This is a genomic window from Mesorhizobium sp. WSM2561 (genome assembly GCF_000513915.1).
Classification (GTDB): domain Bacteria; phylum Pseudomonadota; class Alphaproteobacteria; order Rhizobiales; family Rhizobiaceae; genus Mesorhizobium; species Mesorhizobium muleiense.
The window spans coordinates 398,639-454,482 of sequence record NZ_AZUX01000001.1 but is presented as its reverse complement, the minus strand read 5'-3'; the positions used below and the strand labels follow the sequence as shown (position 1 = coordinate 454,482).

General features: G+C 62.8%; 55 protein-coding genes and 1 pseudogene (1 of these 56 cut by a window edge). 38 read left to right on the top strand and 18 right to left on the bottom strand.

Going from position 1 to position 55,844, the window contains the following annotated elements:
* The first annotated feature begins 566 nt into the window (after positions 1-566).
* The 4 genes from M727_RS0102280 to M727_RS0102265 all read left to right on the top strand — a co-directional run bounded on the left by M727_RS0102280 (position 567) and on the right by M727_RS0102265 (position 4,603).
* Entirely contained in the window at positions 567-2,465 is a 1,899-nt protein-coding gene (locus M727_RS0102280) for a methanol/ethanol family PQQ-dependent dehydrogenase (protein WP_027151294.1), read from the top strand.
* A gap of 183 nt (positions 2,466-2,648) precedes the next feature.
* Positions 2,649-3,170, top strand: a complete 522-nt coding sequence (locus M727_RS0102275; RefSeq protein WP_027151293.1) for a c-type cytochrome, methanol metabolism-related — start codon at positions 2,649-2,651, stop codon at positions 3,168-3,170.
* Position 3,171: 1 nt separating this feature from the next.
* A complete protein-coding gene (locus M727_RS0102270) occupies positions 3,172-4,035 on the top strand; it encodes a quinoprotein dehydrogenase-associated putative ABC transporter substrate-binding protein (protein WP_036261078.1) in 864 nt (287 codons plus the stop codon).
* Between the two features lie 10 nt (positions 4,036-4,045).
* Positions 4,046-4,603 (top strand): PQQ-dependent catabolism-associated CXXCW motif protein, encoded by a 558-nt coding sequence (locus M727_RS0102265; RefSeq protein ID WP_027151291.1) that lies wholly within the window; start codon positions 4,046-4,048, stop codon positions 4,601-4,603.
* Positions 4,604-4,653: 50 nt separating this feature from the next.
* Here M727_RS0102265 and M727_RS42235 read toward each other — a convergent pair whose 3' ends face one another.
* Positions 4,654-4,791, bottom strand: a complete 138-nt coding sequence (locus tag M727_RS42235; RefSeq protein WP_023797673.1) for a hypothetical protein — start codon at positions 4,789-4,791, stop codon at positions 4,654-4,656.
* Between the two features lie 220 nt (positions 4,792-5,011).
* Between M727_RS42235 and pqqB the strand changes: the two genes are divergently transcribed.
* The 4 genes from pqqB to pqqE are packed head-to-tail and all read left to right on the top strand — an operon-like array spanning position 5,012 to position 8,116.
* Positions 5,012-5,950, top strand: coding sequence for a pyrroloquinoline quinone biosynthesis protein PqqB (pqqB, locus tag M727_RS0102255; protein WP_027151290.1), 939 nt, complete (start codon positions 5,012-5,014; stop codon positions 5,948-5,950).
* Positions 5,947-6,705, top strand: a complete 759-nt coding sequence (gene pqqC, locus M727_RS0102250; protein WP_027151289.1) for a pyrroloquinoline-quinone synthase PqqC — start codon at positions 5,947-5,949, stop codon at positions 6,703-6,705. Before pqqB ends, pqqC begins: the two co-directional genes overlap by 4 nt.
* Positions 6,705-6,998, top strand: a complete 294-nt coding sequence (gene pqqD / locus M727_RS0102245; protein WP_036261252.1) for a pyrroloquinoline quinone biosynthesis peptide chaperone PqqD — start codon at positions 6,705-6,707, stop codon at positions 6,996-6,998. Before pqqC ends, pqqD begins: the two co-directional genes overlap by 1 nt.
* Positions 6,995-8,116 carry a pyrroloquinoline quinone biosynthesis protein PqqE gene (pqqE, locus tag M727_RS0102240; protein ID WP_027151287.1) on the top strand — a complete coding sequence of 374 codons (1,122 nt, stop codon included), beginning with the start codon at positions 6,995-6,997 and terminating at the stop codon, positions 8,114-8,116. The genes pqqD and pqqE overlap by 4 nt, the downstream gene beginning before the upstream one ends.
* On the opposite strand, the gene folP is transcribed toward pqqE, so the two are convergent.
* Positions 8,100-8,951, bottom strand: coding sequence for a dihydropteroate synthase (gene folP, locus M727_RS0102235; RefSeq protein ID WP_027151286.1), 852 nt, complete (start codon positions 8,949-8,951; stop codon positions 8,100-8,102). The two genes, pqqE and folP, sit on opposite strands and share 17 nt — an antisense overlap.
* Before the next feature lie 115 nt (positions 8,952-9,066).
* Between folP and M727_RS0102230 the strand changes: the two genes are divergently transcribed.
* Both M727_RS0102230 and M727_RS0102225 read left to right on the top strand, forming a co-directional pair.
* A complete protein-coding gene (locus M727_RS0102230; RefSeq protein ID WP_027151285.1) occupies positions 9,067-9,543 on the top strand; it encodes an SRPBCC family protein in 477 nt (158 codons plus the stop codon).
* A 22-nt stretch (positions 9,544-9,565) separates the two neighbouring features.
* Positions 9,566-9,982 (top strand): GFA family protein, encoded by a 417-nt coding sequence (locus M727_RS0102225; RefSeq protein ID WP_027151284.1) that lies wholly within the window; start codon positions 9,566-9,568, stop codon positions 9,980-9,982.
* Positions 9,983-10,102: 120 nt separating this feature from the next.
* On the opposite strand, the gene M727_RS0102220 is transcribed toward M727_RS0102225, so the two are convergent.
* Positions 10,103-10,822, bottom strand: coding sequence for a DUF899 domain-containing protein (locus tag M727_RS0102220; protein WP_027151283.1), 720 nt, complete (start codon positions 10,820-10,822; stop codon positions 10,103-10,105).
* 204 nt (positions 10,823-11,026) lie between these two features.
* Here M727_RS0102220 and M727_RS35670 point away from each other — a divergent pair.
* Positions 11,027-11,511 (top strand): annotated as a pseudogene (locus tag M727_RS35670) (GNAT family N-acetyltransferase).
* Positions 11,512-11,638: 127 nt separating this feature from the next.
* Here M727_RS35670 and M727_RS0102210 read toward each other — a convergent pair.
* Together M727_RS0102210 and M727_RS42230 are read right to left on the bottom strand one after the other, a co-directional pair.
* The gene (locus M727_RS0102210; RefSeq protein ID WP_027151282.1) at positions 11,639-12,577 is read right to left on the bottom strand and encodes a carbon-nitrogen hydrolase family protein; all 939 of its coding nucleotides are present in this window, start codon (positions 12,575-12,577) and stop codon (positions 11,639-11,641) included.
* Between the two features lie 177 nt (positions 12,578-12,754).
* Complete coding sequence (locus M727_RS42230) at positions 12,755-12,961, bottom strand: hypothetical protein (protein WP_198032583.1); 207 nt, start codon at positions 12,959-12,961, stop codon at positions 12,755-12,757.
* Positions 12,962-13,081: 120 nt separating this feature from the next.
* Between M727_RS42230 and M727_RS35665 the strand changes: the two genes are divergently transcribed.
* Both M727_RS35665 and M727_RS0102200 read left to right on the top strand, forming a co-directional pair.
* Positions 13,082-16,165, top strand: coding sequence for an AAA family ATPase (locus M727_RS35665; RefSeq protein ID WP_051505485.1), 3,084 nt, complete (start codon positions 13,082-13,084; stop codon positions 16,163-16,165).
* A 25-nt stretch (positions 16,166-16,190) separates the two neighbouring features.
* A complete protein-coding gene (locus tag M727_RS0102200) occupies positions 16,191-16,445 on the top strand; it encodes a nickel-binding protein (RefSeq protein ID WP_027151281.1) in 255 nt (84 codons plus the stop codon).
* Positions 16,446-16,699: 254 nt separating this feature from the next.
* On the opposite strand, the gene M727_RS0102195 is transcribed toward M727_RS0102200, so the two are convergent.
* The 6 genes from M727_RS0102195 to M727_RS35660 form a co-directional block, all read right to left on the bottom strand.
* Complete coding sequence (locus M727_RS0102195; protein WP_036261073.1) at positions 16,700-17,536, bottom strand: 3-keto-5-aminohexanoate cleavage protein; 837 nt, start codon at positions 17,534-17,536, stop codon at positions 16,700-16,702.
* Between the two features lie 9 nt (positions 17,537-17,545).
* Positions 17,546-17,980 carry a type II 3-dehydroquinate dehydratase gene (locus tag M727_RS0102190; protein WP_027151279.1) on the bottom strand — a complete coding sequence of 145 codons (435 nt, stop codon included), beginning with the start codon at positions 17,978-17,980 and terminating at the stop codon, positions 17,546-17,548.
* 4 nt (positions 17,981-17,984) lie between these two features.
* Positions 17,985-19,286: a TRAP transporter large permease gene (locus M727_RS0102185; protein ID WP_027151278.1), complete on the bottom strand. Its 1,302-nt coding sequence runs from the start codon at positions 19,284-19,286 to the stop codon at positions 17,985-17,987.
* Complete coding sequence (locus M727_RS0102180; protein WP_027151277.1) at positions 19,283-19,801, bottom strand: TRAP transporter small permease subunit; 519 nt, start codon at positions 19,799-19,801, stop codon at positions 19,283-19,285. Before M727_RS0102180 ends, M727_RS0102185 begins: the two co-directional genes overlap by 4 nt.
* 73 nt (positions 19,802-19,874) lie before the next feature.
* A complete protein-coding gene (gene dctP / locus M727_RS0102175; protein ID WP_027151276.1) occupies positions 19,875-20,861 on the bottom strand; it encodes a TRAP transporter substrate-binding protein DctP in 987 nt (328 codons plus the stop codon).
* Between the two features lie 22 nt (positions 20,862-20,883).
* Positions 20,884-21,819 carry a shikimate dehydrogenase gene (locus tag M727_RS35660; RefSeq protein WP_084646595.1) on the bottom strand — a complete coding sequence of 312 codons (936 nt, stop codon included), beginning with the start codon at positions 21,817-21,819 and terminating at the stop codon, positions 20,884-20,886.
* A gap of 176 nt (positions 21,820-21,995) precedes the next feature.
* On the opposite strand from M727_RS35660, the gene M727_RS35655 reads away from it, so the two are divergent.
* From M727_RS35655 to M727_RS0102135, 7 genes are all read left to right on the top strand, one after another.
* Complete coding sequence (locus M727_RS35655; protein ID WP_036261070.1) at positions 21,996-22,682, top strand: TetR/AcrR family transcriptional regulator; 687 nt, start codon at positions 21,996-21,998, stop codon at positions 22,680-22,682.
* Positions 22,683-22,767: 85 nt separating this feature from the next.
* Positions 22,768-24,660, top strand: a complete 1,893-nt coding sequence (locus M727_RS0102160; RefSeq protein WP_027151275.1) for a sugar phosphate isomerase/epimerase and 4-hydroxyphenylpyruvate domain-containing protein — start codon at positions 22,768-22,770, stop codon at positions 24,658-24,660.
* Positions 24,661-24,665: 5 nt separating this feature from the next.
* Positions 24,666-25,466: a 3-oxoadipate enol-lactonase gene (pcaD, locus tag M727_RS0102155; protein ID WP_027151274.1), complete on the top strand. Its 801-nt coding sequence runs from the start codon at positions 24,666-24,668 to the stop codon at positions 25,464-25,466.
* Positions 25,463-25,867 carry a 4-carboxymuconolactone decarboxylase gene (gene pcaC, locus M727_RS0102150; protein WP_027151273.1) on the top strand — a complete coding sequence of 135 codons (405 nt, stop codon included), beginning with the start codon at positions 25,463-25,465 and terminating at the stop codon, positions 25,865-25,867. Before pcaD ends, pcaC begins: the two co-directional genes overlap by 4 nt.
* The gene (gene pcaH, locus M727_RS0102145) at positions 25,864-26,622 is read left to right on the top strand and encodes a protocatechuate 3,4-dioxygenase subunit beta (RefSeq protein ID WP_027151272.1); all 759 of its coding nucleotides are present in this window, start codon (positions 25,864-25,866) and stop codon (positions 26,620-26,622) included. The genes pcaC and pcaH overlap by 4 nt, the downstream gene beginning before the upstream one ends.
* Positions 26,622-27,236, top strand: coding sequence for a protocatechuate 3,4-dioxygenase subunit alpha (gene pcaG / locus M727_RS0102140; RefSeq protein WP_027151271.1), 615 nt, complete (start codon positions 26,622-26,624; stop codon positions 27,234-27,236). The genes pcaH and pcaG overlap by 1 nt, the downstream gene beginning before the upstream one ends.
* A complete protein-coding gene (locus tag M727_RS0102135) occupies positions 27,233-28,291 on the top strand; it encodes a 3-carboxy-cis,cis-muconate cycloisomerase (RefSeq protein WP_027151270.1) in 1,059 nt (352 codons plus the stop codon). The genes pcaG and M727_RS0102135 overlap by 4 nt, the downstream gene beginning before the upstream one ends.
* Before the next feature lie 172 nt (positions 28,292-28,463).
* Here M727_RS0102135 and M727_RS0102130 read toward each other — a convergent pair whose 3' ends face one another.
* Positions 28,464-29,579, bottom strand: coding sequence for a Gfo/Idh/MocA family oxidoreductase (locus M727_RS0102130; protein ID WP_027151269.1), 1,116 nt, complete (start codon positions 29,577-29,579; stop codon positions 28,464-28,466).
* Positions 29,580-29,588: 9 nt separating this feature from the next.
* On the bottom strand, positions 29,589-30,266 hold the full coding sequence (locus M727_RS0102125; RefSeq protein WP_027151268.1) for a GntR family transcriptional regulator: 678 nt from the start codon (positions 30,264-30,266) through the stop codon (positions 29,589-29,591).
* Positions 30,267-30,397: 131 nt separating this feature from the next.
* Between M727_RS0102125 and M727_RS0102120 the strand changes: the two genes are divergently transcribed.
* Together M727_RS0102120 and M727_RS0102115 are read left to right on the top strand one after the other, a co-directional pair.
* Complete coding sequence (locus M727_RS0102120) at positions 30,398-31,555, top strand: LLM class flavin-dependent oxidoreductase (protein WP_027151267.1); 1,158 nt, start codon at positions 30,398-30,400, stop codon at positions 31,553-31,555.
* A gap of 67 nt (positions 31,556-31,622) precedes the next feature.
* Positions 31,623-32,168, top strand: coding sequence for a flavin reductase family protein (locus M727_RS0102115; protein WP_084646594.1), 546 nt, complete (start codon positions 31,623-31,625; stop codon positions 32,166-32,168).
* Positions 32,169-32,191: 23 nt separating this feature from the next.
* Here M727_RS0102115 and M727_RS0102110 read toward each other — a convergent pair whose 3' ends face one another.
* Positions 32,192-33,235, bottom strand: coding sequence for a LacI family DNA-binding transcriptional regulator (locus M727_RS0102110; protein ID WP_027151265.1), 1,044 nt, complete (start codon positions 33,233-33,235; stop codon positions 32,192-32,194).
* A 119-nt stretch (positions 33,236-33,354) separates the two neighbouring features.
* On the opposite strand from M727_RS0102110, the gene M727_RS0102105 reads away from it, so the two are divergent.
* The 7 genes from M727_RS0102105 to ugpC all read left to right on the top strand — a co-directional run bounded on the left by M727_RS0102105 (position 33,355) and on the right by ugpC (position 42,327).
* Entirely contained in the window at positions 33,355-34,443 is a 1,089-nt protein-coding gene (locus tag M727_RS0102105; protein WP_036261067.1) for a glycoside hydrolase family 88 protein, read from the top strand.
* The gene (gene kduI, locus M727_RS0102100) at positions 34,440-35,276 is read left to right on the top strand and encodes a 5-dehydro-4-deoxy-D-glucuronate isomerase (RefSeq protein WP_027151263.1); all 837 of its coding nucleotides are present in this window, start codon (positions 34,440-34,442) and stop codon (positions 35,274-35,276) included. Before M727_RS0102105 ends, kduI begins: the two co-directional genes overlap by 4 nt.
* Positions 35,273-37,798: a hypothetical protein gene (locus M727_RS0102095; protein ID WP_027151262.1), complete on the top strand. Its 2,526-nt coding sequence runs from the start codon at positions 35,273-35,275 to the stop codon at positions 37,796-37,798. Before kduI ends, M727_RS0102095 begins: the two co-directional genes overlap by 4 nt.
* Positions 37,799-37,882: 84 nt before the next feature.
* A complete protein-coding gene (locus M727_RS0102090; RefSeq protein WP_027151261.1) occupies positions 37,883-39,145 on the top strand; it encodes an ABC transporter substrate-binding protein in 1,263 nt (420 codons plus the stop codon).
* 58 nt (positions 39,146-39,203) lie between these two features.
* Positions 39,204-40,187: a sugar ABC transporter permease gene (locus M727_RS0102085; RefSeq protein ID WP_245268418.1), complete on the top strand. Its 984-nt coding sequence runs from the start codon at positions 39,204-39,206 to the stop codon at positions 40,185-40,187.
* Positions 40,184-41,236: a carbohydrate ABC transporter permease gene (locus tag M727_RS0102080; RefSeq protein WP_027151259.1), complete on the top strand. Its 1,053-nt coding sequence runs from the start codon at positions 40,184-40,186 to the stop codon at positions 41,234-41,236. Before M727_RS0102085 ends, M727_RS0102080 begins: the two co-directional genes overlap by 4 nt.
* A gap of 8 nt (positions 41,237-41,244) precedes the next feature.
* Entirely contained in the window at positions 41,245-42,327 is a 1,083-nt protein-coding gene (gene ugpC / locus M727_RS0102075; RefSeq protein ID WP_027151258.1) for a sn-glycerol-3-phosphate ABC transporter ATP-binding protein UgpC, read from the top strand.
* 49 nt (positions 42,328-42,376) lie between these two features.
* Here ugpC and M727_RS42225 read toward each other — a convergent pair whose 3' ends face one another.
* Entirely contained in the window at positions 42,377-42,532 is a 156-nt protein-coding gene (locus M727_RS42225) for a DUF1127 domain-containing protein (protein ID WP_198032582.1), read from the bottom strand.
* Between the two features lie 120 nt (positions 42,533-42,652).
* Here M727_RS42225 and M727_RS0102070 point away from each other — a divergent pair, with 120 nt between their 5' ends.
* Both M727_RS0102070 and M727_RS0102060 read left to right on the top strand, forming a co-directional pair.
* Entirely contained in the window at positions 42,653-43,636 is a 984-nt protein-coding gene (locus M727_RS0102070) for a LysR family transcriptional regulator (RefSeq protein ID WP_210163964.1), read from the top strand.
* Between the two features lie 260 nt (positions 43,637-43,896).
* Positions 43,897-44,148, top strand: a complete 252-nt coding sequence (locus M727_RS0102060; protein WP_027151256.1) for a DUF6074 family protein — start codon at positions 43,897-43,899, stop codon at positions 44,146-44,148.
* Positions 44,149-44,399: 251 nt separating this feature from the next.
* Here M727_RS0102060 and M727_RS0102055 read toward each other — a convergent pair whose 3' ends face one another.
* A complete protein-coding gene (locus M727_RS0102055; RefSeq protein ID WP_027151255.1) occupies positions 44,400-45,905 on the bottom strand; it encodes an Ig-like domain-containing protein in 1,506 nt (501 codons plus the stop codon).
* A 585-nt stretch (positions 45,906-46,490) separates the two neighbouring features.
* Here M727_RS0102055 and M727_RS0102050 point away from each other — a divergent pair.
* From M727_RS0102050 to M727_RS0102020, 7 genes are all read left to right on the top strand, one after another.
* Entirely contained in the window at positions 46,491-47,630 is a 1,140-nt protein-coding gene (locus M727_RS0102050) for a transporter substrate-binding domain-containing protein (RefSeq protein ID WP_027151254.1), read from the top strand.
* Positions 47,631-48,260 (top strand): ANTAR domain-containing protein, encoded by a 630-nt coding sequence (locus tag M727_RS0102045; protein ID WP_027151253.1) that lies wholly within the window; start codon positions 47,631-47,633, stop codon positions 48,258-48,260. It begins immediately after the preceding gene.
* Between the two features lie 223 nt (positions 48,261-48,483).
* The gene (locus tag M727_RS0102040; RefSeq protein ID WP_245268337.1) at positions 48,484-49,368 is read left to right on the top strand and encodes a nitrilase family protein; all 885 of its coding nucleotides are present in this window, start codon (positions 48,484-48,486) and stop codon (positions 49,366-49,368) included.
* A gap of 54 nt (positions 49,369-49,422) precedes the next feature.
* Positions 49,423-50,589, top strand: a complete 1,167-nt coding sequence (locus M727_RS0102035; protein WP_027151251.1) for a substrate-binding protein — start codon at positions 49,423-49,425, stop codon at positions 50,587-50,589.
* A gap of 66 nt (positions 50,590-50,655) precedes the next feature.
* A complete protein-coding gene (locus tag M727_RS0102030) occupies positions 50,656-51,489 on the top strand; it encodes a branched-chain amino acid ABC transporter permease (RefSeq protein WP_027151250.1) in 834 nt (277 codons plus the stop codon).
* Positions 51,476-53,254, top strand: a complete 1,779-nt coding sequence (locus M727_RS0102025) for an ATP-binding cassette domain-containing protein (RefSeq protein ID WP_027151249.1) — start codon at positions 51,476-51,478, stop codon at positions 53,252-53,254. Before M727_RS0102030 ends, M727_RS0102025 begins: the two co-directional genes overlap by 14 nt.
* Positions 53,247-53,981 carry an ABC transporter ATP-binding protein gene (locus M727_RS0102020; protein ID WP_051505482.1) on the top strand — a complete coding sequence of 245 codons (735 nt, stop codon included), beginning with the start codon at positions 53,247-53,249 and terminating at the stop codon, positions 53,979-53,981. Before M727_RS0102025 ends, M727_RS0102020 begins: the two co-directional genes overlap by 8 nt.
* A gap of 103 nt (positions 53,982-54,084) precedes the next feature.
* Here M727_RS0102020 and M727_RS0102015 read toward each other — a convergent pair whose 3' ends face one another.
* Positions 54,085-55,284 (bottom strand): mandelate racemase/muconate lactonizing enzyme family protein, encoded by a 1,200-nt coding sequence (locus tag M727_RS0102015; protein ID WP_027151247.1) that lies wholly within the window; start codon positions 55,282-55,284, stop codon positions 54,085-54,087.
* A 17-nt stretch (positions 55,285-55,301) separates the two neighbouring features.
* A protein-coding gene (locus tag M727_RS0102010; RefSeq protein ID WP_027151246.1) for a mandelate racemase/muconate lactonizing enzyme family protein crosses the window boundary here: on the bottom strand, positions 55,302-55,844 show its 3' end. 819 nt of this gene lie beyond the right edge of the window; 543 of the gene's 1,362 nt are visible here — the last part of the coding sequence; its start codon lies off the right edge, out of view; it ends in the stop codon at positions 55,302-55,304.

Sequence of the window (55,844 nt, the reverse complement as noted above, 5' to 3'; positions counted from 1 at the left end):
GGCCATATAGTACCAAAGGACAGGGCCGTCCCGGCCGGCAAAAGGCCTCCCCGACAGCACGAACATCGGCCCCGAATCCTGGTGCTGAGCTTGATTTCAGGTCTCCTCCACTATCGGCAACCGAAGCGACGCGCGCATACTTAAAACCATACGCTCCAACGAATATTCCTAAATAAAAATCAATACATTTTGCCCAAAAAATACGTAAAATTTAACCACTTATATAAATCGCGCTTCATCCACAGTCGATCAATAGCTTTCCGTCCCGATTTTTTCATATCTATTTCTCTATATTGCAGTGCAACATAGGTGGAAGTGATTTTTCTTGCCTTCCTTCTGGGGATGACATAGCTTCATCCTGTTTCCGGCTTCAAGGGCGTCACCGTCAATTAGGGAGCGGCGACAGTCTTTCGTAGGCCAGGTGGGATGGGCAGTAACGGTGCCCTCTGCTCATTCGGCTTAGGTCGTGACACGCTGCCGGAAATACTTCCCCCACATGAATCGCTTGGGCAAGCCCTGGTGGGCTCAACGGACGATTCGTCATTGTGCACCCTGGGAGGACTTTGATGCGTGTATTAGCGAAAACTGCCTACCTACTAACGACCGCGGCGCTCATGTCGTTCGGCGCGGTCCACATGACGTCGGCCAATGAAGAACTGATGAAAATGGCCGAGAATCCCAAGGACTGGGTGATGCAGACGGGTGACTACGCCAACACCCGCTTTTCCAAGCTCAACCAGATCACCAAGGACAATGTGAAGAACCTGCAGGTCAAGTGGACCTTCTCCACTGGCGTGCTACGCGGCCATGAAGGCGGGCCGCTGGTCATCGGCGATGTGATGTATGTCCACGCGCCGTTCCCGAACACCGTCTATGCTCTCGATCTCAAAAATGACGGAAAGATCCTCTGGAAATACGAGCCCAAGCAAGACCCGAATGTTATTGGCATCATGTGCTGCGACACGGTCAACCGTGGCGTCGCCTATGGTGACGGCAAGATCATCCTCAACCAGGCCGACACCACCGTCGTGGCGCTCGATGCCAAGTCCGGCAAAGTCGTCTGGACGGTCAAGAACGGCGATCAGATCGACGGCGGAAAGGGCGAATCCGGCACGTCGGCGCCTGTGGTCGTCAAGGACAAGGTTATCGTCGGCATCTCTGGCGCCGAATATGGTGTTCGCGGCCACCTCTCGGCCTACAATCTTTCGGATGGCAAGCTTGCCTGGCGGGCCTATTCGACGGGACCCGATGCAGAAACCCTGATCGATTCCGAAAAGACCACCCATCTCGGCAAACCAGTCGGCGCGGACTCGGGCACGAACACCTGGGAAGGCGAGCAGTGGAAGACCGGTGGCGGCACGACTTGGGGATGGTACGCCTATGATCCCAAGCTTAACCTGATCTACTATGGCACCGGCAATCCATCGACCTGGAACCCGGTCCAGAGGCCAGGCGACAATCGCTGGTCGATGACGATCATGGCTCGCGATGCGGATACCGGGATGGCCAAGTGGCTCTACCAGATGACCCCGCATGACGAGTGGGATTATGACGGCGTCAACGAGATGATCCTTGTCGACGGCATGGACATCAAGGGCGCCAAGCGCGATGTGCTGGTGCACTTCGACCGCAATGGCTTTGCCTACACCATGGATCGCGCCAATGGCGAGCTTCTCGTCGCCAAGAAATACGATCCGGCAGTGAACTGGGCGACGGAAGTCAACATGGACCCCAGCAGCGACCAGTACGGCCGCCCGCAAGTGGTCGCCAAATATTCGACCCAGCAGAACGGCGAAGACACCAACTCGACGGGCATCTGCCCGGCCGCGCTTGGAACCAAGGACCAGCAACCGGCGACCTATTCGCCGAAGACCGGTCTGTTCTACGTGCCGACAAACCATGTCTGCATGGACTATGAGCCCTACAAGGTGAGCTACACCGCCGGTCAGCCTTACGTGGGCGCCACCGTGTCGATGTATCCTCCCGCTGGAGCCGACCACATGGGCAACTTCATTGCCTGGGATGCTGCCAAGGGCGAGATCGTCTGGTCCAAGCCCGAGAAGTTCTCGGTCTGGTCGGGCGCGCTGGCGACCGATGGCGACGTGGTCTTCTACGGCACGCTCGAGGGCTACATCAAGGCGGTCGATCATGACGGCAATGAACTCTACAAGTTCAAGACCCCGTCCGGCATCATCGGCAACATCACGGCCTACGAGCATGGCGGCAAGCAGTATATCGCCGTTCTGTCCGGCGTCGGTGGATGGGCCGGTATCGGTCTGGCAGGCGGACTGCTTTCGCCCGACAACGCCGCTGCCTGGCATGGCGCCGTCGATCAGGGCCGTGCGCAAGGCGACGAGGCTGCGGTCGTTGGGACTGCTGGTCTGGGCGCGGTCGGTGGCTACGCAGCACTTGCCGACTACACGACGCTGGGCGGCCAGCTCACCGTCTTCGGTCTCCCGGACTGAAACACGGGAACCATAGGCACGCCTCGGTTTTTTGAGAAGACCAAGGCTTGAAAAGCGAGAGCCCGGATCACCGGGAAGCCAGGACCGGGCTCTCAATTTCGCCGCGCACCCACATCGATCCATGCCGCTTCACGACAGCAAATCCGTGTGCAGGCGAAATCAAGAAATCAAGGAAGTACCTGAATGTCCGTTCGCATTGCAATTTCCGCTCTCGCCCTGGCGCTTCCTCTGGCAAGTTCAAGCCTCGCGCATGCCCAGGACAGCGCTGAAAAAGCCAAGGCCGTGACGGAAGAAGGCGGCAAGCATTTCGACGCGGAGGGAAATCCGACCTTCAAGATCGAAAACGGAGCCGTCGACTGGTACACGTTCAGCGGTTACCGCCGGTATCACTCCGATTGCCATGTCTGTCACGGACCGGACGGCACCGGTTCGAGCTATGCGCCGGCCCTGCTCAACAGCCTGAAAACAATGGATTACGCGACCTTCATCTCGATCGTCGCCGAGGGCCGCAAGAATGTCGGCGGCGGCAAGGAAAATGTCATGCCTGCCTTTGGCGACAACAAAAACGTCTATTGCTACATGGATGACCTCTACGTCTATCTGCGTGCCCGCGCCGACGGTGCGGCGCCGCGCGGCAGGCCGCCGAAGAAAGCAGACAAGCCACAGGCAGCGAAGGATGCCGAAGCATCCTGCATGGGTGGATGATATGATTGGCCGTGACGCGTTGAAGCTGTGTTTTGTCCTGCTGATGCTCGGCGCACTCGCCTTGCTGCCACCGAACGCCCAGGCGCAGGACGCCGGCCTTGGTGCCGCGGGCGAACTGGTCGACCCGGACATTCTGCGCGTCTGCGCCGATCCTTCGAACATGCCCTTCACCGACAAGAGCGGCGAAGGCTTCGAAAACCGGCTGGCCGACCTGGTTGCCGCGAAAACCGGCCGAAAGTCCGTCGCCTATACATGGTTTCCTCTTGTCGCCGGCTTCGTGCGCAACACGCTGGCCGCCAACCGATGCGACATCATCATGGGCTATGCCCAGGGCGATGAACTGGTGCAGAACACCAACGCCTACTATCGCTCGTCCTATGTGCTGGTGCACCCGAAGGGCAACGGCATGGAAGGCGTCGAGACCATCGAGGATCCGAAACTCACCGGCAAGAGGATCGGCGTCGTCGAAAGCACACCGCCGACTGCCAACATGGCCGCCAACAAGCTCATGCGAACGGCAAAGATCTATCCGCTGGCGGTGGACACCCGCCTCACCCCTTCCATGGGGGAAGTCATGATCAAGGACATGCTCGCCGGCAAGATCGATGCGGCGGTCATGTGGGGACCGATGGCCGGCTACTATGCCAAGCAACTCGGCGCCGATCTCACGATCGTTCCGCTGGTGAAGGAGAAAACCGGCTCGCGCATGTCATACCGCATCACCATGGGCGTGCGTCCGTCCGACCAGGAATGGAAGCGGACGCTCAACCGGGTGATCAGGGAAAACCAGGCGGAGATCACCAGGATCCTGCTGGACTACGATGTGCCGCTGATCGACGAACACGACAATCCGATCACGCAATGACGAGAAACGCATGAAGGGAAAGGAGACGATTTTGCTGGTCGCTGCGGGCCTTCTGGGTCTGACCGAACCGATGTGGGCTGGCGATATCGCCGAGCCCGGCGGCTACCGGATGGACGAATACCGGGCGCCGGTGCCGCAGACGCTGCAGGGCGCGAAGGTCGTGACGACGGCGGAGGCGGAGGCGCTGTGGCGGGAGAAGAAGGCCGTCTTTTTCGACGTCATGCCGAACACGCCGAAGCCGGCTAATTTGCCGGCAGGAACAATTTGGAGAGCCAAGATCAGGAAGGACATCCCAGGCAGCACCTGGCTGGCCAATGTCGGTTACGGTGCTATCTCCGAGGAGACCGCCAACTATTTTCGCCAGGGCCTCGCGGCCGAAGCCGGTCCCGACAAGTCGCGTGCCATTCTGTTCTATTGCATGACGAATTGCTGGATGTCGTGGAATGCCGCGAAACGGGCCATCGAATGGGGCTACAGTTCGGTGATCTGGTATCCGCCCGGCGCCGATGGATGGGAACGGGCCAACCTTCCGCTGGAGGAACGGAAGCCTTATGTGATTAGCAATTGAGCATGCGCATTGTTATTTTCTTGTTTTTCGACTTTTCAGAACCTGCCGTTTCATTTGTCCATTTTGAGAGCTGATGGACGAGCCATTGCAATGGTGCCCAGCAATGGTTGACTGAGAAAAGGATCGGCCCCTTCGGGCTGGTAGAAGAGGAGATATGCCATGAAGAAGAGCTGGACAAAACCGACCATGTGCCAAGTTGCTGCGGGCTTCGAGATTTCGCGGTATCTGCCTGCTGAAATTACTCCCAAGAAGTAGGCCGCAGAGGTGCGTGTCCCCGGCAACGGGGACACGCACTGTCTTGCCGCGCCAGGTCTCCGTGAAAGGCTTTGACGCGTTCAATGCGGGCGCGAAGCCATTCGCGGTCGAAAATTTGCTGTTGGTTGAACAAGCCGCAGAGCGGGCATTGCAATGCGCTTGAAGATCATCGGCTCGGCGGCAGGCGGCGGCTTTCCGCAGTGGAATTGCAACTATCGCCTGAGCCGCGCGGCTCGCACCGGGATGGCTGGCGTGCATTCGCGAACCCAATCAAGCATCGCCGCATCAGTGGATGGGGCCGGCTGGGTTCTCTTCAACGCCTCACCCGATATCCGCCAGCAGATTGCGCAAACGCCTGAATTGCAGCCCGCGCATGATGCGCCGTTGCGTTCGACGCCCATCCGCGCGGTGGTGCTGACCAATGCCGATGTCGATCATGTCGCCGGCCTGCTCAGCCTGCGTGAGCGGCAGCCCTTCGCCATCTACGCAACGACACAGGTGCTGGCGACGCTGGAGGCGAATTCGATCTTCAATGTCCTCGATCCGGCGCTCGTGCCGCGACGCACCTTGCCGCCGGCGGAAAAACTGGCGATCTGCGACGCAGACGGCCACGACACCGGCGTGACTGTCGAGAGTTTTCCCGTGCCCGGCAAGATAGCCCTCTATCTCGAGGAAAGAAGCCGGCCGGATGCCAATTTCAGTTCCGACGCCGGCGACACGATCGGCGTCCGAATCTGCGGTGCCGGCAGCCGCGGCTCCGTCTTCTATATCCCGGGTTGCGCGCGCATCGATGCGGCCCTGCGCAAGCGCCTGGCCGACGCCGCCTGTGTCCTGTTCGATGGCACGGTCTACACCGACGACGAGATGATTGCCGCCGGCGTCGGCCAAAAGACCGGTGCGCGCATGGGGCATCTGGCCATATCGGGAGACGATGGGTCGATCGCCGGCTTGGCCGCGTTGAGGATCGGCCGCCGTGTCTTCGTCCACATCAACAACACCAATCCGGTTCTGGACGAGAATTCCGCCGAACACGCAAGCGTCAAAGCGGCTGGCTGGGAAGTCGCCCGCGACGGCATGGAGATGGAATTTTGAGCGATTTCCGCGACGCGGCAAGGAACGGCCTGTCCTCCAGCGAGCTCGAAGCCGTGCTGCGGCAGGTCGGCGCCGAGCGCTATCACAACCGCCATCCTTTCCATCACAGGATGACCAGCGGTGCGCTGTCGAGGACCGAGATGCAGGCCTGGGCGCTGAACCGCTATTGCTACCAGGCCGTCATCCCGCGCAAGGATGCCATAATCCTCGCACATGCCGAAGACCCGGCGTTTCGCGCCGCCTGGCGCAAACGCATCGAGGACCATGATGGCGAGGACGGCTGGAGCGGCGGCATCGCGCGCTGGCTGCATCTGGCGACCTCGCTCGGCCTCGATGCCGATCACGTGAAGAGCGAAAGGCTGGCGCTGCCGGCGACACGTTTCGCGGTCGGCGCCTACCTCGCCTTTTGCACGAACCGGACGCTGTTCGAGGCGGTCGCATCGTCGCTGACCGAGATGTTCTCGCCGCTCATCATCGGCGAACGGGTCCCGGCGATGCTGGCCAAATACGATTACATCACCGAGGATACGCTGGCCTATTTCAGCCGACGGCCCGAACAGGCCTCGCGCGACGCCGACTTCGCCCTCGCCTATGTGCTCAGCCATGCCGACACGGCGGAACGCCAGCAGCAGGCGATCGATGCGCTGGTGTTCAAATGCGATATACTGTGGGCCATGCTCGACGCGCTTCAACACGCCTATGGCGAGCCCGGAAACATCCCGCCCGGCGCCTTCCGTCCGGAGCCAGCCCAATGATGGCGCTGCGCGAAAGAGCTTTGGTTTCGTCACGATCAGTGCCGTCGCTGCCGAAGCACGTGCGCATACAGTACGATCCCGTGCGGCAGGCGTTCGCCGTGCTTTCACCGGAAAGAATATTTTGGCCGAATGACATCAGCCTCGATATATTGCGCCGCTGCGACGGGCGATCCACGGTCGGCCACATCATCGCCGAGCTTGCCGCGGATTATGACGCCGAACAGGAGGCCGTGGCGGCCGACGTCATTGCCTTCCTGCAAGAATGGTCGGACAAGCTGCTGGTAAAACTATGAGCGAGCCCCTTCTCCCTCCGATCGGCATGCTGGCGGAACTGACGCATCGCTGCCCGCTGCAATGCCCGTATTGCTCCAATCCGCTCGAATTGCTGAAGGCCAATCGCGAACTCGATACGCAGACCTGGCTCGACCTGTTCTCGCAGGCCGCCGATCTCGGCGTTCTCCAGGTGCATCTGTCGGGCGGTGAACCGACGCTGCGCCGCGACCTCGAGCAATTGATCGCCGGGCTTTCGACGCGCGGCGTCTACACCAACCTGATCACCGCCGGCGTCGGCATTGCCGAGGGCCGCATCGAGGCGTTTGCCGAAGCCGGGCTCGACCATCTGCAACTGAGCTTTCAAGGCGCACGACCGGCGACCACCGACCGCATCGGCAATCACAAAGGCGGCCACGAAAAGAAGCTGGAGACGGCACGCCGCGCCCGGGCTGCCGGCCTGCCGCTTACCATCAACGCGCCGATCCATCGCCACAACATCGAGGAAGTGCCGGAATTCATCGATCTGGCGCTCTCGCTGGGCGCGGAGCGGCTCGAGATCGCCAACGTGCAGTATGCCGGCTGGGCGCTGACCAATCGCGATCAACTGATGCCCGAGCGTGCTGCGGTCGACCGTCAGGCGGAGATCGTCGCGGCGGCGCGCGAACGGCTCACCGGCATCATGAACATCGATTTCGTCACGCCGGATTATTTCGCCATCTATCCCAAGCCGTGCATGGGCGGCTGGGCGCGCGACGCGTTCATGGTGGCGCCGGACGGCGCCGTGCTGCCGTGCCATGCCGCACAGACCATCCCGTCGCTCAGTTTTGAGCGTTTCGGCCCGCGCAGCCTGGCCGAAATCTGGACCGATTCGCCGGCATTCAACGCCTTTCGCGGCACCGACTGGATGCAGCAGCCCTGTCGCAGCTGCGAACGGCGTGAGATCGACTGGGGCGGTTGCCGCTGTCAGGCGATGGCGATTGCCGGCGACGCCGCCGCGACGGACCCGGCTTGCGCGAAATCGCCGATCCATGCGCGCATGGCCATGCTGATCGACGAAGCCCAGCGTGCTGCGGCAGTTCCTTCGAACGACGAACAATTCGTCTACCGACGGATCGGCGTCGTCACCGAGCCCGCCTGATCTCTTCCCCGGTCTCGCGCTCGCGCACCGCGTCGGCGAATGCCAGTGCCTCGCGATTGACGGCAACGTTGTGCACGCGAAAGATCGAAGCGCCCTTCAGCCGCAGGATGACGCTTGTTGCCGCTGTGCCGACGTCCCGCCCCTCGTCACTTCCGCCGACCAGGCGACGGGCAAGGCGCTTGCGTGACGTGCCGACGAGCAATGGAAAACCGAGCGCGCGCAATTCACCGAAGCGAGCCATGAGCTCGAGGTTTTCCTCGCCGTCCTTGGCGAAGCCGAAGCCCGGGTCGAGCACGATCCGCTCGTCCGCGATGCCGGCGTCGCGCGCGATCTCCAGCGATCTGTTCAGGAACAGGAACTGGTCGGCGATCACATCCGCCAGTTTTTCGCGGCCGCGCCCGGTGTGCATGATGACGAGGCCGGCGCCGGTTTCCGCCGCGACCTGCGCGATGTCGGGTTCGCGCTGCAGTCCATGCACGTCGTTGACGATATGCGCGCCGGCGGCGACCGCCAGCCGCGCCGTCTCGGCCCTGTAGGTGTCGACTGAAACCAGGCTGTCGCCGTCGGACGACAGCGCCTCGATGACCGGCAGGATGCGCGATTGTTCCTCGCGCGCAGAAACGGCGCCGGCGCCGGGCCGGGTGGATTCGCCGCCGACATCGATGATCGCCGCGCCCTCGCCGATCATGCGCCGCGCCTGCTGCAGCGCCCGCTCCGGCCGGTCGAATTCTCCGCCGTCGGAAAAACTGTCCGGCGTGACGTTCAAAATCCCCATCAGCAACGATTGCGCGCCAAGATCGAGATGCCGTCCATGAGCAAGCTGCCAGCGCGTCATGCGTCAACCTTTTTCATCTCATTTTCATATCAGATGCAATTCGCGACAAGATTGTCACTCACACGAACCCGGTTTCCCCATCTACCTATGCTCGCGAAACAAAAGGAGCGTAGCAATGACCAGGGAAACGATCAGCTTTACTTACACGACCTATTTTGTCTCGACACCGGGAAAGGTGTTCGAGGCCATAACCAAACCGGACCTCGCACGGCGCTACTGGGGCCACGAGAACGTCTCCGACTGGAAGCCCGGCTCGAGCTGGCAGCACATCCGCGCTAATGACGAACGGACCGTCGAGCTCGTCGGCAAGGTCGTCGAGGTGTCGCCGCCGACCCGTCTCGTCATCACCTGGGCAAACGCTTCGCAGGCGTCCGATCCGGCGAGCTACAGCCGGGTGACCTTCGAGCTCGAGGAATACGAGGCTATGGTCCGGCTGACCGTCAGCCATGACGACCTCGAAGCCGGCAGCGGCATGGCGAACGGCATCAAAAAGGGTTGGCCGATCGTCCTCTCCAGCCTGAAATCCTTCCTCGAAACGGGTCAGGCGATCGATGTCTTCGCCAAGCCGCGCGCGTCCGAACTGGCGGCCTGACCCAGGACAAAGGACCGAGCAGATGAGCACTCTCTACACCGGCGGATGCGCGTGCGGCGCGGTCCGCTACGAGGCCAAGGCAGCCCCGATCTTCGAAAACCACTGCCAATGCCACGATTGCCAGAAAAGAAGCGGCACCGGTCATGGATCCTATCTGACGTTTGCGTCGCGGGCGGACGTGGCCATCACCGGCACGACGAGGGACTGGCGTGTCGCGGCGGACAACGGAAATGTCAAAATCCATTCCTTCTGCCCGGTCTGCGGAACTCCGGTTTACCTGACGTACACCGCCATGCCGGAGCCGATCACGGTCCATGCCGCAAGCCTCGACGATCCGAGCCGCTTCAATCCGACCGTTGTCACCTACGGCAGCCGGGCTCTCCCCTGGGACAAGATGGAGACCGCGCTGAAGACCTTCGAGAAGATGCCGCAGGGCTAACCGGCCCGGCGGCAGGGCGGACGCGCACGCCCACCGCGGCATTACGGATCGAAGGCACGGCAGAAACGAAAACAGTGCACTGTCACCGTAATTCGCGGTTGTGCCCATGACACCCAGCGCTCAGCCATTGCCGTACTCGTCATGACGGCGCCACCACGCCTGGGGGAACTCGAGCCCGTTCTCGTTCCTTCCCCACGGAGCCAGGTCGAGGAAACGGTAGATCCCCATAAACGCCTCGGTGCCACGGGCGTAGGTGGAGTAGGTGTGGTAGACGGCACCGTCCTGGAGCGCAAAGACGCTCATTCCCTCCTTCTGCGGCTCGGCCCTGTCGACATGCTGATAGTTGTAGTCGGCGCCGTCTCTCTGCTGCTCTTCGGTGAAGGCGGCGCCGAAGTCGTATTTGAAATCGCTCCCGAGCGACGAAACCCACGGGAAGCGCCAGCCCATTTGCTGCTTGTAGTCCTGGATCTCCTGCAACGGCGCGATCGATTCGCAAACCAGGGTAATATCGCGGCCGTTCAAGTGGGGGATGACGCAGTCGAAGTGATCGGCGATCAAGGAGCATCCGGTGCATCCTTGGCGCTCATCCGTGAGTCGGTATCCGTAGCCGAACATGAAATGATAGACGAAGAGTTGCGAGCGTCCCTGGAAAAGGTCGGCGAGCGAGGCGCTGCCCTCCTCAGTCTCCAACAGATACGCCTTATCGATCCGAACCCAGGGCAGCTCCTGTCGCTGTCGCGCCAGTTCATCGCTCTGCCGCATGAGCCGTTTCTCCGCCTCGAGCAGTGCGAGCCGCGCTCCGAGCCATTCCTCGCGTGTTCCGGTCTTGTGTTTCATCATCGCTGCTGTCTCCTTCCTCGGGGGATTTCCCTTCCGTTTCTCGAAACAACTTGTTGCGTCAGGCGTTAAACTCAATGCCGGAGGCGAAACATGGCAGCTGGATGTGGCGGTTTCCGATGCACTGCCTGATCCTGCCCCCTTGTTGCGGCGCCCGTTGCGGGCGCGGGCGCCTGGTCGAACCATTTGCGTCGCTTGGAGGGCAGCATGAAATCGCCGACAGTGAGAGTCATGGCCGCGGCCGATGAAGATCCAGCGGTCGGAACAATCTTGCTGGCGTTTGCAGCCGATCCCATGGCGCGATGGACCTGGCCGCATGCACACCAGTACCTCGCGGCCATGCCGCGACTGGTCCGCGCGTTCGGGGCCAAGGCATTCTCAAACGGAAGCGGCTTTTGCACCGATGGTTATGTCGGGACGGCGCTGTGGCTGTCGCCCGGTACCACCCGACCGAACCGCATTGGTACTTGCCCGCGATCGGCGTCGACCCGGCGCACCAGGGCGAAGGTCACGGCGATGCCTTGATGGCGTACGCGCTCGCGCAGTGCGATCGCGATCACGCGCCCGCCTATCTGGAATCCTCGAACCCGCGCAACATTCCGTTCTACCGGCGCCACGGCTTCGAACCGCTCGGCGCGATCCAGATCGGTTCATCGCCGAAGCTCGTCCCGATGCTGCGGCGACCGCGTTGAGCCAGGCAGGGCAGACGAGCGAAGCGTCAGCCGCCCGGCTAACTGGACGGCGTCATGGGACGCGCTCCACGACATTCCGGCTCCCGGCTTCCGCCCAGCGCCGGCGCGGTCGTCAGCCTGTTTCGGCTCAGTCGGTGAACGCGACGGGTGTAAGCGGTTTCCGGCTGATCGACAGCGAGAAAATATCCGGCCGGGAATAGTGCCCGGCGACGTCGAGCGACCGCCGGGCGCGGCCGACCGCCTCCCGGTCAATTTCGGCGAACAGGATTCCCTTGTCGCGGTTCAGCGGTCCGGCCGCGATTGCGCCGCCCGGCTTCACGACGACGGCGTCGCCGTCGTTGATCCACTCTTCGGCCTTGAACAGTCGGTCGCGATCGGGAAAGTCGGCGGGGAGATCGCTGCCCTGCATTGCCGTCGCGGTGCCGATGACCCAGCATCCGCCCTCACGGGCGATGTGACGCAATGTGGCGAGGCAGAGTTCACCATTGTCCCACGTCGGATTGATGAGAATGTCGATGTTCTGGGCGTAGAGAGCGTAGCGCGCAAGCGGCATATAGCTTTCCCAGCAGATCAGGCACCCCAGGCGACCGACCGGCGTGTCGACAACTCTGAGGCCGCTCGCGTCGCCCGTGCCCCAGACCATGCGTTCGGGGTTGGTCGGCATCAACTTGCGATGTCGGTTTTGGAGCGTGCCATCCGGTCCAATCACGACCACGGTGTTAAACAACGTTGTGCCCGAGAATCGACTATCGATCTCGTTCAGGCCGACGACAATCGTCACCGCACGCTGGCTGGCGGCCTGCTGCAGAGTTTCAAGATCACCTCGCTCGATATCGACGGCGTTGCTGCGCAGCCTGGCGTGAAGCTCGCTGGACAACGCCATATCCGTGCCGGGCTTCAGCCGCCAGACCCACGTCGGATATCCGGATATCCAGGCTTCAGGGAAGATCACCAGGGTGGCGCCGGCATCGGCGGCTTCGTCGATCGCCTCGACGGCTCTGGCGATGGTCGCCTCGCGATCGAGAAAGACCGGCGGCTTCTGAACGACGGCAATTTTTGCTTGCATGGCGGTTTCCTCTACTCCCAATTCACGTTCCCACTACACTTCAGCTGCAATGGTTTTCTTGTGAGCAGTCCTGTCGGTGTCGGTGTGCCGTAACACGAAGACCTAGCCGCCGGCTTTCAGCGACGGCAGCAGCTTCTGCAATCGGCAATGCGATGGCGGGTGCGAATGATCTCCTGTTCAGTCACCCCAGCCTTCACACCCCAGTCGGATATCCCGGTATCCATGCTTAGGGAAAGACGACCAGTGTGGCGCCACATCAGCCGCTTCGATCGCTTTGTTGATGGTGGCTTCGCGGTTGGCGGCGGCGGCAGCCCGCCATTGGTCGAGGGTCGTCTCCTTGTGTTGTGCAGGATCGAATGGTTTCGTCGCCGTTGTCGTTGTCATCGGCTGGCTCCTCAAGGCTGTTTCGCAAGACCGTGTTCACGGCTAAACTTGCCTACGATCGTGGGAGCGCCCGTGGAAACCGGCGTCGAATTATCTCGATGCAGAGCAGGCAGGCCAGCGATGCAACGTCCTATCCCTCTCCAGGTACGTCTGCTCGGCGAGCTCCAGCTTGTCGGCGCCGACGGGAAGGCCCTTGCTTTACCCGCCTCCCGCAAAACGCGCGCGCTTCTTGGCTATCTCATTGCCACCGGCCAGGTGCACCGGCGTGAACGGCTCTGCGATCTGTTCTGGGACGGACCGGATGATCCGCGCGCCGAGTTGCGCTGGAGCCTCAGCAAGATCCGCGCGCTGCTCGGCGAAGGCAGCAGAGCTCGGCTCGTGGCGGATCGTGAGCGGGTCGGCATCGAGCTTGGCGATGCGCTAGTCGACCATGCGGTCGTGCGCTCGCTTGCCGCAAGCAGAGTCTCCGCCGCGACCACCGAGGTGCTGACCGAGACTGTGGCGCTGTTTGGAGGCGAGTTCCTCGACGGGCTCGATCTGCCGCTCTGTTACCGCTACCAGGAATGGTGCATAGCGGAGCGGGAGGCGATGAGCCAGCTCCGGTTCAGGGTTCTCGCCGCGCTTATCGCGCGACTGGAAGACGTCCCGACGGATGCCCTGCCCTATGCCTACGCATTGGTTGCGGCCGACCCGCTATCCGAAACCGGTCATGCTGCGGTGGTCCGGCTGCTTGGGAAGTTGGGCCGGACCAACGACGCGCTCGTTCATTACGAGCGGGCGCATCGCATATTCGAAGCCGAGCTTGGCGCGCCGCCAGGCGAGGAACTGAAGGCGGCGAGGCAGGCGCTGCGACCGACCCCAATCGCAGGTGCCCGAGCCGCCCCTTCCGGTGCAGCCAGGCGAACCCTGGACGACGTCCCGCGGCCTGCGGCTTCCGGGCCCATGGTTGGGCGCGACGCCGAGCGTACAACCATCGATCGCCTCGTCGGGATGGCAGCCGACAGCGGCCAGGATGTCATCCTTGTGACTGGAGAGCCCGGCGTCGGCAAGAGCCACATGCTAGGCTATTTCAGCGAACGGGTGGCCGCTGCCGGCGGGCGCGCCTTCAGCGCGCGCGCATTCGAAGCCGAGACGGCACGATCCTATGGCATCTGGATCGATCTCCTGCGCTCGGTCCAGCGGCAGCGACCGCGCCATGGATTGCCTTCGGTTCTCGGCCCGCTGCTCCCCGAGCTTGGAGGCGGCGAAGGCGGGGTCGGGGATCGCACTCAGCTGTTCGACGCCATTGTCGACGTGTTTTACGGGCTCGCCGCCGACGAGCCGGTGGGTATTGCCCTCGACGACGTCCAGTGGCTCGACGATGCGTCCGCGTCGCTGCTTCACTATGTTGCTCGCCGGACGGAGGCAGCCCCCGGTCTGGTCATCGCCTGCGCAGCACGTTCTGGAGAAGTCGAAGACAATATTGCAGTATCGCGGGTGCTGCGCTCACTCGCCCGCGATGGCCGACTGACGGAGATCGAACTCGATACGTTGAGCGCCGAGCACACGGCAGAGCTGGTCCGGCGGCTCGACCCGGCTCTCGACGCAGCTCAAATCGTCGCCGCGAGCGATGGCAATCCGCTGTTTGCGCTTGAACTTGCCCGCGCTCACCTGCGCGGGGATCCCGGCCCCGGCCGTACCGTGAAAGCCCTGATAGAAGGACAACTGGCTGGGCTGACCGACCAGGTGCGCGAAACCCTGGTCTGGGCTGCAGCGCATGGCCGCACCTTCACGCCGCAGGATCTTGCGCGCTTGGGGCCGTTTGATGCTGCCGGGCTTCTGATGGCACTGGGGGAGCTTGAGCGGCGCGGGCTGGTACGGCCGGCAGGCGGCGACGCCTATGACTTCACCCACGACCTCGTCCGGCAAGTCACCTACCGCAGCTTGTCCCATCCCAGGCGCAAGCTGTTGCATCGACATATCGCGCGCGCGCTTCGACCGGCGGCGGAGCGCGGCGGTGATGCTGCGGCCGATCTCGTTCATCACGCCGTGCTCGCCGAGGATGACGAGATGGCAGCACGAGCTTGCATCGTCGCGGGCGAGCGGGCGCTTCGGCTCTTCGCCAATGCCGAGGCCGCCGGCCTGGCCGAGCGAGGGCTGCGGCATGTCGCGCGGCTGCCGGAAGCGCCGGAGAAGCTGGTTTCCCGGATTGCGCTGCTCAAGATCCGCGTTCTTGCCGCGACTGGTCCCGGATTGCGATCACTTCCGCCCATTGAAGACGAGATCGCCGACGCGACCAACGCAGCGGATGAACAAGGGCTGCAGGCTGCCGCGGCGACAGGGCACTATCTGCTTTCCATTCTCCATCAGCAGGCCGGACAAATAGAGCGGGCCGAGGCCAGCACGCTTCGTGCGGCCGAGATAGGGCGCAACGCTGACCGCAAGATCCAGGCGCATCAGCTCGCCAACACGGCTCGCTGCCTGCTTGAGCTGGAGACAGAAATCGCGCGCGCGCGCGAATTGATCGCGGAGGCCGGCGATATCGCGCAGTCGCTCGGTACAGAGTTGTGCGAACTGCATTGGGCCAGCGGGCTGCTGGAGCGATGGGACGGTCGGCAGGGTCAAGCCGCCGTTCATCTTGCTCGCGCTCTTGCCTTGGCGCGCCGAGGCGAAGACCGCTGGCGCGAGTACAAATGCCTGACCTGGCTGGCGACGCTTCATTTCGAAATGGCACGATATGCCGACATGCACGCCCGCTGTGAGGAGCTGCGGTCGGTTGCCGCACGGATTGGCGAGGAGACGCCTTTCGTCGATGCCCTGCAGGCGCTTGCTGCCGTCATGACGGCGGATGATGCAGCCGATGAGGCGCTGGAGAGCGCCTTGGCGCGGCTTCGTGCCGCCGACGACAAGTCTTACCTGGCTTACGCTCTCAACAGCGCCGCGAGTTTTTACTGTCGTGCCGGCCGAATGGAGCAAGTCCGACTCCACGCCAGCGAGGCACTGACAGTCGCCTCCAAGATCCGCCGACGCTGCGAGATCGCCATTGCCAAGGCCCTGCTCAGCGCGGCCGCGAACGGTTCTTCGGCAGCGGAAATCGACGACGATTGCCGGGCATCGATCGAGCTTGAGGATTTCGGCGCGAGGGCGCGAACAGTTTTGCGCCATCCTGCCGAACCGGCGCGCAGCGTTCCAACGGCCGCACCCACGCCGGGCCTTCAGACTTGAACGAGCCATCGAACAGGAGAGCACCATGCCTCGCATAATCGTCGAGCGGTCTTTTGAAGCCCCGTTTACCCAGCAAGAACTCGACGCGGTGGAGGCGCGGATGGCGCCGTGCCTCGACCTCTACGATGTCCGCTGGATCCGTAGCTACTGGTCATCCGACCGGCTGCGCATGATCTGCGAATACGAAGCCGCTGATATCGCCAGCGTTCGAAACGTCCAGCACGAGGCTGAAGCCAGGTTTGAGCGGGCCTGGGCTGCCGATGTGCTGGGCGAGCCGTGAGAGCCCACTCGTCAGGCTATTGCGGGTGAACGTTGCAAGCCGTGTGTCGAAACCGACTCCATCGAGAAAGAAGTCGATCCGATCCAGCCCTCCCAGTCCCCGTCCAGCCGGACCAGATTCCGGGGCGGTTTTTTCCATCCATGATGTGGCTCCGCCCTCACCTGCCGCCGAAGCCGCAACGCTTGAAGGATCGACGAGGACGTTGCCAAGGCGCAACAGGTCCGACAGCGGGGCGCGAAGCTGCGGCCCAGGAATTACGATCCTGACGCCAGACCAAGTGTTTGGCGCGCCTCGTTGACGGTGGCCACGCGCCGGCCAAACTTCTCGACTGAGGCCGCCGCGCGTTCGACGAGCTCGGCGTTGCTGCGCGCCAGGCGTTCCCTGGTGATCCTGATATTATCCTCAAGTCCGGTGCGCACTGCGTCTGCTGCGCGCGCCAACGCCCATTGCATTACGATCGTCTGGTTGCGGCCTATTCCGGCCGCTGTCCAGGTGGATTGTGGAAACAGGAGTTTCGCTTCCCTGAGGAGCACATCGAGCAATCTCTCCTCCGCAGGCAGTGCGTTTTGCACGCCCATGACAAATTGGATGTGCGGGCGCTCACCTAAAAGTCCCGCGTCGGTCAGCCGCCTGGCAGTGTGAAGGTGCGACAGGTCGAAGATCTCGATCTCCGGCAGCACGCCATTTTCCTTCATCGCGGTTGCGAGATCACCGATCAGGGCGGGATGGTTCTCGTAGACCATGGATGGGAAGTTGACTGAACCGGTCGAGAGCGAGGCCATGTCCGGCCTCAGATAAAGTGCCGAGCCACGCGCGGCAGGATCGCGACCGCGCCCGCCGGTCGAAAACTGGACGATCATGCCGGGGCAGTGCCTACGCACCCCCGCCTGGACGGCAGCGAAGCGCGTTGGTTCAGACGATGAACTCTGATCGTCATTGCGCACGTGGATGTGCACCAGCGACGCACCTGCTTCAAAGGCTTCCTGGGTCGACTCGATCTGTTCGTCCACGCTGATCGGCACCGCAGGATTGTCTTCCTTGCGCGGCAGCGAGCCGGTGATCGCAACAGCGATGATACAGGGTTCAGGCATGGCGATACACTATCGTTCGACCTGGTCCATGAGCCAGCGGATCGCGAGCGGATACCCCTCGGCGCCGAGCCCCGCGATCACGCCGGTGGCGACCTTCGATACCAGCGACCGATGATAGATCTCCTCGCGGCGATGGATGTTCGAGATATGCAGTTCGACGATCGGGCCCGGAAACATCTTGAGCGCATCGAGCACCGGGATCGAAATAAAACTCAAACCCGCGGGATTGATCAGAATGCCCGCGCCTTTGTCGATCGCCTCATGCACCCAGTTGACGATTTCGCCCTCAATGTTCGACTGGTGAAAACGGATCGGATGGTCGCCGGCGGCTTCACGGCACATCGCCTCGATTTCTGCGAGCGTCGTCCGCCCATAGATCTCCGGCTCGCGCATGCCGAGCCGGTTGAGATTGGGGCCGTTGAGAACGAAGATTGGCTTGGTCATGGTCCTATCCTTGATAGCCCAGCAGGCGCGGCAGCCACAGCACCAGCGATGGGAAGAAGGTGATCAGCATCAGGGCGGCAATCATGGCGTAGAGAAACGGCATTACGTCGTGCACCAGGTCGCGCAGCGGCACCTCTGCGATGCGGGTCATGATGAACAGCAGCAAGCCGTAGGGCGGGGTGACCAGCCCGAGCATGATGTTGACGACGACCATTACGCCGAAATGCACCATGTCGACACCGAGCGCCTGCGCCGTCGGAATCAGCACCGGCACGATTACCAGCAGGATGGTCGTGCCTTCCAGCACGCAGCCCAGGATCAGCAGCAGGATATTGACCAGGATCAGGAAACCCATCGGCGAAAGATCCCAGAACTTCAGGATCACCGACAGGGACTGCGGAATGTTCTCGACCGTGACAACGTAGTTGAACACCAGGGCGCCGGCGATGAGCATGCCGATCGAGGCCGTGGTGCGGGCGCTGTTGAGAAGCGCATGGTAGAGTTGGCCCGGCGTCACGCTGCGATAGATCGCGACCGAGATGAGCAGCGCGTAGCCGGCGGCGACCGCCGCGGCCTCGGTCGGGGTCATCACGCCGCCCCTTATGCCGACCAGCAGGACGACCGGCAGCATCAGCGCCGGAAATGCGCGCAAGGTTATCCCCGGCAATTCCCTGAGCGGCACCGACTTCTCGACCGGAAAGTTCTTCCGGCGCGCGTCGATGGCGACGATGATCATCTGCGTCAGGGCGAGAAGAAGGCCCGGCACGATACCGGCGATGAAGAGGTAGCCGATCGATGCATCCGAGATCAGCGCGTAGATGACCAGCGGAATCGACGGAGGAATGATCGGGCCGATGACGGAGGTGACGGCTGTCAGCGCCGCGGCATAGCTCGCCGGGTACTTGCCATCCTTGGTCATGAGTTGCTGCATCATCTTGCCGGTGCCCGCGGCGTCGGCGATGGCCGAGCCGGACATGCCGGCGAAGATGATCGACTGCAGCACGTTGACTTGCGCCAGGCCGCCGCGGAAACGGCCGACAACGGCGTTGCAGAATTGCAGCAGCCGGTCGGTCATGGTCCCGGCGTTCATCAACTCCGCGGCGAGAATGAACATCGGTACGGCAAGCAGGATATAGCTTGTGTAGAGCCCGTTGAGGAGCTGCTCGGCTGAGGTGCCCATGTCGAGCCCTGCAAGCCAGAGATAGAGGATCGATCCGGCGATCATCGAGTGACCGATCGGCAGGCCAAGCAAGGCCAGCGCTGTGATCGCAACGACTGACAGCGAAAAGGGGCTCGCGAGATTCATACGCCGGAGCTCGCTTTCGTGGGGTCAAATTCCGCCGGTGCTTGGCCGCGCAGAGCACGCCACGCCAGCCATAGGTAGCGGGCGATCACGGCGACCACGAAGACGAGATAGATCGAGAACAGCCAGTCGAAGCGTATCTTGAGGTAGGCGGTGCTCTCGACCTTCATGAAGGTCACGTAGCTGAAGACGGCCGGAAAGGACCAGCCATAGAGCGCGACGAGAGCGATTGCGAAGGCAAGCGTCATTACCCGCCTGATGTCCGGACCGACTGTGGCGTAGAGGAGATCAAAACGGATTTCCTCTTCTTCACGAACGACGAACGCTGCGCCGAACAGCACGACCCAGATCCAGAGTACGACGGTGAGCTCGTTGCTCCAGCCGGTCGGCCAGTTGAGAAGGTAGCGAAAAGCAACCTGCAGCAGAAACGCGGCGAACATGGCGCCGATTGCGATGGCGATGGCGTTCTCGGCGCGCCGGTAGAGCCAGCCGCCGACCTTTCTCAATCCCGGGTTCATGATGCCTCCCTGACGGGCGTCTGGCCAAACCGGCCAGCCGGTCGCAAGCGGACCGGCCGGCGCGTTCGTCGCGTCAAAGCGCGTTGATCTTGTCGACCATCCCGGCAGGCCATTCCTTGGCCAGGTCGGAGGCAAGATATTGCTCCTGCACATGCTTGCGGAATGCTGCGACATCGGGCTCGTAGATCTTCAGGCCCTTGCCCTTGAATGTTTCAACGAGTTCCTTCTCGCGCGTCAGGTGTTTCTCTGTCGAGAAGTCGATCGCCTTGTCCGCCGCGGCCTGGACCTTTGCCTGCTTCTCGGCCCCCATTTCGTCCCACACCTTTTTCGAAATGCTGAGAAGGTCGAATCCGACAAGGTGCGAGGTAAGCACGATCTGCGACATGACCTCGTAGAACTTCATGTTCTCGACGTTGGGCAACGGGTTGTCCTGCCCGTCGATTGCGCCTGTCTGCAGGCCGGTATAGACCTCGGCGTAGGCCATTGGCGTAGGGTTCGCGCCGAGCGCCTGGCCGAGGAATTGCCAGGCGTCGCCACCCGGCATGCGCAACTTGATGCCTGCCATGTCGGCGGGAGTCTTGATTTCCTTGTCCGGCTTCAGACCGACCTGGCGCAGGCCGAAATAGGTAGGGCCGAGCACCCTCACGCCGAGCTGGTCCTCGGTCATCCGCTTCAGCTCCGCACCGGCATCGCTGGCAAAGAACGCCTTCACGTGCGCGGCGTCACGGAACAGGTAGCCGGCGGTGACGATGGACCACGCCGGAATCTGCTTGGAGATGTCCTGCGGGGCAACGTTGCCCATCTCGAGGTTGCCGCGCTGGATGGCGACAAGTTCGGTGCCCTGCTTGAACAGGTTGCCGCCGTAATAACCCTCGAAGGCAAAGTCGTCCTTGATGGCGTCGGCGAACATTTTCATCATCTCGGCCCGGATGTCCTGTTCCGAGAACACGGCCGAGAAACGCAGCTTCGGCTTGTCCTGCGCGAAGGCGGGAACGGCGGTCGCGGCGGCGAGTGCGCCGGCGGCGACCATAAACAGGCGTCGGTTCATTTCAGCTTTCATGTCGATTTCCTCCCTGTGGTCTTCATACGATTATAGGCGTCATTGCCTTCAATGCGGCGGCCTCGAAATGATCTGCCATGGCGCGGCGGTCGGCCTTGCGCCCGGTGAAGAGCTCGAACGCGCGGACGGCCTGGTAGATCGCCATGCCGATGCCCGGCAGCGTTCTGCAGCCGATCGTTCGGGCCGCGACCAACAACTCTGTTTCGGTCGGAAAGTAGATTATGTCGGCGACCCATTTTTCGGCTGTCAGAAGAGCCGTGTCGAACGGTGTTCCGGGGTATCTCGCCATGCCCACCGGGGTCGTGTTGACGATGCCGTTTGCCATGCGCACGGCTGCGGCCGGATCCGGCCAGGTCTCGACGCGACCGCCGAACAAGGCGCCCACGCGCAACGCAAGATCCGAGGCGCGACCGGGTTGGCTGTCGAGGACGAACAGCCGGCCAACGCCCATTTGCATCAGCGCGTTTGCGACTGCGGCGCCCGCTCCGCCGGCGCCGAACATTGCGACACAGCCCATCGATGCGCCTGTCATCGTCTCGCGAAAACTCTCCGCGAAACCCCAGCCATCGGTGTTGTGGCCTTCCTTGCGTCCGCCAGCAAAGACGACCGTATTCACCGCGCCTATCGCGCGCGCTTCCGGCGACAGCGCATCCAGGACGGGGATGACAGCCTGTTTAAACGGATGCGTGACGTTGAGGCCGTGAAAGCCTGCGATTTCCGCCGCCGCGATCAAGTCTCCGATCGCCGCGTCCGGAAGTCCGAGCCGGTCGAAATCGAGCAAAAGGTATGAATAGCCGATGCCGAGGCGCCGGGCTTCACGCTCGTGCATGCCGGGAGTGCGCGAGGACTGAATACCGCGTCCAACGAGGCCAATCACGACCTTTTCGCTGTCGCCGCTGGCGGCGCCCTTGTGCTCGTCGGCAAGACGGCAAAGCAGGTCGACAAGGCTGTCGCCCATCTCCCGAAATTCCTCCCTGTGCGGGCCGCCTCCCAGCCCAAATGCGGCAATTCCTGGATCGCCCTTGTGTTCACGCCAGACGCGCCGGTAAATGAGTCCGTCGTGATTTGCGAATGATGTACTAACTGGTTAGTTTAGTCAAATGCCGGCTGCGCCGGGGCGGGAACTCAAACTGCATGGCCGTTATCAAGAAAGAACGAAAGCCGGCGCCGGACACGAGCACGACGCGTATCCAGGACCCTGAGGGCACGCGCCGCCACATCCTGGAGATCGCCTCCAAGGAGTTTGCCCTGAACGGTTTGTCGGGCGCGCGCATAGACGAGATTGCGGCACGCACACGCTTCAGCAAGCGCATGATCTACTACTACTTCGGCGACAAGGAAGGCCTCTACCTGCGCGCGCTCGAGAACGCGTATCGCCAGGTGCGCGAGGGCGAGGCTCAACTGGATATCGAAGGTCTGCCCCCCGTGGCGGCCCTGACGCGCCTGGTGGAGTTCACGTTCGACCACCATCACCGACACGAGGAATTCATCCGCATGGTGATGATCGAGAACATCCATCACGGCCAATACCTCGAACAATCGGATGCGATCCGCGAACTGAACGTGACTGCGATCGACCATATCTCTCGCATCTATTCACGCGGTGTCGAAGAGGGGGTCTTCCGGCCGGGGCTCGACGCGGTCGAACTCCATTGGCAGATAAGCGCGTTGTGCTTCTTCAACGTTTCCAATCGCACCACCTTTTCGATGATCTTCGGACGCAACTTCGGCGCGCCGGCACAACTCGAGCGGCTCAAACGCAACAGCGTGGAGATGCTGTTGCGTTTTGTCGCCAAGGACGAAGCTCCCGCAGAACGCTGAGCGCGCCGAAACTTGCGGTGCCGCCAGCGTTGCCTTAGTTATGTACGAACTGGTTCGTTCACAACAAACCAGGGAGGAGGCGCGTTTGAAGACGTCGATCGCGACGGTGTCGATCGCCGGTGACCTGGCAGAGAAATTCGCGGCAATTTCCGCCGCGGGCTTCGACGGCGTCGAAATCTTCGAGAACGATTTCCTTACCTTTGACGGCTCACCGCGCGACGTCGGCCGAATGGCTGGTGACACAGGTCTGACCATAACGCTCTTCCAGCCGTTCAGGGATTTTGAGGGGTTGCCGGAGCCGCAGCGCAACCGCGCCTTCGATCGCGCCGAGCGAAAGTTCGACGTCATGCAGGAACTCGGCACCGACCTGATGCTGGTATGCTCGTCGGTGTCGCCGGTCTCGCTTGGCGGGATCGACCGGGCGGCCATGGACTTTCACGAGCTTGGCGAGCGCGCCGCCAAGCGCGGTCTGCGCGTCGGCTACGAGGCATTGGCCTGGGGGCGCCACGTCAACGATCATCGCGATGCGTGGGAAATCGTGCGCAGGACTGACCATCCGAGCGTCGGGCTGGTTCTCGATTCCTTCCACACGCTGGCCCGCAGGATTGAGCTCGGCTCCATCCGTTCGATACCCGCGGACAAGATCTTCATTGTCCAACTCGCCGACGCGCCGCTGATCGAAATGGACTTGCTCTATTGGAGCCGGCACTTCCGCAACATGCCAGGCGAAGGTGATCTGCCGGTGCGACAGTTCATGCAGGCGGTCGCGGCAACCGGTTATGACGGCTATCTGTCGCTCGAGATTTTCAACGACCAGTTCCGTGGCGGGTCGGCAAAGGCGATCTCCGTCGACGGACGGCGTTCGCTGGTGTGGTTGATGGATCAGGTGCGGCGTGAAGAACCGGCACTTGAGATGGCCATCCCGCCCATGCCCGACCGCATCGGGGTTGCAGGGGTCGAGTTCGTCGAGTTCGCGGCCGATCGCCAGGATGCCGGACAGCTTGGATCGCTGTTGTGCATGCTCGGCTTTGTCGAGGCCGGTCGGCACGTCTCGAAGGAGGTCACGCTCTACCGCCAGGGCGAGGTCAATATTGTCATCAATACCGAGCGGCAGGGCTTTGCCCATTCTTCCTTTGTTGTCCATGGCACGTCGGCATACGCGATGGGCCTGAAGGTCGAGGACGCCGCCGCCACGGTGGCGCGCGCCGAGGCGTTGGGCGCGGAGATCTTTCACCAGCGGGTCGGGCCCGGCGAGTTGTCGATCCCGGCGATCCGCGGCGTCGGCGGCGGACTGATCTACTTCCTCGATGCCAAATCCGACCTGGCAAAGGTCTGGGACATGGAGTTTACGCCGGTCACCTCGGCAAGTTCCGGCAATGGCATCGGCCTCACCCGTATCGATCATGTCGGGCAGACCATGGCACAGGAGGAGATGCCGAGCTGGCTGCTGTTCTATGTCTCGATCTTCAGGACGACCAAGACCCCGATGGTCGACATCGTCGATCCGGCCGGCCTCGTGCGCAGCCAGGTTATCGAAGGTCTGGACAAGCGCTTCCGCCTCACGCTGAACGGCGCCGAGAGTCACCGCACCCTGGCTGGCCATTTCATCGCCGAAACCTTTGGTTCCGGCGTCCAGCACCTGGCACTCGCGACGGATGACATCTTTGCGACGGCGGCGAAGCTGCAGGCCAACGGCTTCGAACCACTTCAGATATCGATGAACTACTACGACGACGTCGAAGCGCGCTTCGGTCTGGATCCGGAGATCGCCGATCGGTTACGCTCAGCCAACATCCTTTATGACCGCGACGACAACGGCGAATTCTTCCAGCTCTACGCGCCGACATTCGGAGAGGGGTTCATTATCGAGTTCGTTGAACGGCGCGGCGCGTATGCAGGCTATGGTGCGCCGAACGCACCATTCCGCATTGCCGCGCAAAAACGGCTGATGCGGCCCAAAGGAATGCCAAAGCTATGACGGATATGAACTTTGCTCGCATTAATGGCGCGACGATCCACTACCGGCATCGTCCCACAACTGGCAGGCCGACGGTCGTCTTCGCGAACTCGCTCGGCACGGATATGCGCATCTGGAACGAGGTCGAGCGAAGGCTGGCCGACGACTGTACATCCGTTGCGTTCGACAAGCGCGGACACGGCCTGAGCGAACTGGGTGGCGCGCCGCAAACAATCGAGACCCATGCGACGGACCTTGCAGGGCTGCTCGACCATCTTGGCGTGAAGCGCGCGGTGATCTGCGGGCTTTCGATCGGCGGCGTCATTGCGCAATGCCTTTACAAGACGCGGTCGGATTTGATCGAGGGATTGATCCTTTGCGATACGGCAGCGAAAATCGGTACGGCCGAGATGTGGAACGGGCGCATCAACGCGACCCTGTCGGAGGGCATCGCCAGCTTTGCCGACGACGTGATGCGAAAATGGTTCACGCCGGATTTCCAGAAGAATCGCGGCGAGGAACTGGCGGGTTATAAAACGATGCTGACGCGCCAGGATCCGGCCGGCTACGCCGCTGCCTGCGCGGCTATCCGCGACGCCGATTTCACCGCGACGACCGCCGCGATCAAAGTGCCGACACTCTGCATTGTCGGCGATCAGGACGGATCGACGCCGCCTGAACTGGTGGAATCGCTGGCCCGCTCAATCCCCGCCGCACGGTTCGAGGTCATCTCCGGTGCGGGCCACATCCCATCCGTCGAGCAGCCGGAAAGGCTCGCCGGGCTGATCCGTGGCTTCCTGAACGACATGCCAAGAGAGCGCAAATGAGCAAGCCACGACACGGCGACCGATACGTCGAAGGGATGGCGACGCGCCGTTCGGTGCTGGGTGACGCCCATGTCGACCGCGCAGAGGCCGCCAAGACCGAATTCGACATTCCTTTCCAGGAACTGATCACGGAGGCTGCATGGAGCCACGTCTGGTCGCGGCCGAACATCACCAAGCGCGAGCGTTCCATGATCACCATCGCGCTGCTCGCCGCGCTGAAGCAGGACGAAGAGGTTGCGATGCATATCCGCGCCAGCGTCAATACCGGGGCGACGCGCGACGACATACGCGAGGCGCTGCTGCATGTGGCAATCTATGCCGGGGTGCCGGCGGCAAATCATGCGATGAAGATCGCCAGGAAGACGTTCGACGAAATGGACGCTCAAGCCGGCAAATCATGAGCAAGTCGCGCTTTCCCGCCAACCGCACGTCAGAAATCGGCAGCTTCTTTCCGCGCGACCGCAACTGGCATCCGCCGGCCTTGACACCAGCCTACAAGACTTCCGTGCTGCGCTCGCCGCAACGGCCGCTTCTTTCCCTCGACAACACGCTGTCGGAGCTTACGGGGCCGGTCTTCGGCCAAAGTATTCTCGGTGAACTGGACAATGACCTCATACTCAATTTTGCCGGGCCGGGCGAAAGCGCGATCGGGCCGCGCATCCTCGTCTATGGCCGCCTTCTCGACGAGCGCGGCATCGGCGTCGCCGGTGCGTTGCTGGAGGTATGGCAGGCCAACGCCGGCGGACGCTATCGACACAGGAAGGAGACTTATCTCGCGCCACTCGATCCGAACTTCGGCGGCTGCGGCCGCACCATCACCGGCGAGGATGGCTCCTATTGTTTCCGCACGATCCAGCCGGGGCCATATCCCTGGCCCAACGGACCCAACGACTGGCGTCCAGCGCACATCCATTTCTCGATCTTCGGGCACGGCTTCGCGCAGCGCCTGATCACCCAGATGTATTTCGAGGGCGACCCGATGATCTGGAGGTGCCCGATCGTGCGGACCATCAACGACCGCCGCGCCATTGAAGGCCTCACCGCCGCACTCGACATGGAGGCAACGATACCGATGGACGCGCGGGCATACAAATTCGACATTGTACTGCGCGGCCGCCGCTCGACGCTGTTCGAAAACCGCATCGAGGGCAACTGATGGTCCAGGCTCTCGGTCGGCTGAAGGAAAGCGCCTCGCAGACCGCGGGACCTTATGTCCATATCGGGCTGACGCCCAACTTTGGCGGTATCTCGGGCGTCTATGAACGCGACCTTGGCACCGCGATGGTCAACGACAAGACCAGGGGCGAACGCATCAGGGTCAATATCCGGGTGATCGACGGCGCCGGCTCGCCGCTGAACGACGCACTTGTGGAGATCTGGCAGGCGGACGCCGCCGGCATCTACAATTCGCCCTCGGATCTGCGCGGCTCCGCCGACCCGAACTTTACCGGCTGGGGCCGACTGCCCACCGACATGGCGACGGGCGAATGCCTCTTCGAAACCATCAAACCCGGTCGCGTGCCTTTTTTTGACGGCCGCAAGATGGCGCCGCATTTGACGGTCTGGATCGTCGGGCGTGGAATCAACATTGGCCTTCACACCCGCATGTATTTCAGCGACGAGGAAACCGCCAACGCCGAGGATCCCGTCCTGATGCGCATTGAGCAAAGAGAGCGCGTGTCAGCGCTGGTCGCGCCGCGGGATGGCGACGTCTATAAATTCGACATTCATCTCCAGGGCATCAACGAGACGGTCTTCTTCGACATATGATCGCAGCATTCGACAATCCCCTCCTGTCCGGGCTTCTCGGCGATGAGAAGATGGCGACGCTGCTCGGCGTCGAGGCCGAACTTGCGACGATGCTGCAATTCGAGAAGGCGCTCGCCGACGCAGAAGCTGCACTCGGCATCATCCCGGCGGCTGCAGCAAGCGCAATCGGGCGCGTCCTCGACAACTTCCGGCCGGAAAGCGAGGCCCTGAGGGACGCAACGGCGCGCGACGGCGTCATGGTGCCGGAACTCGTGCGGCAGATCAGGCATGCTGTCGGAGCGCCGCATTCGGAGCATGTGCATTTCGGTGCGACTAGCCAGGACGTGATCGACACGGCCATGATCCTGAGAATTCGCGCCTGTATCGACCTGTTGGAAGAACGGCTTTCGGCTCTGGTGGTCGCCTTCGCCGATCTCGGCCATCGGTTTGGCGATCGCCCGCTGATGGCCCGAACCCGAATGCAGGCAGCGATTCCGATTTCCGTAGCCGACCGCGTCACCAGCTGGCGCGAACCGCTCGTGCGCCACCGCGAGCGGATTCAATCGGTGCGAGGATCGGTTCTCGTCATCCAGTTCGGCGGCGCCGTCGGGACGCTCGAGAAGTTCGCAGACAAGGGCGCCGCCATCCGTGCCGCGCTGGCCCGGCAGCTAAGTCTCGGCGACGCGCCGCAATGGCACAGCCAGCGCGACCGCATCGCCGAGCTGGCCAACTGGCTGTCGCTTGTGACGGGCGGCCTCGGCAAGTTCGGGCAGGACATTGCGCTGATGGCGCAAGCAGGCGACGAGCTGCAACGGGCGGTCGGCGGTTCATCGTCCGCCATGGCGCACAAGCGCAATCCCATCGACGCCGAGATGCTGGTGACGCTTGCCCGCTTCAACGCAGTCCAATTGTCGGGAATGCATCATGCGCTAATCCATGAGCAAGAGCGCTCTGGTGCAGCCTGGACGCTGGAATGGTTGATCCTGCCGCAGATGCTCATGGCGGCTGGAGCATCGACCTGTGTCGCGGACAGGCTGGTCCGAACCATAGCGGCAATCGGAGGCAAGATCGACTGATCCCACTAATGCATGTCGCGCAAAAGTGCGCAGCGGTTTTGCGACAACGACATGCATAAAAACAACAACCTAAAGCGCGTCGCATGAGGCCGGTCAAACGCGACGCGCTTTAGGCGGCTCACGCCGTGGATCTTGCGATTTAGCCGTCTCCGCTACCACTTGGTCAGCAAGATCAAGTGGTCACTGATGCATCGAGTGGGTTGGAAATGGCCGTGCCCTGGTTTGCCGACAATTGTGCGGCCATACCCATGGCGACAGCTTTCCAGCCATCATCCAGCGTCACCTCGACCGGGCCCTCGCCTCGCAGGGCGGCGCAGAACCGCTGATGCTGATAGAAAGTCGAGCCGTTGTGATCGCCGGCCGTCAACAATTGCGGGTCGACCGGGATCTCGACGGTGTACGGTCCCTGCGGAAAGCGTGGGCTGACGATCAACTGCGGCGTCGGCGCCGCGCCGAGATGGGCCGGCCAGAAACGGCCGGGACCCGGCACCAAGCATTCGACTTTACCTCGCGCACCGACGGCGCTGATCTCCTCCTGATAGCGGCTGCCCTCTGCATACATGCACAGTTCCAGCATGGCGCGCGCGCCGCTGGCGAAATCGACCAGCACGTAGCCGCAATCCCAGATATCGGGTGTTTCGCCATCATAATTTTCGTCGAGATGGTTCACTTCCTGTCCGGCCGACGCCATGATTCTTACCGGTTCCGATTTCAGGATTAGCCGCATGAGATCGAAGAAATGGCAGCATTTTTCGACGAACGTGCCTCCCGATCGACGGTTGAAGCGGTTCCAGTGGGCCACCTTGTCCAGGAACGGGTAGCGATGTTCGCGGATTGTCAGCATCCGGATGCCGCCGGTGGCGTTCTGCGCCTGCTCGATGAATCGAGCGACCGGCGGCATATAGCGGTATTCCATCGCGACCCAGACTGGTGCCGGATAGGTCGCGGCGAACGCCTTCACCGCGGCTGCGTCGACCGGATCGGTGAAAAGCGGCTTCTCGATCAGGATGGGCAGCGCACGGATAGCAGCGATTTCCTTGAGCTGCGCGAAATGCACATAGTTCGGACTGGCGATGAGCAGGCAGTCGACGCGCGGATCGGCCGCCACCTCCGCGACCGAGCCGGCGATCGACGCTTGCGGGGCGAGGACTGCCGCGCGTACGCGCATTGTCGCATCGATCTCGAAGATCGCTGCGACGCCGACATCGGGCAGCAGCGCGATATTGCGAAGATGCTCCTGACCCATCATGCCGCAGCCGATGATGCCGTAGGAAATGTGCTTCGCCATATCCGTTCCTTATCGCAGCCGCGCGACATAGCGCGCGACGCCATGATCAAACCAGGTCCTGGAAAACTCCGCGCTGGCGCCGTCCTGCATCCAGCCGGTACGCTCGATGAAGCCGGCGGCGGCGCCCGGCGCGAGGCCGAATTCAGGCAGCGCCCATTCCGGCACATGGCCGACCCCGACGCGGTCCTCTGCACGCAAGATCCAGATGCCGAGCGCCTTGCGATAGAAGAGATAGAGCGAATCCGACAGTTCTTCGATAGCAACCGTCTCCACACGGGCACCGTCGAGCCAGATCTCCTCCAGCGCCGCCGGCTTGCCGCTGAGGCTCCGCAGCCGTCTTATTCTATGGGCCTCGCTGCTCGACCCGAACACCGGCAGGTCCATCGGTTTCGCCAGCCGATCGACTGACAGAACGCGCGCCGTCGGCAGCCCGCCTCCCTCCAGGAGTTCCAGTCGGAACATGGAATAGACACTGGCCACGTCGGGTTGCGAACGTACGTAGTTGCCGGAACCCTGGATGCGACTGAGCAAGCCCTTGCGCTCGAGATCGCCGAGCGCCTTGCGCAAAGTACCGACCGCTATTCCGAGCCCCGCAGCCATGTCGCGCTCCGGCGGAAGCTTCTCGCCCTCAATCATCCGCCCGGCCGCGATCTCGCGAATCAGCATTTCGCTGACCTGCTGATGCATCGGAAGCGCATAGGCGTTTCTGGACGTGGTCACATTGTCTCCAAAGCAAAATTGATACACTATTGATCTACACAAACACGAATGATATGCAACAGGGAAATCCAGTCTCTGACAACGAGGGAGTGCCGACATTGACGGTCGTTCCGGTGACGTCCGCAGATCTCGATGCTGCTGAAGTGTCGTGGTTTTCCGCTTTGTGTTCCGATGATTTCCGCTATCTCGGCGTACCGGATGGCGCGCTGCGGTCGAGTTGGGAGCACTGCTCCGATATCGTCAAGACAGCCGAAGGACTGGGCTTTCGCAATATCCTGTGTCCCTCGTCCTATCAGGTTGGCCAGGATACTCTGTCCTTCGTGGCGGGCTGCGCTCCGATAACCTCGACGATCAACCTTCTCGCGGCGGTGCGTTGCGGCGAAATGCAACCGATCATGCTGGCGCGCACGCTCGCAACGCTCGACCACATGCTGAAGGGCAGATTGACTATAAACGTCATCTCTTCCGACTTTCCCGGCGAAGTCGCCGACAGCCGCTTCCGCTATCAGCGTTCGCGCGAGGTTATCGAGATCCTGCGTCAGGCCTGGACGCGCGATGAAATCAACCATCAGGGCGAGGTCTATCAATTCGGGAAAGTAACCGCCGACCCCGCAAAGCCCTACCAACAGAATGGCGGGCCGCTACTCTATTTCGGCGGCTATTCGCCCGACGCGCTCGAACTCTGCGGCGCACAGTGTGACGTGTATCTGATGTGGCCGGAGGCGAAGGACGTGTTGGCGCACCGCATGCGTGACGTTCACGAGCGTGCAGCCGCCCATGGCCGCACATTGGATTATGGCCTGCGTGTCCACGTGATTGTGCGCGACACCGAAGCCGAAGCCCGCGACTATGCCGAGGAGCTGGTTTCGAAACTCGACGACGAGCAGGGCAGAGTCATCCGCGCCCGCGCACTGGACGCGACATCCCTGGGCGTCGCGCACCAGGCAAAGAACCGCGCCGGTGCCGACGCACAAGGCTATGTCGAGCGGCATCTGTGGACCGGCGTTGGCCGCGCACGCTCCGGTTGCGGCGCCGCGATCGTCGGCTCGACCGATCAAGTCATGTGCGAGATCGAGGAATACCGGAAAATGGGCATCCGCGCCTTCATCTTCTCCGGCTATCCGCATCTCGACGAGGCCCTGTCCTTCGGCAAGCGCGTGCTGCCGAATATCAGCACCTGCTCGCTGCCGCATGCCTATGGCCGGGTGCCGGAAATCACCCCGCCGACTCCGCTCGGAACCGGGGAGCGGCGATGATGATGCTGCGAATGCGGCTCAACGAGATTGAAGCTTCCACCGCAGCCCTTGGCCAGGAGGGCGCCTGATGTACCACTTCCTCAACCCCGAGCAGCAACCGATGAAAAGCTTCGTGCCCGGCCCCGACCGCAAGCGCGAGTTCCGCGACGCGCTCGGCCGGTTTGCGACCGGTATCACCGTCGTCACCACGATGACGCCCGATGGCCCCGTCGGCATCACGGCGAACAGCTTTGCATCGGTGTCCCTCAACCCGCCGATCGTGCTCTGGTCGATCGGCCGGCATTCGAGGCGCTTTGCCGCCTTCGCCGGTTGCGAGCATTTCGCGGTTCATGTTCTGGGCGCGGAGCAGATTGAGCTGAGCCAGCGCTTCGCTCGCGTCGGTCAAGCCTTCGACGGCCTCCCGCACGACCTGAACGATGCCGGCGTGCCGCTGCTGGGCGGCTGCCTGTCACGGTTCGAATGCGTGCGAATCTCCGGGCATGAGGGCGGCGACCATTTGATCGTCGTTGCCCGCGTAACCGCCGCGACCTTGCGAGACGGCGAACCTCTGCTTTTCTTCGGCGGAGGTTACGGACGCTTCGAAGACGGTTCGAACGTGACCCCATCGATGTAGCGATGGCCTGGCCCGGACAGCTCTCAGGCGCGAACCGGGCCGGTCGACTGGCGTTGCACGATATGGCAGGCGAATTCGATACGGCGCGGCGGCAGGTCCCCGCCGAGATCGGCGAGCAGGAGGTCGAGCGACGCCGCGCCGATCTCGCGCATCGGGATATGCATCGTCGTGAGCGGCGGGTTTTGGAAAGCCGCCTGCGGAAGGTCATCCATGCCCATGACCGACACGTCGGCGGGCACCTCGTAACCCGACTTCCGGATCGCCATCATCGCGCCGATAGCGAGGCTGTCCCCCGCGGCGAGCACAGCTGTGAAGTCGAGGCCACGCGCCTCAATGCGCCGCGCAATCGCTTCGGCCGCAAGGTCCGGCAGCCAATCCGCCACCTCCACAGCCAGGTCGCCGGCCGCCAGACCGCGCCCTCGCAGTGCATCCTGCCAGCCCTCGAAGCGACGCTCGATCGTGCGCCGCCCGCGTCGCATCAGGAACAGGATGCGCCGGTGGCCGAGGTCGAGCAGGTGCTGCGTCGCGAGATGCGCCGCCGAGCGGTTGCATGGCGTCAGGCTCGAATGGTGCATCGCCGGGTCGTCGCCGTTTATGAGCACGATCGGCTTGCCGAAACCGCCGGTCAGCGTCAGCACCGCCTCGTCGTCGAGCGTCAGAAACAGGCAGCCGACGACGCTCTTGTCTTGCCTGGCCTCATTGAGCAGCGCGATCTGCTCACCGGCGTCGGCGATCGAGCGCGACACCAACTCGACACCGAGAGTTTTTGCGCGCTCGTTCAGTCCGTCGAGCACATAGAAGGTGAACTGGTTGCGGCCATAGTCGATCCTCGCAGCGTTGCTTGCGGCGAGGATCACCTTGCGGCCGGCGATCGACGTGGGCATCGTGTAGTTCAACTTCCTGGCGGTTTCGATGATCGTCGACCGAAGGTCGCCGCGCACGCCCTTGCCGCCGGCAAGCGCCCGCGACGCCGTGCTGACGGAAACGCCACAGCGCGCGGCGACGTCTTCGAGCCGCACGCGCCGGCTGGGCGTGCCGCGCTTCCCGCTTTCGACCTTGACGACCATAGGCTGTTTCCTCACCAGACCTTCATGCTGCAAAAAAATTTCAGATTGCGCAATAAAAATTCCTGTGGCACCCATTTGCCCGACATCGCGCAGACTTGGGAGGAGTAGTGGCGTCGTCCATGAGAGATATGCGCTCAAAGCTCGACCTGCTCGTGCGCGGCATGACCGGCCTGCGCCATGACGGCCGTTTCGACGAGCCCAACCTCGACGGCACGGCCGGCGACTACATCAGCTTCGATTCCTGGGAATGGCCGCAGGGTGTGGGCCTCTACGGCCTCGTTTGCCTTTGGCGGCACAATCGCGACCCGAAACTTTTGCAGACAATCGAAGACTGGTACGAGCGCCATTTGAGGGCGGGCTTGCCGCCGATGAACATCAACACCACCGCTCCGATGATGGCGCTGGCATTGCTCTGGGGCGAGACACGCGATCCGCGCTGGGAAACGCCTCTCGGCCAATGGGCCGAAAGGCTGCTTCGCGACATGCCTCGCACGCCCGAGGGCGGGTTCCAGCACAATGTCTCAGACAAGATCAACGACGACGAATTGTGGGACGACACGTTGTTCATGGCCGGCCTGTTCCTCGCTTTCCACGGACGCGCGGCCGGCCGGCAAGCTTGCATCGACGAGGCTGTTCGCCAGTTCCTCGTCCATGCTCGCTATCTCGCCGACCCGAAAACCGGCTTGTGGTTCCATGGCTGGACATTTGCCGGCCGACATAATTTTGCCCGCGCTCTCTGGGCCCGCGGCAACGCCTGGATCACGGTCGGCATCCTCGACCTGATCGAAAATGGCGGTGTCGGCAAGCCAGTCGAAGCCTATCTGCTCGGCGTGCTGGAAGCGCAGATCGACGCGCTGCTGCGCCTGCAGGCGCCATCGGGAGCATGGCACACTTTGCTCGATGACCCGACCTCCTATGAGGAGATGTCGGCCACCGCCGGCATCGGCTATGGTCTCATGAAAGCTGCGCGCCTGGGCTTCGGGCCCAAGGCGTGCGGTCCAGCGGGCCGGCGCGCACTCGACGCGGTGCTGGCCAGCATCGACGAGAACGGCGTGCTCGGAAACGTTTCCTATGGCACCCGCATGGGCCATGATCTCCAGTTCTACCGCGACATCCCGATCCAGCCTACCGGCTACGGCCAGGCCCTGGCGATCCTCTGCCTTACAGAGGGAATGATCCATGCCGAAGCTGCCGAGGCGGCGGCATGACGATGCGCGTTCTCTTCGGCGCCGGTCCGGGCGACATCGATGGCTACGGGACGGAGCGGCTACGCGCCGAGTTTCTGGTGGAGCGGCTGTTCGAGCCCGGCCGCATCGCCTTCGCTTACACCCATGTCGACCGCATGATCGTCGGCGGCGCGTGCCCAACCGGAGAGCCGCTGAGTTTCGGCGATGGCGCGGACGTCGGCACGCCGCATCTGTTCACCGCGCGCGAGATGGGCATCGCCAATCTCGGCGGCGCAGGAACGGTGAGCGTCGACCAGCAGCGCTTCGCGCTCGCCAACCGCGATGTGCTCTATGTCGGGCGCGGCGCCAAGCAAGTAACGCTGGAAAGCGACAGCGCCGCGCACCCCGCCTGGTTCTATATGAACTCGGTTCCGGCCGGCGCAGACATCAAGCATCGGCTGATCACGAAATCCGAGGCGAAGCCGCTCGAACTCGGCGAGGAGCGACGCGCCAACAAGCGCACATTGCGCATGTACATTCATCCGGAAGTCGCGCCTTCCTGCCTGCTGCTGATGGGCATCACGGATCTCGCTGCGGGCAGCGTCTGGAACACCATGCCCCCTCACCTGCATGAGCGGCGTATGGAAGCCTATCTCTATTTCGACCTCGCCGCGGAAGACCGGGTGATCCATCTGATGGGACGGCCGGACAATACCCGCCATCTGATCGTGGCCAATGGCGATTGTGTCATCTCGCCGGCCTGGTCGATCCATATGGGCAGCGGAACCGGCCCCTACGCCTTCGTCTGGGGCATGACGGGCGAGAACCAGGCCTATAACGACGTGTCGCCCGTGCCCGTTGAGACGCTGCGATGAACACCGTGGAACCGATCACGCACGATCTTGCGCTGCGCCGGCCGCTCGCGCTCGGCGGCCCTCTCGTTTACTGGCTCGTCGGCACGACGTCCGAGCAGCGCTACGATGTTGCGGATCAGCCGATGCAAGGGGAGATGGATCCCTTCTTCTTCCTGACCAAGCACAAGAATTTCATCCCGCACGAATATCCCTGCCGAACCGAGTTTGCCGCCGAACGCCGCGGGAAACGGCCCAAGCCGCAGGGCGTGTTCGAGCCGGACCGTGTTTGGCTTCCGTTCGGCTCGCCGCGCGTCGACCTGTCGGGCTTCTGGTTCCGCCCGACCGTGGTCGCCACCTGGGCAAGTACCGTGCTCGACGCAGGCTCGGACGGCCGGGCGCGGCTGCGGCTGCGCACCTGCGGCGGCGCCGTTTTGTTCGTCAACGGAATAGAGGCCGGCTGGATGGCGCCCTACGGGCGCAATCTCGAGGCTTCCCAGGATTTCGAGCTCAATCTCGTCGCCGGCGCCAACGAGATCAGCATCTGGTTCGACGATCTCGCCGAGCGTGACGCACGCTACTTCTTCCAACTCGACTATCTCCGGGGCCCAACTGCCGAACAGGTCTTGCCCACGACCGTCAAAGGCGACGTCGCGGCGGCCATGGAAGCCGCTCTCGACGCCATGCATTTCGAGCGTCCATTTTATTCCGGCGGCGAAGTGGCGCTGGTGACGGATGTCGCGCTGCCGGTTGCGGTGGATGTAGCGATCGTGATCGAGGGCGACTTCATGTCGATCGAGGCGCCCGTGATCTTCCGCCGCCGCATCGAAGCGGGAGCAAGACGCATCACGATCGCCGCCACGGAAGACCTTCCCGCCGACTTCCGGCATTTTGCCGTATCGCTCTCATCTTCAGGCTTTGTTGCCCGGCGGGTCTTCGGCGTCGAGATCTGTCATGCGGCGCGTCAGGGCCGCGCCCCTGCCATCCTTGCCGACAGAATCGGCGAAGCCCTGGAACAGGTCTCCAATTTGGCGGAGGCCGATACCGTGCGGGCGCTGGCGCGGCTGGCGACCGGCCGCGGCGGCGCCGAAACCGACGCCATCATTGCTGCTGCACTGCCGGCGATCGAGGATTGCCACGACTGCGCCGATTTCATCCTGGTTCCACTGCTCTGGTGCCGTCGTGCCTATGGCGACAGGATTGCGGTCGATCTCCGTCACCGCATTGACGAAGCGATCCTCAATTACCGCTATTGGATGGATGAGCCGGGCAACGACGTGCAGTGGTACTTCTCCGAAAACCACGCGCTTCTGTTTCACACCGCGGCTTATCTCGGCGGCCATCTCTTGCCCGACGCCCGCTTTGTCCGCTCCGGGCGCACCGGCGCGGAGCAGTCGACCGTGGGCCTTGCGCGCGTGCGCGCCTGGCTCGATCATTTCGAGGCATGGGAAATGGCGGAATTCAACTCCGCCCCTTATTTCCCGATCGATCTCAAGGGGTTGACGATCCTGTACGCGCTTGGGCCAGATGCCGATGTGCGCCGGCGCGCCGGGGCTGCGATCAACCGCCTGCTCGAGATCGTCGCCCGCTCGGCTCAGCAGGGCATGCTTACCGGCGCGCAGGGCCGCTCCTACGAGCACACGCTGCGCGCCGCCCGTTCGCTGGAACTTTCCGGCATTGCACGCATGCTGTGGGGCAAAGGTTTCTACGGCATGCGCTTCCATGCCCTGCCGCAGCTTGCGCTCTGCTTGCGCGACCATGGCCTCGACGTCCCGCAAGAACTGACCGGCATCGCTTGCATGGCGGGCGACGACGCGCAGGAATGGTGCTTCGCGCAGGGCCAGAACCGGATCGCCAAGCTCTACCACTACAAGACCCGCGATTTCGCCATGGGAAGCGCAGCAGCCTATCGCTGGAACGAATGGGGTTATCAGGAAACGGTGCTGCACCTGCGCCTCGGCGGCAATCCCGACGCGCAGATATGGATCAACCATCCGGGCGAGACGATTCATTCGGGCTATGGCCGGCCGTCCTACTGGGGCGGCTCCGGCTCTCTGCCGCGCGTGCATCAATATCGCGACCTGGCGGTTGTGCTGTTCAGCTGCGCTGCCGAGCAGCCCGACTTTACCCATGCCTGGTTCCCACAGAGCGCGTTCGACGAAGCGAGGGTCAAGGAACATATCGCTTCGGCGCGCGGCGGCGATGGGCTCGCGATGCTGAAGGCCGACAGCGCCTTCGAGCTGGTCGGCCGCGGGCCGACCGCTGGAAACGAGCTGCGCGTGCCGGGCCACCAAGCCGCATGGATCATCCGCTTGGGCCGGCGCCGGCAATATGGGTCGCTGGAGGAATTCGAGGCGCGGTTTTCCCAGCTCGCGCTCGGCCACGGAAAAGACGGCCTTCTGCATGTCAATGACCCGGAATACGGCGACGTGCTGTTCCATCCGGATGGCCGCATGGAGGCTGAGGACCGTGTCGTCGATCCGGCCGACTGGCAGGTCAGCGGCGAAGCCACGTTGTTCGTAACCGACGCCATCGCAACCAGGTGAGGATCGGATCAAAAGGAGCAGGACAAGCAGCTCGGACAGCGACAATCAAGCGGTGAACACCGCAAAAGCGGAGGAGAGTGAACCATGAGAATGAATTCGATAATCCTGGGCCTTTCGGCGGGCCTTCTGTCGTCGACCGCGTTCGCAGGCGACGTTCGCGTGATGTGGTACTCGGACGGCGTCGAGGGCGAGGTCATACAGGACCTGCTCAACCGCTTCATGAAAGACAATCCGGACATCAACGTCATTCTCGACAATGTCGCCTACAAGGTTGTCCAGGAGCAGCTTCCGGTCGAACTCGAGGCAGGCCGGGGTCCCGATATCGCCCGCGTCACCAATATCAAGGAACTCGCCGATCATTGGCTCGACCTGACGCCTGTTGTTGCCGATCCAGCATACTGGCAGACGAATTTCGGCGACCAGTTCGACTGGATGCGCCCTGACGGTTCCAAGATCATTCCGGGCTTCATGACCCAGATCACGCTGACCGGCGGCTTCGTCAACAAGACGCTTTTCGAACAGGCCGGCGTGCCGATCCCGGCCGACACCGCAACCTGGGACGAATGGGTCGATGCTGCCGGCAAGGTGCAGCAGAGCCAGCAGCTCAATGCTGCCTTTGCCATCGACCGCAGCGGCCATCGTATCTCGGCGGCGAACATTTCTTATGGCGCCAATTACATCGGCGGTGATCGACTGCCGGCGCCGATCGACGCCGGCACGAAAGCCTTCGCCGAAAAGCTGGTCAATTGGGTTGCCGACGGCCGCATGAACAAGGAAATCTGGGTGTCGGCGTCGGGCACCACCTATCGCGCCGGGGCCGACGACTTCATCAATGGACAGATTGCCTACTATTATTCGGGCAGCTGGCAGGTTGCCAATCTGGCCAGCAAGATCGGCAAGAACTTCGACTGGGTGGCGACGGGCTCGCCGTGCGGCACCGCCGCCTGCACCGGCATGCCGGGCGGCGCCGCGCTGGTCGCCGTCAAATACACGAAGAACGCCGCTGAAGTCGGCAAGGTGATGGACTTCCTGGGCCGCGAGGACATCATGCGCGAATTCACCGAGCGCACCCTGTTCCTGCCCGCACACAAGGGCGTTCTCGCCGGCAAGATCGATTACAAGACCGATGACGAGAACGTAAAGGCGTCGCTCGAAGCCTTCCTGAAGGCATCGGGCAAGATCGCGCCGAATGCCGCCGCCCTGCCGGCATGGAAATGGGGAACTCCGGTTTATGGCGCGCTGGTGACCCGCATCAGTCAGGTCATGGCCGGCGAGCTGAAGCTCGACGAGGCTTTCGTCCGCATCGACGAGGACATCAAGGCACAGGTGGCCGAGGCCTCGAAGTAGCGTCGCGGGCAGTGTCATGGGAGACGTCCGAAACGGCATAGCAACCCGCGCCGGCGCCATGATCCTGGCGCCGGTCGGCTGGCTTGCGAATGTTCTCGATGCGCCACTGCGCATGTTGCAACGGCGCACGGGCAGCAATGGCATGGCCGTGTTCTTCCTGGCGCCGAACATGCTGGTGTTCGGCATTTTCGTGCTGTTTCCGCTGGTCATCAACATCCTCTATTCGATGACCGGCGGCGGGGCGCTGTTCCTCGGCGAGCGCACCTTCGTCGGCGCCGATCAGTATGGGCGGCTGTTCAGTTGCGGCAGCTATCTCGATCCGAAGAGCTGCACCGAGGACCTGTTCTGGATCGCGGTTTGGAACACCCTGGCCTTCGTCGTGCTGCAAGTGGCGATGATGGTCGCCGTGGCGCTTGTCACCGCACTCGTGCTCAACCGTGAGTTGCGTGCGCGCAGTTTCTGGCGCGCCGTGTTCTTCTTCCCTGTGCTTTTGTCGCCGGTCGTGGTCGGTCTTATCTGGCGCTGGATCCTGCAGCGGCAGGGATTGCTCAACCTGATGGTGTTCGAGGCGGGCGGAACCCCGGTCAACTGGCTGGTGGAGCGCAACTGGGCCTTCGCGGCGACGATCATGGTGTCGGTCTGGGCCCATGTCGGCTTCTATGCGCTGATCCTTCTCGCCGGCCTTCAGGCCATTCCGAAAGACCTGTATGAGGCCGCCGAGATGGACGGAACCCGGCCCTTGCGCGTCTTCTGGCGCATAACGCTGCCCTTGCTGGCGCCCAACCTCCTGGTCGTGCTGGTGCTGACACTCATCCGCGCCGTGCAGATATTCGACGAAGTCTATGTGCTGACCGGCGGCGGTCCCGGGACCAGCACGCTGTTCCTCACGCAGTACATCTACGAGGTCGGCTTCGCCTCGATGCTGCGCAATCCGGGGCTCGCCTCCGCGGCCTCGATCCTCATGGGAGCGGTGCTGGTCGTGCTGACCTTGATCCAGCTGGGCATCGCAAGGCGCAACGAGCAGCGGGGCAAAATGCGATGAGCAGGGTTGCGGAATTTCTGTTCCGCCGGCGCGGCGGCGCCGGCTGGCACTGGACCGACGTTTTCACCTGGTTCTGGCTGATCGGCGGGCTGATTGTCATGTTCGGCCCGGCACTCTGGCTGGTCAACTCCTCGTTCAAGACGCCTGCGGCGCTGGCGGAGTTCCCGCCGACTGTTTTGCCCTATGTCACCGCCGAAGCGATCGTGGAAGGGTATGAGGAGCCGCTGCAGCTCTTCGAAGTGCGCAATGACGACGGCAGCGTGCGCGTGCTCGCCGAAGTGCGCCGCCTCGGCACCGTCGCGCAGATGGTCGATCCCGCCAACCCGGGCGAGATCATACGCGTCAACATCCGCAACCGTACGCCCAAGCGCAGCATCGCCTTCGCGCTCGACAATTATGTCCAGCCTTTCCTCGCCTTTGACTTCTTCCTCTACCTGCGCAACTCGGTCTTCGTCACCGTGGTCGCCACCCTGATTACGCTCCTGACCAATTCGATGGCCGCGTTCGCACTGTCGAAGTACAATTTTCGGGGACGTTCGGCTGTGATGATGCTTATCGTCGCGACGCTGATGGTGCCGCTCTCCGTCATCCTGGTGCCGCTCTATTCGGTGATCTCGGCAATGGGACTGTTCAATTCGCTATGGGGCGTGATCCTGCCCACAGTGGCAACGCCCACGGGCGTCTTCATGCTGCGTCAGTACATGCTGACGATCCCCGACGAGCTGATCGATGCAGCACGCATGGACAAGGCGTCGGAATGGCAGATCTACTGGCGCATCATCCTGCCGCTGACCGCCCCGGCGCTGGCGGTGCTGGCGATCTTTTCCGTCGTCTGGCGCTGGAACGACTTCCTCTGGCCACTGATCGTCCTGTCGCGCAAGGAGGTCTATACGCTGCAGGTTGGTCTCAACACCTATGCCGGCCAACTCAACGTGCAATGGCATTACATCCTGGCCATGACCGTCGTCACCATGATCCCGGTCGTGCTGGTGTTCATTTTCCTTCAGCGCTTCATCACCACCGGCATTGCCGGCTCCGGTCTGAAATAGAGGCTATCATGAGCCAGATCACACTTACCGGCGTATCGAGGGCTTTCGGCAAGGTCGGCGTGCTGCACGACATAAATCTCGACATCCTTGACGGCGAGCTGATCGTCTTCGTCGGCCCCTCCGGCTGCGGCAAGTCCACGCTGCTGCGGCTCATCGCCGGGCTTGACCGGCCGACAGGCGGCGTCATCGCGATCGACGGCAAGGACGTGACCACCGTTCCGGCCGCCGACAGGGGATTGGCGATGGTGTTCCAATCCTACGCGCTGTACCCGCACATGAGCGTACGCCAGAACCTGGCCTTCGGACTGGAGAACGCCCGTATGGCGCGTGCCGAAATCGATGCGCGCATCGCCGAAGCCGCGCGGATGCTGGAAATCGCGCCGTATCTCGACCGGCGCCCCGGCCAGCTCTCCGGCGGCCAGCGCCAGCGCGTCGCGATCGGCCGCGCCATCGTGCGCAATCCAACCGCTTTCCTGCTTGACGAGCCGCTGTCCAATCTCGACGCCGAACTGCGCATCTCGACCCGCGCCGAACTGGCCGCGCTGCACGAGCGGCTGTCGGCGACGATGGTCTATGTCACGCACGACCAGATCGAGGCGATGACGCTTGCCGACCGCATCGTCGTGCTGCGCGCCGGCCGCATCGAGCAGATTGGCACGCCGCTCGACCTCTACAATCATCCGGCCAATCTGTTCGTTGCCGGTTTCATCGGTGCACCGCGTATGAACTTCCTGCCGGTAAAGGTGGCACCCGGGGGCGCTGGCCGATCAAGCCTCACGCTGGACGGTTCAGCTGGATTCGAGATCGACGGGAACGTCAGCGCGGCCAATGGCGACGTGACGCTCGGGCTGCGGCCACACCACATCAGCCTCGCCGGTGCCGGCAAGGGAGACGTTGCGGCCCGCGTCGCGCTGGTGGAAGCCCTCGGCTCCGAGACAATCGTCCACACCAGGACAAGCGGCGGCCAGACCATGCTGGCGGTTGTCGCCGGACAATATCCGGTGGCTTCCGGCGACACGGTGGATCTGAAGTTCGATACCAGCCATCTGCATCTTTTCGATGGCACCGGCCTGCGCATCGCTGTGAGTTAGAAGTCGGCTTACCCCGTCTGGGGCGTCACCATCTGCATGCCCCGCCTCCTCAACGATGCAGGCTGGCGTGGCGGGCATGCTCGCGGATCTCTTCGCGAGAAATGCCAGCATCCGCCAGTGTGCTGTCTGGGGCCTGCCTCAAGCTCGCAAGCGTCTGGCGATAGGCAAGCCAGCGGGCGAAACGGTGTCGAAGTTTGTCGAACATGATCGTCTCCTTTGGCGCGCAGAAGTCCGCGCGCCTGGGTTGGTCGAAAGCGCAAAGCATCTGCGCGAAGCGCGTGCGCGATCGAAAGGATTGCGTTGGCTTCTTGGCCAGCCGAGGCGCTTGTCCCTGTCGCTCCAGGCAGGATTGTCCAACGCCTTCAATGCCTGCATACTTGCGCGTGATGCCCGCTTCGCGCTACAGCCACGGTCGCAAGGAGCTTTTCATTTCTGCAAAATGGATATCGACTGGGACGATCTGAGGCTGTTTCTCGACGTTGCGCGGCTGGGTGGCTTGAGCGCAGCGACGGGAACGACGCGCCTCAGCGCAGCCACCCTTGGACGTCGCGTCACTGCGCTCGAAAAGCAGATCGGCGAACCGCTGTTCGTGCGCCAGCAGACCGGCTACCGGCTGACCCCGGTCGGTGAAGAACTGCTGCGGCGCGCCGAAGACGTCGAGGCAGCAATGCAGTCGCTGACCCGCTGGCGCGAGGGGAACCTGCCCGACCGCATTGTCCGCGTCTCGGCCGGGCCATGGACCTCAGCCTTCGTTTCCGCCCATATCGGTGAGATCTGGACGGTCGATGACGGCATAAGGGTGGAGCTCGTCACCACCACCGACCGCGTCGACATCGGCCGCCGTGCCGCCGACATCGGCATCCGCAGCGAGCGCCCGACCGAGCAGTGGCTGGCCGGCCGTCAGAGCGGCAAGGTCACCTACGCCATTTATTCCGGACGCCGCCTGATCAACGGCATCGCCGCCGGGTTGTTCGTCGGCGTCACCGGCGAAGCGGCAAACATTGCCTCGGCGCGCTGGCTGCAAGCCCATCACGGCGACCGCATCGCGGTGCGCGGCAACAACACCCATTCGGTGTGCGAACTGGTCGCCGCCGGCGCCGGCCTTTCGATCTTTCCGTGCTTCGTCGGTGACAGCGATCCGCGGCTGGTTCGCGTCGCTCAGCCTATCCCCGAACTCGAAACCGACCAATGGATCGTCACCCATCACGAGGAACGTCACTCGCCGCCGGTACGAAAAGTCGCCGACCGGATTGCCGCCTTGATGCGGGCGCACCAGCCGCTGTTTCGCGGCGAGACGCCGATCCGCTAAGCCTCAGGCGTCGATCGGCCGTCAGCTGAGCCGCATGCTGGCACTCATGCCGGACTCCTGCGCCGTCAGGCCTAGGCCGTAATACTTCAACAGGGACTCGAACTCGCCATGCCGCTGCGTCCAGCCGCTATTCGCGGCACCGACCATCGAGCCCAGCGGACGCTTTGTTCTATGGCTGACCATCGTCAAAAAGAGCGCTGTTAACCAAATTTTCTAACCCGCCAGTGCTTATTCGCTCGACTGAAGGGGTGAGGTGATCGATGTGCGATTCAAACATAAGCGCATTTCCGCTGCATCGGCGGCGGAAATTGGTTGAAGGGATCGCCCTGGTCCTGGAGTCCAAGAACGGGGAGGACGCTAACGCCTTCTGGCGCAACACCGCCAAGGCAATTCTCGTTCAATTATCCGAATCAGGAATTGCACCCGGGCTGGCCGAACAGGAACTCGGAACGCTTCTTCATGCTGTCTTGCATGATATAGCCACCCGCAGTGCGGCGAAACTAGCACAATAGCATCGGCTGGCTCACGACGATGGATTGCAGCGTGACACCACTGTATCCGTCAAATGCAAGGTTTTTCAATGCGGATGAAAAGATAGCCGCGTTCGTCGAAATCATGCCTCACTGTTGCAGACACCAGCCAGTCGGGTCATGAAGGCATCGGATGAGCCCTGACGCCCCTTACTGCGCAATCGGGGAGGAAATCCTGCACATGGGCGGCGCGATCACGCCCGGTCTATGTAGCTGCGCCCCACCATGCGCGCCTATAACACGAAGAAGTCGTCCACTGTGAGGAATGTGCTCGGGTCCAGGGCGGCAAACTTGACAGTCGCCGCTCCTCCTGCTCCGTCCACATCGAACAGCAGATCGCCGGTCTCCTTGTCGTAAATGATGTGGTCGTTGTCATCGATGGCGTGCTTGCCGACGACGAAAACCGCAGCGGAAAGCGAGCCGGCCGACAGCCCGACGAATGCGGAGCTGTCCAGCCAGAACACATCGTCGAGCGCATTGAAGTCTTCTATCCTGTCGTAGTTCGCCGGCCCAAGTGCGTCGAAGACGAAGACATCCCTGCCCCCCTCGCCGGCCAGCCGGTCGCGGCCGGCGCCGCCATTGAGGATGTCGTCGCCAGCACCACCTCGCATGTCGTCGGAGCCGGCGCCGCCGTCGAGGACGTCGTCGCCAGTGTCACCGCGGACGCCGTCTGCGCCCTCACCACCGCCGATCGCGTCATCGCCACCGCCGCCCTTCAGCCAATCGGTGCCCGCGCCTCCAATGATGTCGTCCGCGCCCGCGCCGCCGAACAGCTGGTCATGGCCGGCACCGCCGTCGAGCGTATCGTTGAACGGGGTGCCGCTGATGCGGTCGCCCCCGCCCAGCGCGGCGACGAGCACGGCATGATCATGGCTTGCGTAGCTCGCGATGTTTTTGGCGTCGGTCAGGGTAATGGATTCGGCCGGCGGAGTGACTGTGATCGTAATCGTCGCCACATTGCTGTTGCCCTGGCCGTCCGTAGCGTAAACCGTAAAGCTGTCGGTGCCGATGAACCCTGCCTCCGGTGTGTAATCGAACAGGTTTCCGCTCAGAAAATCCGCATGATAGTGCAGGGTAGTGCCATAATGACCCTGGTGAAACGGGTAGTAGTTACCGTCGAAACTCGCCTCCTGCTCCAGGGTGCCGCTGTCCGGCCCGTCCAAGACGATAAAGTTCAAGAGATCGTAGTCGGCATCTGTCGCGCTGAACTTGACGTCGTCGAGAGATTGCGCCTGCGAAATCGACAAGTCCAGGTCGGCAACGTTGGGCGCGTGATTAACGAAGGTGTCGGACTGAAGCACGCCCCCTTTCAAGATGATCTGATGCTGACCGTATTGGGTGTTTTCGCCGCCGAAATATTCGTTCGCCCCGATCCATGTCACCGTGAGGTCGTCGGGGCTGTCGGCGCTGATCGAGACGATCCGGACCGACTGGAAGGCCGCCTGGTCGGAAACGGTGCGGAGAAAATTGCCTTCGTTGTCGAAGACCTGCGTTTCCACTGTCGTCCAGGTTTCGGTCCTGCCCTCGTGGGTGAAGCTGGTGATGGTGAAGAAGCCATCGAAGACATCGACCGAAGCTAGTTCGATCCCACCGAAAGGGAAATCCGGCTTTGCGCCTATCGGTCCGATTACGTCGCCGTCTGTTTCCGTAATGCTGAAAAGGACCGAGTCAGGGGTCGGATTGGGATTCTCTGGTTCGTTCCATACGATGAGTTCACTGCCATTGCTTAAGGTCGGCATCCTGTCTCTTCCTTGCCTTTGCGCCTGGACGTGCTGCGGATGCCCCCAATTCCAACGGTAACATGTTACGCGAGACGGATCGGTGACAAACCCAACCGCCTTTCGCCTTCTTCGAATGTGGTTAATTCGGTGATCATGCCGAACTGTCTGATTGGATTCGGCAATGGGCCGACGCTGGTGAAATCCAGTCGGCGATGCGGCGAGCCGACGAGGTGCGGTCGTGCTGGGCATCAGGCACTGATGCGGCGCGGGATCGAACACGCATCGTACTTACGGACGGCCCCAACATCAGCCGAGAACCCGATGGCGCTTTGACCGAGCTTTTGCGTCGAGCCCATTTGTACCTAGGCCAACATACGGATGGAGCCAACCGTGGCCTCACCGATGTCGCCATGCTCAACGGCACCAATACATCTGAAGTAAGCCGCCTCCTGCTCTTCGCTTTCCTTGCCCCGAAAGTTGCGGCCAGCATCGTCGCAGCATGCTGGCACTCGTGCCCCGGCCGGGCTCCAGCGCCACTCCAGCGCCGATGGCGATTGCCATGACGCCTCGCGTGCAATAGGCCTTCGGAAAAGCCCAGGGAGGATTGCCGTGAGAGAAACAGCCGGGACATGGCGCGTCGGCATCCTTTTTTCGCGCAGCGGCATCACCTCGGTCACCGAAAGCGAGCATTTCTATGGAACCGCGCTCGCCATCGAGGAGATCAATGCCGTCGGCGGCGTGCTGGGGCGGCAGATCGAGCCGATCGCCTACGATCCTGGCAGCGACCCTGAGGCGTTCCGCTCGCTGGCCCGCAAGCTTCTGACCGAGGACGATGTCAACGTCATCTTCGGCTGCTCGATGTCGGGCAGCCGCAAGGCGGTGCTGCCGATCGTCGAGCGCTACAACGGCCTGCTCTGGTACCCGTCGATCTACGAAGGCTTCGAATATTCGGAAAACGTCCTCTACACCGGCGCCACGCTCAACCAGAATACCTTCGCACTGGCCGACTTCATCCTGCAGCGCTACGGACCGCGCGTCTTCATGGCCGGGTCCGACTACATCTATCCGCATGAATCCAACCGGGTGATGCGCGACCTCCTGGAATGCAAGGGCGGCACCATCGTCGAGGAACAATATGTGCCGCTCGACGCCGATGAACGCCGCATGCGCCGGCTGATGGCCGACATCGAGAAGGCCGCGCCAAACGCCGTCTTCTCGACCGTCATCGGGCGCAGCGCACAGATCCTGTACAGGCTCTATTCCGAAGCCGGCATCGACCGGACACGGCGGCCGATCGCCAGCCTGACTCTCGCCGAAGGCGAGATTCGCGTGATCGGCGCCGAGCACTGCACCGGACATGTTCTGGCCGCCCCCTATCTGGCGAGCGTCGACAGCGGCGAGAACCAGCGCTTCGTCGGTGAGCTCGCTCGCCGCTTCGGCGACCGCACGACGGCGACCATGTGGTCGCAGACGGCGTATACCCAGGTTCACCTGTTCGCCCGCGCGCTGGAAAAGGCCGGAACCCTCGACACCTTCCGCCTCGGCCAGGCGGCGCTTGAGGTTGACTATGCGTCGCCGGAGGGCAGGATGATGTTCGACCAGGAAAACCGCCACGTCTGGTCGACGCCACGCATCGGCATCGCCAACGCCACCGGGCAGTTCGACATCGCCTGGCAGTCGCAGGTCGCGATCCGGCCAGACCCCTATCTTGCTGCGACCCATTTCGAAGAGCCGTGGCTTTAGATGACGGCGACGCTCAAACGCATCCTCAACGACCTCCGGCAGGCGAAGATCCTCGTCGTGCACCCGAAGGACGAGGATGGCGCCGCCCTCGTCGACCACCTCAGGCGACTTGGCTGCGAAGTCAGGGCGGCGTGGCCGCCGCCGGCCTCGATCCCGGCCGATATCGACACCGTGTTCGTGCAGGTCGGCGAGGCGCCGACGGACGCGATGGTGTCGCTCATCGAGGGCGCCAACGCCGCCGTGGTCGCCATCGTCACCTACGAAAGCCCGACCTCGATCAAGGCGATCATCGACCTCAACGCCCATGGCGTCATCACCAAGCCGCTCAGGCAGTTGGGCGTGCTGACGCAGTTTGCACTGGCCCGCTACCGCTACGGCTACGAAGGGCGGCTGGCCAACAAGGTGCGCAAGCTGGAGGATACGCTGAAGGGACGCCGGACGATCGAGAAGGCGGTCAAGGTGCTGGTCGAGATGAACGGCGTCGACGAGGAAACCGCCTACAAGCTGATCCGCGACCAGGCGACATCGAAGCGGGTGGCCCTGGTTTCGGTGGCCGAAGGCATCCTGGCCGCGCAGGAGGCGATGCGGACTTTCGGCTTCGGGATTTCCGCGCCAGGCAATCAGAAATAGCCGGACAGCCGACAGCCCGACAAGATTTATCGCATCAGAAAGTTCTTACAACCATCTGATTTTATTCCTCTAAACAGCCACTTCCTTGCGCGGCAGACTGCCGGACTCTTTGGCCCTTGACGCGGCCTCCCGGCTGTGCAACTTCTTAAAGCACGAGCAGGTTTGCTCATCGGCAGGAGTGCCGTTTCACATCGATGGCTATGTAGCCCTTGGCTTGCGGATGATGTCCGCGCCAGGGGTTTTTTGCGTTTGGAGACTGGTCTTGGCAATATCTGAGAAAGCTTCTGCGGACCTCCGTCTCGCCTGCATCCAGTTCCAGCCGGCCATCGGCCGGTTGGACGACAATCTCAAGTCGATGGAGCGGCTGATCCGCCAGGCCGCCGGGCTCGGCGCAACGGTGGTGGTGCTGCCGGAACTCGCCGACAGCGGCTATGTCTTCGACAGCCAGGAAGAGTTGGCGGCAATCGCCGCCCCCATCCCTGCCGGACGCAGTGCCGTGCTGTTATGCTCGCTGGCCTATGAACTCGGCATGCACATCGTCAGCGGCCTTGCCGAGCGCGATGGTGACCGGTTCTTCAACGCAGCCATGCTGTGCGGGCCGTCCGGCCCTATCGGCACCTACCGCAAGCTGCATCTGTGGAACCGGGAGAAGCTCTATTTCCAGCCGGGCAATCTCGGCCTGCCGGTGTTCGATACGGCGATCGGCAGGATCGGCGTGGCGATCTGCTACGATGGCTGGTTCCCCGAGACCTACCGGCAGCTGGCGCTGCAGGGAGCCGAGCTGGTCTGCGTTCCCACCAACTGGGTACCGATGCCCGGCCAGGGCAATCACCTCGAGCCGATGGCCAACATCCTGCACAAGGCGGCCGCCCACAGCAACGGCATCTACATCGCCTGCGCCGACCGCGTCGGCACCGAGCGCGGCCAGCCCTTTGTCGGCCGGAGCCTGATCGTCGGGCCGACCGGCTGGCCGATCGCCGGCCCGGCCAGCGAGCAGGACGAGGAAATCCTCATCGCCACGATCAGGCTCGGCGACGTCGCCAGGAGCCGGGCGCTGAGCGAGCGCAACGACGCTATCGGCGACCGCCGCACCGACGTCTACGGATAACCAGGAAGAAGCCGGCACGAACCGGTACGATCAACACTGAGAAAGGGGAATACCATGACAAACAGAACAGTGATCCTTGCAATCGCCAGCGCCGCCTTGGCCGGCGTCGCCGCGGCGACCACCGCCTTCGCCGAGGACGGGCCAATCAAGATCGGCATCCCGGTGGGACTGTCAGGCGCCAACAGCGTCGTCGCGCCCTCGGTCGTCCAGTCGGCCGAATTGGCGGTCGCCGAGATCAACGAAGCTGGCGGTGTGCTGGGGCGGCAGCTTGCACTGGAGATCGCCGACGACGCCTCCGGTGCAGCCGGCGCGCAGAAGGCCTTCGATGCGCTGGTCTTCCAGAAGGAGGTCAACGCCGTCATCACCATGGAGACGAGCGCGGCGCGCAATGCCGGCCTGCCGATCATCTCGAAGGGCGACATCCCTTACATCTACACCTCGTTCTACGAGGGCAAATCCTGCAACGCCAATTTGTTCGTCAACGCCTGGGTGCCCGAGCAGCAGGTCCCGCCGATCGTCGACAATTTCATCAAGTCGCAAGGCGCCAGGAAATTCTTCCTGATCGGCTCGGACTATGCTTTCGGCCGCGGCATGCTGGAGTTCGCCAAGGCTTACATCGAGAAGTCGGGCGCCAGCATCGTCGGCGAGGAATACCTGCCGATGGAAGGCAGCGACTGGACGGCGATCATCTCCAATCTGAAGGGCTCTGGCGCCGATGCCGTGATCACCTCGACGGCGGGCGGCGCGCCCAATGTCACCTTGACCAAGCAGTTGCGCGGCGCCGGTGTCACCATCCCCTACGGCAACCTGGCCGTCGATGAAGGAACCGCCAGGAGCATGGGCGCAGACGCGGCCGGAATCTTCATTTCCGCTTCCTATGTCACCAGCATCGACAGCGCCGCCAACAAGAGCTTCCTTGCCGCCATGCAGAAGAAATTCGGCGCCGAACTTCGCACGCCGAACGACCTTTCGGTGCCGGAATATGAAGGCATCTATCTCTACAAGGCCGCAGTCGAGAAAGCCGGGTCGACCGACACCGCCGCTGTGCTCGCAGCCCTGCCCGAAGTATCCTTTGTCGGCCCGCGCGGCACGGTCTCGATGAGCAGGCAGCACCATGCTCCGCTGACCATGTATCTCGGCCAGGTAAAGCCGGATGGCTCGGTTACGGTGGTCGACACTTTCGAGGGCGTCGACCCTGGCGAACAGTGCCCGAACCTGTAGTCGCGCCGGCAATCGTTACGGGGTGGCGATTGTCCGCCACCCCTTCCACATGATCGGGGACTTGCCATGATGCTTCTCCTGGACATGGTGACGACGGCGGCGATCCTGTTCATCGTCGCCGCCGGCCTGCTGGCGATTTTCGGGGTGCTGAAGATCATCAATTTCGCGCACGGCGCCTGGCTGACGATCGGCGCCTATTGCGCGGTGGCAACAGCCGGGCTTGGGCTCAACCCCTGGCTGGCGCTGCCGATCGCCTTTGCCGTCGGCGCAGTCCTTGGCGGCATCACCGAATTGGTCATCGTGCGGCCGCTCTATCGCCGCCCGCTCGACGCCATCCTGGCGACTTGGGGCCTGGGCATCGTCATCGGTCAGTTGATCACGCTGTGGTTCGGGCGCGACGTGCAATTCACCCCCAATCTCTTGTCGGGCACCGTCGATGTGTTTGGCGTCGGCTATTCGCTCTATCGGTTGTTTGCGGTCGCCGCCGCGCTGGTGATCGGGCTCGCCTTCACTTTCCTTCTCGAAGGCACGCGGCTCGGCCTGTCGGCGCAGGCGGTGATCATGAACGAGATGCTGGCGCGCGCGCTCGGCATCGACACCGCGCGCGTGCGCCTCGCCACCTTCATGATCGGCACCGGGCTCGCCGCGCTGGCCGGCGTGCTGTTGACGCCGCTGACCAGCGTCGACCCGAACATGGGAGTCGCCTGGCTGATCGGCTCGTTCATGCTGGTCATGGTCGCCGGCTCGTCCTTCTCGACGCTGGCCATCGCCTGCCTGGTCTTCGGTGGCGCCCAGGTTCTGGTCAGCACTTTCGTCAGTCCCATTTTCGGCGGCATCACGGTGGCGGTCCTCTGCGCCCTGGTGCTGCGCATCAGCCCGAAGGGATTTGCCCGTGCCTGAGAGCCGTTCCACCCCGCCAAGGGTCTGGCTGTTTGCCGCGCTGGCGCTTGCAACGGCGGTCGTCGTCATCATCGGCCCGGCGCTGTTCGACCGCTTTACGCTCAACGTGCTGACCCGCTCAATGATCTACGCCATGTTGGCGGTGACCGTCGACATCCTGTGGGGCTACACTGGCATCCTGACCTTCGGCCAGGCTGCGTTCTTCGGCACCGGCGCCTATGCCAGCGCCATGGTGCTCAGCCATCTCGGCGCCTCCCCGGCGCTGATGGTCCTGGCGCTTGCATCGGCGATCATCGTGCCGGTGCTGCTCGGTGCCTTCGTTGGCTGGCTGTCATTCGGCCACGGCTCGACGCCGCTCTATGCGACGGTGATTTCGCTGGTCGTGCCGATCGTGGTCACGCAGCTGGTGTTTTCGGGTGGCGTGTGGACCGGATCGAGCAGCGGGCTGGTCGGCTATTCCGGCCTGCCGCTCGGGCTGCCGGGCTATTTCCGGCTGACCGGCATCTGCCTCATCGTCACCACTCTCGTCGCCCTGGTCTTCACCCGCTCGGATGCCGGCAAGCTGCTCGTCGCCATTCGCGACAATGAAGCGCGCTGCGCCTATCTCGGTCTCGATCCGCAGCGGCTGAAGATCGTGCTGACAACCGGCATTGCCGGCGTCGCCGGCATTGCCGGCTTCCTCTATGCCAACGCCTCGGGCGTGGTGGCGCCGGAAAACACCGGCTTCGTCTTCGGCACCGAGATCGTCATCTGGACGGCGCTGGGCGGCCGCGGCACGATCATCGGGCCGGTGATGGGCGCGATCGGCATCGATTACCTCAGCGCCCAGCTTTCCGGCGACCTGCCCTTCCTGTGGAACCTGGTGGTCGGCGCGCTGTTCGTCGTGATGATCATCCTTCTGCCGAACGGGCTGGCGCAACTGGCCAGAATGGTCCTGCCGCGCCGCAATGGAGAGCAGACCAGCCAACCTGGGTGCCCTGCCCTCGTCGCCGAGCCGAGCGGCAACGGATTGGAGGCCGGCGACCGCGTGCTCGCCGTCAGCGGCCTCGGCAAATCCTTCGGCAGCCTGCAGGTGCTGCAAGGGATCGACCTCGACGTTCGCCCCGGCGAGCTGGTCAGCCTTGTCGGTCCGAATGGCGCAGGCAAGACGACGCTGATGCGCTGCCTGACCGACGGCACCGAAGCCACGACCGGAACCGTCACCATCGCCGGCCAGGACATCAGCGGCATGACGCCGAATGAAATCGTCGCCCTCGGGGTCGGACGCAAGTTCCAGGTGGCGAGCGTCTTCGACAGCCTGACCGTCGCCGACTGCCTGCGCATGGCACGCGCCTCGCGCAAGGCGCCGAGCCTGCTGCGCCGCTCCGCCACGCTTGGATTGCCGGCGGCCGCCGCCAACATTCTGCGCTCCACCGGCCTTGACCGCATGCTCGGCCGGCCGGTGTCGCTGCTGTCGCATGGCCAGAAGCAGAGTCTCGAGCTCGCCATGGTCGTTGCGCTCGAGCCAAAACTCATCCTGCTCGACGAGCCGACGGCCGGGCTGACCAAGGTCGAACGCACCACCATCGGCGCGACGCTGCAGAAGCTGACCGGCGAGCTCGGCTTCGCCGCCATCCTGGTCGAGCACGATCTCGATTTCGTCCGCGACATCTCGACCAGGATCGTCGTTCTCCACCAGGGCAAGCTGGTGCTCGACGGCAGCGTCGATCAAGTCGTCAATTCCGAAGTGGTGAGGACGATCTATTCGGGAGGCGCCCATGCTTGAGGCAAGACAGGCAGAGGCCAAAACCTTCGCGCCAAAACTGTCGCTGTCGAATGTGTCGAGCGGCTACGGGCCGGTTGTCATCATCGAGGCGCTGTCGCTGGCGATCGCGCCCGGACAGATCTTCGCGCTGATGGGCAAGAACGGCATGGGCAAGACCACCGTGCTGAAAACAATCCTCGGCTTCGTGACGCTGCGCTCGGGCGACATCCGCCTCGATGGCGCGTCCATTTCAGGTGTCTCGCAGGCTTCGCTGATCGCGTCCGGCGTCGGCTACGCACCGCAGGAGCAGGCGCTGTTCCAGGATCTCAGCGTGCGCGACAATCTGCGCCTCGCCTTGCGCTCGGATCGCGATTTTGCGCAAGCCGTGGAACGGGTTTTTGGGCATTTTCCGTTCCTCGGGGAGCGCCTGTCGCAACGGGCCGGAACGCTTTCCGGCGGCGAGCAGAAGATGCTCATTCTCGGCCGCGCGCTGATGCTGCAGCCGAAGCTGTTGCTGATCGACGAGATTTCCGAGGGCCTGCAGCCCTCAGTCGTCGAACGCATCGCCGCGGCACTCAGGCAGGAGCGCAGGACGAACGGCACGACGATCCTGATCGTCGAGCAGAACTTGCCTTTCGCCCTCGGCATCGCGGACAGCTGGGCGGTGCTGAAGCTCGGCCGGATCGACGATGCCGGAGATGTGACGGCGGGCACAGCGGCCCGAATTCTTCAGCATCTGAAGATCTAAGACATGCATCCGGAACGGACGCGGCGACAGGAATGTCCGGACCGGCAACCAGGTCGATAATCCGGTTCGGGTCGCATTCCGGCCGAGGACGCAAGAAGATGGTTCAGTCGAAGAAGCCCGCATCCTCTTCCCTGAGATACTTTCGGGCTGCTTCGGCGTCGAGATCGAGGCCCAGCCCCGGCGCTTCCAGCAGATCCACCATGCTGTCCGTCACGATCTGCGACGGCAGGCCGATTACGAGGTCCTCCCACCAGGGATCGGAGGCGCTCGGGTATTCGAAGGCGATGTAGTTGGCGGGCAAGGTGGCGCAGACATTGATCAACGCGCCGAGGCCAAGCAGGCCGTTCGCCGTGCCGTGCGGCGCCATCAGGATCGAGTGCATATGGGCGTGCTCGGCGACCCATTTCAGCTCGGCGATGCCGCCAATATCAGCAGGATCGGGGCCGATGACGCGCACCGCCTGCGTCTCGATCAGCTCCTTGAAATTGTGCCTGAGGTAAATCTGCTCGCCGGTATGGATGGACGTCGAGGTGGAGATGGTCAGCTCCCGATAGGCCTGCGGATTGACCCACGGCACATAGTCGCCAGTCAGCATGTCCTCGAGCCACATCAAATTGTACTTCTCGACCGCGCGAGCGAACTTGATCGCATCGGGCAGCATCCAGCCAGGGCCGCAGTCGAGCGCCAGGCTGACCTTGTCGCCCAGCACTTCCTTCATCGCGATCACGCAGTCGAGCATGTGATTGAAACCACGCTCGCTGATCACACCCTGATCCATGGCACCGTGATAGCCGGCCTTCTTCTGCGTCACGCCGTAATGGAAGCCCTCAATGGTGTTCTTCATGTTGGAGTGGAACGAGATTCCCTGCTTGATCATGAAGAAGTTCTGCGGCTGCTCCATCATCCATTTGACGTCAGCGGCGTAATCCTCCGGCCGGTCGCCCGTGCGTTTCCTGCGGATCGAGCCGTTGTAGACGCGCACCTTGTCGCGCACCTTGCCGCCGAGCAGTTTGTAGGCCGGCACGCCTGCGGCCTTGCCGGCAATGTCCCACAGCGCATGCTCGATAGCGCTTACCGCTGCGCCATAGGGCTTGAAAGAGCCGCGTTGGCGGATCTTCAGCATCACCCGCTCGACGTCGGTCGGGTCCTCGCCGATCAGCGCCTCGCGAAAATGCAGGACCCAGGGCTTGAGATAGGGCTTGGTGTACTCGACCTCGCCCAGGCCATGGAGGCCCTCGTCGGTGACGATGCGAACGATGGGGTGCTTGCCGATGACGGCACAGCGGAGGTCGGTGATCTTCATCTTGGGTTCATTTCGCCTCAGCTCCAGGTGCGATCCCAGGAGTATTCGTTGTCCCATTGATCGGTGGGCTGCCAGATGCCGGCGACACCCGGCTGCAGATGCTGCGAGATCACCTCGTCGACGACGTCGTCAATCCCCAGGCCCGGCTTGTCGGGAACAGTGATAAAGCCGTCCTTCACGAGCGGCCTGGCAACGCCGGTGACGATATCGTCCCACCAGTCGACATCGACAGAGTGGTATTCGAGCGCCATGAAGTTTTCGGTCGCGGTCGCGACATGTGCCGCGGCCATCGCGGCGATTGGACTTTCTGCCATATGGATCGCCATGGCGACGCCGTGGTCCTGCGCCATGTCGCCGATCTTCTTGGTCTCGAGGATGCCCCCGCTGGTGAGCAGGTCCGGGTGGATAATGGAGAGGCCGCCGCTCTTGAGCAGAGGCTCGAAGCCCTCCTTGAGGTAGATGTCCTCGCCGGTGCAGATCGGCACCGTGGTGGCGTCCTGCAGTTGTCGGTAGTGCTCGGTGTACTGCCATGGGATGACGTCCTCTAGCCAGGCCGGCAC

Coding starts and splice junctions, on each gene's coding strand:
- dctP (WP_027151276.1), bottom strand. CDS start 20,861: ATGAAAGCTGAAATGAACCGACGCCTGTTTATGGTCGCCGCCGGCGCA.
- M727_RS42235 (WP_023797673.1), bottom strand. CDS start 4,791: ATGGTCGGTTTTGTCCAGCTCTTCTTCATGGCATATCTCCTCTTCTAC.
- M727_RS0102030 (WP_027151250.1), top strand. CDS start 50,656: ATGATGCTTCTCCTGGACATGGTGACGACGGCGGCGATCCTGTTCATC.
- M727_RS0102275 (WP_027151293.1), top strand. CDS start 2,649: ATGTCCGTTCGCATTGCAATTTCCGCTCTCGCCCTGGCGCTTCCTCTG.
- M727_RS0102185 (WP_027151278.1), bottom strand. CDS start 19,286: ATGAATCTCGCGAGCCCCTTTTCGCTGTCAGTCGTTGCGATCACAGCG.
- M727_RS0102280 (WP_027151294.1), top strand. CDS start 567: ATGCGTGTATTAGCGAAAACTGCCTACCTACTAACGACCGCGGCGCTC.
- M727_RS0102020 (WP_051505482.1), top strand. CDS start 53,247: ATGCTTGAGGCAAGACAGGCAGAGGCCAAAACCTTCGCGCCAAAACTG.
- pcaD (WP_027151274.1), top strand. CDS start 24,666: ATGAACTTTGCTCGCATTAATGGCGCGACGATCCACTACCGGCATCGT.
- M727_RS0102035 (WP_027151251.1), top strand. CDS start 49,423: ATGACAAACAGAACAGTGATCCTTGCAATCGCCAGCGCCGCCTTGGCC.
- pcaH (WP_027151272.1), top strand. CDS start 25,864: ATGAGCAAGTCGCGCTTTCCCGCCAACCGCACGTCAGAAATCGGCAGC.
- pcaC (WP_027151273.1), top strand. CDS start 25,463: ATGAGCAAGCCACGACACGGCGACCGATACGTCGAAGGGATGGCGACG.
- pcaG (WP_027151271.1), top strand. CDS start 26,622: ATGGTCCAGGCTCTCGGTCGGCTGAAGGAAAGCGCCTCGCAGACCGCG.
- M727_RS0102220 (WP_027151283.1), bottom strand. CDS start 10,822: ATGATGAAACACAAGACCGGAACACGCGAGGAATGGCTCGGAGCGCGG.
- M727_RS0102055 (WP_027151255.1), bottom strand. CDS start 45,905: ATGCCGACCTTAAGCAATGGCAGTGAACTCATCGTATGGAACGAACCA.
- M727_RS35660 (WP_084646595.1), bottom strand. CDS start 21,819: ATGGGCGACAGCCTTGTCGACCTGCTTTGCCGTCTTGCCGACGAGCAC.
- M727_RS0102045 (WP_027151253.1), top strand. CDS start 47,631: ATGACGGCGACGCTCAAACGCATCCTCAACGACCTCCGGCAGGCGAAG.
- M727_RS0102265 (WP_027151291.1), top strand. CDS start 4,046: ATGAAGGGAAAGGAGACGATTTTGCTGGTCGCTGCGGGCCTTCTGGGT.
- M727_RS0102135 (WP_027151270.1), top strand. CDS start 27,233: ATGATCGCAGCATTCGACAATCCCCTCCTGTCCGGGCTTCTCGGCGAT.
- M727_RS0102105 (WP_036261067.1), top strand. CDS start 33,355: ATGAGAGATATGCGCTCAAAGCTCGACCTGCTCGTGCGCGGCATGACC.
- M727_RS0102060 (WP_027151256.1), top strand. CDS start 43,897: ATGTGCGATTCAAACATAAGCGCATTTCCGCTGCATCGGCGGCGGAAA.
- M727_RS0102210 (WP_027151282.1), bottom strand. CDS start 12,577: ATGCAAGCAAAAATTGCCGTCGTTCAGAAGCCGCCGGTCTTTCTCGAT.
- M727_RS0102230 (WP_027151285.1), top strand. CDS start 9,067: ATGACCAGGGAAACGATCAGCTTTACTTACACGACCTATTTTGTCTCG.
- M727_RS0102195 (WP_036261073.1), bottom strand. CDS start 17,536: ATGCCTGAACCCTGTATCATCGCTGTTGCGATCACCGGCTCGCTGCCG.
- M727_RS0102115 (WP_084646594.1), top strand. CDS start 31,623: ATGTACCACTTCCTCAACCCCGAGCAGCAACCGATGAAAAGCTTCGTG.
- M727_RS0102270 (WP_036261078.1), top strand. CDS start 3,172: ATGATTGGCCGTGACGCGTTGAAGCTGTGTTTTGTCCTGCTGATGCTC.
- M727_RS0102125 (WP_027151268.1), bottom strand. CDS start 30,266: ATGCATCAGCAGGTCAGCGAAATGCTGATTCGCGAGATCGCGGCCGGG.
- M727_RS0102085 (WP_245268418.1), top strand. CDS start 39,204: ATGATCCTGGCGCCGGTCGGCTGGCTTGCGAATGTTCTCGATGCGCCA.
- M727_RS35655 (WP_036261070.1), top strand. CDS start 21,996: ATGGCCGTTATCAAGAAAGAACGAAAGCCGGCGCCGGACACGAGCACG.
- M727_RS0102095 (WP_027151262.1), top strand. CDS start 35,273: ATGAACACCGTGGAACCGATCACGCACGATCTTGCGCTGCGCCGGCCG.
- pqqD (WP_036261252.1), top strand. CDS start 6,705: ATGGCGCTGCGCGAAAGAGCTTTGGTTTCGTCACGATCAGTGCCGTCG.
- M727_RS42225 (WP_198032582.1), bottom strand. CDS start 42,532: ATGTTCGACAAACTTCGACACCGTTTCGCCCGCTGGCTTGCCTATCGC.
- M727_RS0102080 (WP_027151259.1), top strand. CDS start 40,184: ATGAGCAGGGTTGCGGAATTTCTGTTCCGCCGGCGCGGCGGCGCCGGC.
- folP (WP_027151286.1), bottom strand. CDS start 8,951: ATGACGCGCTGGCAGCTTGCTCATGGACGGCATCTCGATCTTGGCGCG.
- M727_RS0102015 (WP_027151247.1), bottom strand. CDS start 55,284: ATGAAGATCACCGACCTCCGCTGTGCCGTCATCGGCAAGCACCCCATC.
- M727_RS0102225 (WP_027151284.1), top strand. CDS start 9,566: ATGAGCACTCTCTACACCGGCGGATGCGCGTGCGGCGCGGTCCGCTAC.
- ugpC (WP_027151258.1), top strand. CDS start 41,245: ATGAGCCAGATCACACTTACCGGCGTATCGAGGGCTTTCGGCAAGGTC.
- M727_RS0102130 (WP_027151269.1), bottom strand. CDS start 29,579: ATGGCGAAGCACATTTCCTACGGCATCATCGGCTGCGGCATGATGGGT.
- M727_RS0102040 (WP_245268337.1), top strand. CDS start 48,484: ATGTCCGCGCCAGGGGTTTTTTGCGTTTGGAGACTGGTCTTGGCAATA.
- M727_RS0102180 (WP_027151277.1), bottom strand. CDS start 19,801: ATGAACCCGGGATTGAGAAAGGTCGGCGGCTGGCTCTACCGGCGCGCC.
- M727_RS0102190 (WP_027151279.1), bottom strand. CDS start 17,980: ATGACCAAGCCAATCTTCGTTCTCAACGGCCCCAATCTCAACCGGCTC.
- M727_RS0102200 (WP_027151281.1), top strand. CDS start 16,191: ATGCCTCGCATAATCGTCGAGCGGTCTTTTGAAGCCCCGTTTACCCAG.
- M727_RS42230 (WP_198032583.1), bottom strand. CDS start 12,961: ATGACAACGACAACGGCGACGAAACCATTCGATCCTGCACAACACAAG.
- M727_RS35665 (WP_051505485.1), top strand. CDS start 13,082: ATGCAACGTCCTATCCCTCTCCAGGTACGTCTGCTCGGCGAGCTCCAG.
- pqqB (WP_027151290.1), top strand. CDS start 5,012: ATGCGCTTGAAGATCATCGGCTCGGCGGCAGGCGGCGGCTTTCCGCAG.
- kduI (WP_027151263.1), top strand. CDS start 34,440: ATGACGATGCGCGTTCTCTTCGGCGCCGGTCCGGGCGACATCGATGGC.
- M727_RS0102110 (WP_027151265.1), bottom strand. CDS start 33,235: ATGGTCGTCAAGGTCGAAAGCGGGAAGCGCGGCACGCCCAGCCGGCGC.
- pqqE (WP_027151287.1), top strand. CDS start 6,995: ATGAGCGAGCCCCTTCTCCCTCCGATCGGCATGCTGGCGGAACTGACG.
- M727_RS0102090 (WP_027151261.1), top strand. CDS start 37,883: ATGAGAATGAATTCGATAATCCTGGGCCTTTCGGCGGGCCTTCTGTCG.